We start from the raw sequence: 57,671 nt of genomic DNA, 5'->3' as shown, positions 1-57,671 counted from the left end.
AATTGAGCGCGGTCGGAAGGATCCCAACGCCCAAGGATTTCTGCGTCAATGCCCAGCGCCGCCACATCCTTGGGCAACCAGTTCTCGGTCGCCTCTTTGACGAGGAAAGGCGAAGTAATTTTTTCCGCCTCCCCGATGCCAGTCACACGGTCGCCGTAAAGAGACAGGTCCAGGACCGAGTCGAACTCAATGCCGGCCGCTTCACTTTGCCAACGCTTAAGCAGCTCGCTGATACCGGCCAACTGGCGCAAATCAAAATCGCTGAGTTCCAGCTCATAGCCCTGCCAGAAGCCCGCTGGCATTCCAGCGGCCAATTTCAGTTGCAATTCATGCACGAGCGGCGCGAGTTCATGGGCCGCTTTGAACTCAACTTCGATGGGCGTTTGCGGGGTTGGCGAGATTGGTTCGAGTGTCAGGTTTACCTGCTCGATGCGCTGTCCCGCATCATCCAGTTTGGGTTCCAGATGAAAACGGTGAAAGAAAATTCCGGCCTCGGCGAGATCGTCTTCATAGGTCTCGGCATCCAGCACGTGCGCGGCACTGTCGCCGAGTGCGCTGTAAGGGTTGCGGACGAAAGAAAGGGCATCGTCGCCAGCGACCCGACGCCCGGGCAACGAGCGCACATAGTCCAATACGGATTTGACTTCAGGCTCAATCAGGACGTGGGTCAGCGATCCATCATCACCGGTCACTCGGTATCGATCCTGAACCTGATTGGCACCGTCGAAACTCTCAAGCCAGTTTGCCGGCTGGCCTTCGAAGCTGGGTTGCAGTTCGATAACCGGAGTGTCACCTACCGTCGATTTTCGCGGGTTGAGTCGCAGGCTTTCGGGTTTGATTACGACGGTCTTATCCAGAAAACCATCCATGCCGGCACCCGCCTTGCGCGCCAGTTTTCTGATGCTGGCCCAGCCGATTTGGTTGGTTACTTCACCTGGTTCATTTTGCTGCGCCAGATAAAGCTGTCGTACCGCTCCGGTCAGTTTCCAGCACGCCTCAGGCAGAATTTCCGTTGTTCCGTGATGCTGGACGATGGCCCCCGTACGCTGCACTTGCACATTGGCATTGGACTGCGGATCACGCCATCCACTGACTGCGACTTTAAAATCGTTGGAGGCAAGACTGCCTTGGCTGCTCAATTGAGGGATAAGGGCGGTCTGTGGCGGCAACCCCAGTAGCGGCAGACTTGTTAAATGTTCTTGCTCATCAAGAAGCCGATAGAGCTCATCCCACGTCAGCAGCCAGCGATCGCTGAGTTGGGAGACGAACTCCTCTTCTTCCAACTGATCCAGATAGCTTGCCAGCGGCCAGGATTCAGCGTTTTCCGCCAAGCTAAGGGGGTAACAAATGCCCTGCTCTTCAATGGAAAAAGCAGGGTCAGTATTTTCTACCGCCGGATTCGGTTGCAGGCCAATGCCTTTGAGGAAACGCTTGAGCATTATTGTCTCCAGAACCGGAGTGACTGGTGATTGACGGGCTTGAAGCCCAGGCGCTGGAGCGCTGCAACGGCAGCCAGGTCGTTGTTATCAAGCTGGACCTGAAACGCACCGCCGCGCGCGCGTTGGTCATGTACTTTGTGTTTGACCGACTTCAGGGCGTCACGGACTTGCTCTTCCAATGCCATGGGTTTGGATGACCCTGACGTGCCGGTATGACTCTGCACACGAATACCCCATTTCTCGAGGGCATCATCAAATTTGCTGAGCCAGCCCTCTATGCGATTCGGGCGGCTAGGTGCAGGTGAGTGCCGCATTCGATCCAGCGCACGGCTAGGCTGCTTCAGTTCGCTAGCCAATTCGAGTAGTGGCTTATCTGGATTGAAAGGCGACTTGTCTGCTTGATACACATAGCAAGCATTACCGGTTCCGGAGAACTCCACGAAAAAATAGTTCCCGATCTGCATGATGACTGCGTTGTTATGACCGGGACCGCCTACCAGTCGGCTAAGGCGCCCTTTGTTCTTCTCACGGAAATGAACGAAGTCCCGCCCACTGTCATGCCAGGCATCCGAGCCCATGACAATCCGGGTGTAACTCATCTGGTTAGCAAAACGCAGCCAATAATGCAGACGTGATTGATCGACCTCTGCTTCCCCTTTGAGCAAGTTGAAGAAGTGTTCAAGGTCTTCCTTCGCAAACCACGCCACGACCATCGCACAGACGTCTTTTTCAACATACTGCAGCCAGCTGTTTTGCCTGGAACGAATTTGAGGGCTGCCCCAATTGTCGAGCGCGACCTGTTTGAGCAGCGACGACGGCTTTTCTCGATAAGCGGCCAAGTGATAACGCGACAGGCACGCGCTCAGAACGTCGTTCATGTAGCGCGGATGCTGTCGACCGATGTCGACAAGGTCGGCTAAGCGCTGAGAAAACTCGGCGTCATCCAACATGAAAATACGAGAAATCAGTACGCTGAAGATCCTGCGCCACAGCCAACTGTTGTCTGGGATCTGCGCAATCGTCTGCAGTGCAGAAAGGTCGCTGATCTCCCCCTTGAACATCTGGTCACCCAGCCTCGCACCCGCCTGTTCGGAAAAAAGCTCCTGATGCTGCTGGACGATTTGCACCCATTCCTTTTCGCGTTTTTGCTGGCCTCTGACGCATTCGAAGCCAAGTTGAACGTCATCGCGCAACAGGCACCAATTGGCGTTCTGGTCAGGCGTTACGGCCTCGTACCCAAAGTAGCTAAAGCACAGCGCCAACCAATCCCGGCGGCTCAGCCTTCGTTTTTCGATACGGTCATGGATTTCTTTGTGCACTCGAGCATAAAGCTGGTCGTCGTCCAGGATCGGCCCGACTCGCTCACTCTTGTCCGAGAGGCCGGCGAAAACCAAGCGCCATTCTGAGGCGTTGAGTGGGATTACATTGCGAAATTTGCTGATCGCAGCACGGCGCTTTTCCTGAGGTGGCGGCAAAGCCTTTTCAGCGCGCTCGAATCGTTCGTAAAGATCCCTTCCCGCAGCCCCCAGACGGGGGAATCGCGCCAACGGTTCAGGCGCCGGCCCCGTTCGATGCGTGGAAAGACTCAGGTTAATAGCGGCGGAAAGCCTCGCGATTGGGCTGGTCATCGGTTCATCGCCAACTGACACTTTTCCATATCAGTGTTATTGAACACCGGCACCTCTGGCTTGAGGTTTTCTTCCTTCTCCTTCAAGCCAAAGAACTGCATGCGCAACTCCACTCGGCGGCTTTCTTCCTTGGTGTCCTTTGCATTGTTGAACGACACACCACCCGCCAGGAACATCGATCTGATTTGCTGCTGATGCTCCGGCGACAATCCGACCTGGAGCGGACTGCGGCTATCCAGCAAGCTGCACATCACCCACTCCGAACGCTGCAATGAAAGGTGCAGGTTATAAAGATAGGAACCATCGGTGTCTGTCGATCCCTCGATGACAACCTGTTTGAACCATTTACGGCCTTCTTCACTGTTAGCCGCGTCCAGAATCATCGGCACAACTTCCTGAAGTGCCGACTGGCCATCGTTGCTCAGCGCATACTGGTTATGCCCAAAGCGGCCAGCATCGCCGAAGCTGATCCGGTTGTCCTTGCAGTCCACGACGATGGTCTTGCTGGCAGTCTTCGCCTTAAGGCTCAGGTGCTCGCAGATCTGACTGATGTCCTTGTTACGCTGCTTCTCCCCCTGCTCCGCCTGGTTAATACGCTGCGTCACAGAACTCAAAGCCGCCACCATGACCACGAGAAACAGAATCATCATCGCCGTCATCAAATCAGCGAAGGAGATCCAGAAAGGCTTCTCTCCCTCGTCTTTTGAACGGGCAGCCGACGGCATTTGCTTACCAAACATCGACTAGCCTCCGTTACTGCCTGATTCGTTCCATGATGTCGCCGAAGTCTTCGAGACTTTCTTTGACCCCTTCTACCCCACCGGCCAGGCTCTTGACCGCTTTATCAAGCTCGGCGTCCAGGCTACCCAGAGTTTGTCTCAAGACCCGGTCCATGCCATCACCGAACTCTTTGAAGCCGCTACCCAACACACCACTGATGTTTTCCAGGTACTCGTACACTTCACGGTTAAGCGCCTGCATCCGCTCGCTTTGAACCTTCAGGTCCTGGAGGTACTGGCTACGACCACTGGCCTCCCCTTGTGCACTTGCGACAACCCCTTCGATGACCGCGAGCGTTTTCGCCAGCGCTTCACGATTGTTTCGGTAGTCCGCGACCACGGTGTTCAACTCACGTGATGCCTGTGCAAGCTCAGTACCTGCGCCCTGAACTGTTCCCATCAGACCCGCAGTCGACTCACTGGCTCGCGCAACGCTTTGCCCGGCCGTTTCGAATCGCTCAGCCGCAGCCCGCATCTTGTCTGCCCCTAGCTGCATGCTCTGCAAATGCTGCTCTGTCTGGGCACTCAATGCCTTGACGGTGTCCTGCGCAGACTTCTGTTGCTCAGACACTGTTTGCAGCAACGCCTTAACCTGCTCGTTAAGGCCGCCCACCAAGTCACGGGTGCCTTGATGCAGGTCAGCCTGTGCAGCGCGGGTGGTTTGATCCATCTGCTGCTGGCCGTGCTCCAATTGCTTGAAGACTGCCGAGAGTTGCCCACCCAGCACCTCAACGGAGCCCGCAATTTTTGCCATGGTTTCCTGTTGTCCCTGGCCGATGTTCTGCTTGATCGACTCAACAAAAGCCTGGAGATTTTCAGCCATTGCCTGTTGGCGAGCTTCGCTTTGAGCAAACAACTTCTCCAATTGCTCGGCCATTCGAGCGCCAGCCCCCTCCCCTTCGTTGCCGATACGGGCAACCGAGGCCTGGAGATTGACGAGCATCTCGTTCATCCCCGCTTGCATGGCGTTCTGTCCGGTCTGCATGTCGGAGAGTAACTGGGCGATCATGGTCGAGCTGTTTTGGGTCGATGACTCGCTAGCCGAACGCATATCCTGGATCAGTGTGGAAAAGCCTTGCTGCATCGACTGCATGGCAGCAACGGATTGCCCCATCAGTTCGTGTAGGCCATTGAACTGTTGGCCAAACGTACCTTCCAGCTTATTCATGAAGGCAACCAGAACATCCTGAAGAAGGTTCTGTACTTGCCCCGACTGCTCGCCACTGGCGGCCTGAACAGCACCCGCGATAGCTTCAAGCGGAGATTTGAGACTGTTCTCGATGGCACCACTCACCTGATCGGCCAGCAACTGCCCGGAGTCTCGGTAAGTGGTTGACAAGGTTTCCGCTAATTTGAGGCTTTCGCGGACTTGGGTATCAACGAGGTTCTGCAGCATTTCACGCAGGTCGGTAACCAGGCTGTCCTTGAGCTGACGGGTTTGCACCGAGCTTTCAGCACTCGAGCGTACAAGCTCCGCCAGATATTCCTCACCGACACCGCTGTCGAAAAGACCGTCGATGGTTTCGTTGAACGTTTCAAGGAGCCTGTAGCATTGCCCCAGACGCCACTTTTCAGTGATCGTGACGGCGATGGAAGCCATGATTGAAATAAAGGAGCCAATGAACGCAAACAACACGTCCTTGAGCAGCTTATCGACGCTGGCATTGACCTGTTCCGGGGTACTCGGATCAAAATGCTGAAGGCCAAGCATCAAGCCAAAGAAGGTTCCAACAATACCGATACCCGTCAAAATTCCAGGTAGGTGTTTATAGAATTCGGTCCCCAGCGGTGTATCAACCACGCTTTGCGGTGAGAAAAAATGCGCCGCGCCAGCGGTGGCGCGCGACCGGACCAGGACCTGCTCACCTTCCTGAAACTCAAACTGGTCATGCAGCGTTTCAGCGTACTCGTGCCAGGAGTGCTCCAGCTTGCTTCCAGTGAACAGTCGCTCCAACTCAGACCGCCGTTGAGATGGGGCGAGCGCTTTCACACCCTGCACGCGTTTAGTCAGATTTTTCAGCTGACTGCCCAGTTTGAAGGATCTACAAAAATAACGGAAAAAGTACCAGGCACATAAAATGAAAACGAAGCCAACTACAATTTTTGGAGCAATCAACTGCTCGGAGCTTGCTGCACCCCATAGATGCAACAGCGTCGAAAAATCCATACTTTCCGCCTTCAGTTAAGCAATTTTTTGATGTTCAGGACGCCTGCGACACCCACGCTGATGCGTCAATCGCCAATCCCGCTGGCGATCAATGACAGCACCTTGCTCGGCACGCGTTTTTCAGGGCACAACAAATTCGGAATGGAAAGGCGGTAGTGTCACTACGGCTGATCAGCAACCTTCCGTGGACAAATGTTGGAATATCATGTCCTTATGCCAGTACCTTAGCCTGAGCCTTAACCATCGTAAAGCTGGACGCGATCAATGGATCCCTGATCTGAGGAAACCGCCAGGTTTATCGGTTACGCTCTAGATCCGCTCACAGAGGGGCGACTTCCGTGCCCTCGCCGGATTCCCCTCTCCCTTCTGCAAGTTGAACACTCTTCAGAATTTTTGATTCGCTTTAGCCAATGCACGGACCATCATTTCAATACGGTCGTGTCGTTCATCGGTGGCTATTTCAAAGCACCACTTGATGAAGTGGTATTCCAATAGGTATTCCAGAAATAAAATTAACCGATTATTTTCTATAAAATTCAATTAGATACGCGATCAGTTCAGATTACCCCGGCCCACCAATTGAGACACCAACGAAGCCCGCCTTGTGCGGGCTTTGTCGTTTCTGGCTGTATCGCAAGTCCCACACGGGGCTGAAACAGGCCCCACGCCAGCGATCAGTACTTGATATCCCGGGCTGTGCGACGGGTATCCTGCTTGGTGCTGCGCTTGTCCTGGCGACATTCCACGTTGCTCTTGTCACTGCCCTTTCTGCAGGCATCCTTGGTTTGCCGGGCAGTGGAGCGCCCTTCCTGCCTGGTATCGCGAGCTTCACGCCGTTGTTCACCCTGCTCGGTCGCATAGGCGGGTAGCGTCACCCACTGCACGCCAGCGGCGATGAGCAGCGTCGCCAGGGCTTTCAAGTAGTGCTTGGGAATCATGATGTATCTCCAATTCCATTTCGCTCAGTCGCTTCGTTCGCTCAAGCAGGAATTCAGCGACAACCTGTATTACATCGTACGCTCACAACTCACAAAAGCACTTTGTGGCAGGTGAATTCTGACGATAGGATCACATAGGCCGTCGCGCCAGGCTGTTATGTGCATGGTGGCAATATGGGAATCGGTAACGGCTGAGCTATTTGATGCGGGTTTGCAGCCGACATTGATCACGGATTTGACGGTGGTGTCGTCACTGGACACCAGCGGACCCATCTCGATGCCTTCCTCACGTCCTAGGACATTTCCCGCAAAACGCATCGCCCTTCATGAACTGGCGGACGCAACTTCTCGACGATAGCCTTCAGGGGTCGCTGCAATTCAGCGATCGGCTTTGACAGGCTGAAAGTGTAATCTTCACACCTCCCAAATCAGACAGCATGCATTTGCGCATGTAGTCACGATTATGGCGGCTGTGCGCGGGGCACCTTCGGGTGCACCGGGTTCTCACACTTCCGGTCTGTCAACCCGCGTATAGCTGCCACCCAACCCTGTTTGACAGCAGGGGATGGCAGCTTCTCTAAACAGTGTGAGGAATGTCATCTTGAAAAAAAACAGCCCCAATCCCCCGGAAACTCCAGCTAATTTAGCTGAAGGCAAAATCGACTTATCCCAACTCTCCAAAACCACCGAACCCGCCATCAGCGCCCGCCTCCGCGACCCCAATCACCTCGACCCCGTCAGCCACGTCTTCACCCTCCGCCCCGACATCGACACACCATCCCTGCTCACCCACGCCAGCGAAACCCTCGCCTCGCTCAACGTCATGAGCACCGATCTTGCCTGCGACCTTGAGAGTTCGCGTCGCAACATCGCCCTGGCGATCCAGCAGTTGGCCGTGCTGGCGCAATTGCTGGTGAACCGGGCACTGGACAACATCGCGCCTCTCGACGAAATGGAGGCTTGAGAAGGATCGATACATGCCGATGACCGGCATCGACTGCACCATTGCCTTGAAAAATGGACGGTCTCATTGAGGTCGTCCAACTCCAGTGCCGCGAACATCAACCACGCAACCGCTTAACCCCAACCCCCACCAATATCCCGAACACAATCGACACCAACGGCACCGCTCCCACCCAGGTCAACGTCGGAAACACCAACAGAATCTGCGAGTCATTCCCACCGAGCATCATCGATGCACCGGTCCCCATCAACACGCCCGCGAGCAAATGCCTGCCTGCTGTCATCGCTGCAAACCGCTGATAGCTGAACGTGCGGCGATGCAGGGTGTAACAGAGCATGCCCAGCATCAGCATGGCGAACACCGCCACACGCTGGGTGGTCAATGGTGTATCGCCCGAGTCCCAGAACGGTTGCGAGAGATCGTAGAAGAACACGCTGGGCGTCCACAGCGGTTCAAAGGTGTAGAGGGCGCTGGTCAACGCCCCCAGGAGCAGGCTCGACAGCACCAGGTGTTTGTCGCCGTGAATCCGGATCAGGAACAGCAGAATCAGCAGCACGATGCCGATGACCAGCCAGTAATGGCGGCTGGTGATCATCGGCATTTGCAGCGCCCGGTGTTCGGGCAGCATGTTCAGGTGATGCCACAGCACGATGCCCAGCACCCAGCCGAGGATGGTGAAGACCTTGTTGAGGTTGCCGCTGGCGAGTTTGGTGAGGGTGCCGACACTGCATACGTCGTTGAGCACCGACGCGAGGCCGAACAGCAACCCGCCACCGACCAGTGACAGATAGCCGACTTCCGGGATGAACAGCGGTTGACTGACGCCAGACAAGGCGTAGAGCGGTGCGAGCAACAGGCCGAACAAACCGCAACTGACCAGCGACACGAACAGGGTCGGCCGGCGCTTGAGCAGCAGCCCCATGGCATTGACCAGGCACATACCCATGCGCTGGGATACCCAGCCAATGAGGAACGCCAGCAGCAGCGAAATCAGCAGTGAATACACGGGCCTCCCTGTTTCCGGTGGTGGCATCGCGTCGATGCCTGACAATCAGATTAGTCGCTGGGCAAACACTTCCGATAAACCCGCAAAGCCCTTCTACACTCAATCCGCAAACGCCCTACAACACCTGTCGAATAGGCCCCCATGACCACCCTCACCGACCGTTTGAAGCAAGGCAAGGATGCGCGCAAGAAGTGCTCGCGCAGTTCGCAAGCGTCCCTGGGCAATGTCGATCGCGACCCGATTCCGCTGATCAAGGCGTCGAGTGAAGGGCGCGTCAAATCGCTGGTGGAGCTGCGCTACGGGCGCATGCTGGTGTCGCCGTTCACCTTCTATCGCGGCAATGCGCTGCTGCAGGCCCACGATTTGGCGGGCACCTCGAACATGGGGCTGGTTTCACCGATTTGCGGCGATTGCCACCTGATGAATTTCGGCGGTTTCGCGACGCCTGAGCGCAATCTGCTGTTCAGCGTCAATGACTTCGACGAGGCCCATCCCGGGCCGTGGGAGTGGGACTTGAAGCGTCTGGTGGCGAGTTTCCTGGTGGCGGCTCGCGACCTGCGTCATGGGGAAACGGTTGAGGAAACGGTTTGCCACCACGTCGTGGGCGCCTATCAGGAAACCATGCTCGAATGCGCCGAACAAAGTGCGCTGGAAACCTGGTACGAATCCATCAGCTATGACGACCTGCTGGCGCAGGCCAACAAAAGCACACTGGAACACGTGGAGCGCGCCATCGCCAAGGCCGAACGGCGCACCCATGCCGAACTGCTGCCAAAAATCAGCGAACGCGACGCCCATGGTCGTCTGATCATTCGCGATGACTTGCCGGAAATTTTCCACCTGCACAAAAACACCACGCTGCTGGATGCCGATGATGACTGGTTGCGTCTCTCGGACTGGCGCCCGCTCTACGACACCTTCATGCGCGACTATCGCGGCACCCTGCAAGCGGACCGCCGTGATCTGGTGTCGCGCTTTCACGTTCAGGACATGGCGTTCAAGGTGGTGGGCGTGGGCAGTGTCGGCACCCGTTGCCTGGTGGCGCTGCTGACCGACGATCAGGAGTTCCCGTTGTTCCTGCAATTCAAGGAAGCGCGGCGCTCGGTGCTTGCCGGCTACGTGAAAGCCAAGTCGCGGGTGCGCCATGAAGGGCAACGGGTGGTCGACGGTCAGCGCTTGATGCAATCGGCCAGCGACCTGTTCCTTGGCTGGACCACCGGTCCCAGCGGGCGTCATTTCTATGTACGGCAATTGCGCGATATGAAAATCTCCGCCGAACTCGAGACCTTCGATGGCGAAGCGTTCGCGGCATACGGCCGGCTCTGCGGCCAAGCCCTGGCTCGCGCCCACGCCAAGGCATCGGGCCAGGCGGCGGTGATCAGCGGCTACATTGGCAAGAGCGACGCACTGGCCGACGCGCTTTATAAATACGCCCAAGGCTATACCGAGCAGAACGAGCGCGATTTCGAGCGGTTCCAGCAGGCCTGTCGCAAGGGCCGTTTACGTGCACGCTCGGAAGCCGATTTTGCCGCTGATCATTTGCCGTAACTGTGGCGCAGGCTCTGGCACGGGGGCTTTGATCGAAATGAATTTTTCTTCACCCCGCCGCCTCGCGCCAGCCTGTACATTTCACTCGCTCATTCAAGAAACTACGGTTTGCCCGCCCTCCCGCGGGCTTTTTTTTTGGAACTTTCACTGGTTTGGAGGCCCCCACATTGTTGACTCGGACGCGGTCCCTTGCAGGAGCTGGCTTGCCAGCGATGGTCGCTAACGATAACGCGCGTGAACTGGATAAACGCGGCGCACTTGAGTCCATCGCCGGCAAGCCGGCTCCTACAGTTTCCCGGGAATGCGTGAAGAACCTTTTTTTTGCCTGCGGGTTTGCGCCCATCACTGCGCCACCTGTGCAAGGCGCCCTTGCGGTTGCTCAGGCAGCAAACAGCCTTTGGCCATCCACTGGCAGTCCCGGGCCCAGCGAAAGCCCGACTCCAGATCGCCGCGGTCGTTGTAGTAGCCCAGCCTGAGTTGAGTGGCGCTCAGGTCGAGCTTGGCAAAACCGGCCCGCGAGGCGGTAAACGTGCTATCGGATGTTGGCGTATTCAAAGCATTCAACTTCTGGCCACCCGCCCCGGAAATCACCCAAGCCGGCTCACCTGCACGCAACAGCAATTGCTGGTTGTGATCATGACCTGACAGAAGCAGATCGACGTGGTTGCGTTCCAACACTGGCAAGAGCCGTGTGACCAGATCTGGCTCCTCTCCATGTCGGCCTTGATTGCGCACTGGGTGATGGGACGCTGCGATTCGCCATACCGGAGCCGGTCCGGGTGCCTGGAACGCCTGGTCGATCAAGTCGATTTGCTGCTGCAAACTCTCACGCGGCGCCGAGGTATCGAGGAACACCATTCGCACCAATGGCCGCCCGTCGACTTCACCGAAATCCTTGACGTAGAAATTCGCCGGCATCTGCCAGCGACCCGATCCCCTGTGCTGTTGGCCGTACTCAATCTCGTATTTTTGCGATACCGGGTAATCGTGGTTCCCCAGCACTGCGTAAAACGGCACATGGCTGAGCCAGTGTCCCCAATAGACACGTTCGAATCGGGTTTCCCAGTGGCGATCGCGAGTGCTGGTCAATGGCTTGCCGTAGAAGTTGTCGCCGAGAAAAACCACCATGTCCAGGCGCCCCTCTCGAGCCGCGACTCGTTCCATGGCCTGCCCCACACGCCACTGTTGCCAGTCACCGCTGCCTTGATCGCCCACAGCGATCAACGACGCCGACGTGGGGTCCAGGCCGCTCAGCGGAACATAAGGTGACGGCGGAGTGAACAACCAGTAGCCACCCGCGATGAGCAGAAAAATGAAGGCCACGCTTGAACCAGACATGATCCGTCGGAGCACCCGACGCCTGGCAGATTTGGAGGGGGAAGTTGTGCGATTCAATCAGGGAATCACCGGGCATCGAATGCCAAATTGGTTGGCGAAATGAAGGTCAACCTTCCCCCCCAATAGATCACAGCAGTTGTTCACGATTTGTTAAGAAATCGTTCCGTATACTTTTTTTCCAGCCTGTTTTTTTCGGCCTTCTTTTTCCGGTAGCCAGAAGTCATGTCGCGCCCTGTCCCACTACTGTTTGCCCTGTGTTCCCTGCTGTTTTTCTTCGCCCTTGGCAACCACCAATTACAAGGTTCCACCGAAGCGCGGGTCGCCGGAATTGCCATGGAAATGCACCTGGATAACGATTGGGTAACGCCGCGGCTTTTCAGCGAACCGTTTCTGGAAAAACCACCCCTGAGCCTGTGGCTTGATGCCGGGGCCATCCGCGCATTTGGCGGTACGCCGTGGGCCGTTCGCCTGACGTCCGCATTCGCCGGGTTGTTCAGTGTGATGCTGTTGTACGCCATGCTGCGTCGGCTCGGTCGGCCCGTCACTGTCGCGTGGACGGCCGCGATTTTGCTGGCGACCATGGCCAGTTACTGGAGCAACGTGCGCGGAGTCGGTGAAGATGCGTTGCTCGCCCTGGGAGTGAGCACAGCGCTGCTGGCGTTCCTTGCAGGGCAACGACAAGCAAGTATCAGCAATGGATTGCTGTTTGTGGCGGGGATCGCCATCGCGACCTTGAGCAAGGGTGTGCTGGGCCTGGCCATGCCGGGTGTGGTGATCTTCGCGTATCTGTTGGCTACCGGCCTGATGGACAAACGCCTGAACGTCGCGGGCTGGCTGCGGCCAGGCCTGTTGACGCTGCTGGGGTTGGTACCGCTGATGATCTGGCTTGCGATGCTGTACCAGCGTGGTGGTGCCCATGCCGTAACGGAGGTGTTGCTGACCAACAGCGTCGGTCGCTTCAGCGGTTCTTTCGTCGAAGCGGGGCATCACGAGCCGTACTATTACTACCTGGTCAAACTGCCCCAGGCATTCTTGCCCTGGAACATTCTGGTGTACCTGGGCCTGTGGCATTTCCGCAAAAGCCTGATGGCCAACCGTTACTTGCTGTTCTTCACCCTGTGGTTGCTGGCGCAATTTGTGATGCTGACGCTGGCATCCAGCAAACGTACGGTGTACCTGATGTCGCTGACGCCCGCCGCAGCAGTGATCGCCGCCGAGTACGCGAGCGTCCTGTTCGAGCGCCTGAAGTCCCGTGAAGGCACCTCGACCTGGATCGGCCACTTGGCCGGGCATCGTAACGGTCTGGCTGTTGGCACCCTGGCCGTGGTCATTAGCGGTTACTTCGCCGCTGCACAATGGGCGATGCCCCATGCCGACCGCACGTTGTCCTTCCTGCCGCTGACCGAGCAGATCCAGTCGATGCAGGCCATGGGGCAGCAAGTCGCGCTGTTCCAGGCCAATGAACGATTGGGTGGCGCCAGCGTGTTCTATACCCGCAGCGTGCTCAAGGGGCTCGATACCGAGTCGCAGCTTCATGAGTTTCTGAGTGCATCGCCTGATCATGTCGCGGTGCTCTCCGGCGACACTGAGCCTGCCGCGCCGCTGAAGGTGATCAAGACGATGATGGTGGGGCGTCAGGCCTATTACTTCGTTAGCCAGTGAAGCATCCGCCACGTGTAGGATCGTTGCTGCTTCCAACTCCTGAGTTCGCTGACATTTCCCCGGACAACAAAAAACCCGCAACCCTTTCGGGGTGCGGGTTTTGCAGTTCAACGCTGACTCAATTCACGGGTTGAGTCTCGCCCGCCGGCACCGGTTGTTGTGCTTTGGAGAGCACCGGCTGTTCCAGCCTCGCTCGCCCATAGAACGCCAGCGCCGTCAGCAAACACGCCAGCCACACAAAGATCCCGGCCCAGAAGGTGTGGGACATGTAGTGCCAGCCTTGCAGTACCCGCGTTGTGCCGTAGATGAAACCGAGGGTCAGCGAGCCGTACATGATCGCTTTCGAATAGCGCCAGCGATAACGGCGAGCCACGAAGTACAACGCCAGCATGGTGAAACCGCCCGAGGCATGTCCGCCCGGCCAGCAGCGACCATCACCGGCGGTCTTGAGCAGTTTGAAATTCTCGTACCATTCGACGTGCTGCATTTTGCCGCCGTACAGGGTGGTCTCGATCGGGCAATACACGCTGGTGTGGCCCTTGAGGTAGTGAATCACCCCGGTGCTGATGGAAAACGCGAACACCACGTAGAGAAAATCGCGACGGTGCCGGGTGGCAAAGCGCAGTACCGGTGCGACCTTGATTTTTTCCAGGAACGCGATGATTTTCGAGTGCTTTTCAGCCTTCAGGCGCGGCCAGAGAAACGACAGCAAGGCGCCGATAATCGCGATTTCGCCGGTCCAGTTCGGGATGATCCGTGCCCATTTGTGGGTGATTTTTTCGAACAGATGGACCTGGTCCAGCGGGTAAGTCTGCGTCACCGGATCAAAAAAATAGTTGTTGAAGGCGATGTCGATCTTGGTCATGTCGAACATCAGGAACACCGCGACCGCGCAGGCCAGCGGAATACCGAAATTCACCCAGTAAAAGCGGTAGCGGGAAGCGGTCAGCATTGTGGATCCTGATTCAGAAAGATGTGGGAAAAACTCAATGAGTGCTCACCGAGCTCCAGTCAGAAGCTTCGATGAAGCCAAGCATGCGCGGAGTCTGCGGGGTTTCGGCGGAAATAAACAGAGAGGCGCCATAAGCCAGTGTCGAGGGCGACAACGTGAGATCTTTTTCCAGTTGCTCCATGCACTCGCTGTGGGTCACCAGAATCAGATTACGCCCGGCCACTTTATGCGCCAGCGCATCGCGCAGCATGGTGCCCTTGCAACTGATCAGCCAGTCTTCGCCCGTGCCAACCTTGTTGAACATGAAGTTGGCGGTCTGCGCGGTGCGCAGGATCGGGCTGTTGTAGATATCGGCCTTGTCCAGGCCAAGATGTTTGAACTGCGCACCGAGACTCTCGGCCACACTACGAGAGCGCTCGGTAATGCCATCGTTGCCGAGCAGGCAAGGCGCCGGGGAGTGATCGCAGCGTTCGACGTGGCGCACCAACACGATCATGTCGCCCTTGGCCCACCCCTTCATCAAGGCCTGTGCGCCGGCCACATTACCGTGAGCCAGGTCCGGTGCGGTGGCAGGACGCAGCAAAAACACAGTCAGCGGGATGACCAGCAGCGCCGAAGCCAACACCACCGCAGCGTTGCGATAACGGGCGAAGCGGTTCAGATCGATCGAGCGTTTTATCCCGAAAAGACTCAGTCTTAATTCCACATCAAGCCGCCTCGCCGGCACGCACCACCTCATTAGATCCCGGGAGGTTAAAGAAGCGTGCGTCGGTGGCTGGTGAAACTCATGTGAAAAAAAGCTTAAAAGCACTGTAAAAACCTTGTTACAGAATCCGTTCGGAAAAATCCTTTCAGCTACAGGGATTGCTGCCGATACATCCTGCTTACACAGCTTGGCGGCCCCCAAAAAAAACAATCTTCCAGCCAAACGACGATAAAGAAGCACTACGTTCCTGGAGGAATTTGATGAATAGCTGGTTCGGCAACATCAGCGTGAACCTGAAACTGGGCCTTGGATTTGGCCTGGTGCTGGCACTGACCTGCGTCCTCGCCTTGACCGGCTGGACCAGCCTGGGCGGGTTGATCGACCGCAGCAACTGGATGAGCGATATCACCCAGCTCAATGCCGGCCTGACCAAACTGCGCGTGGTTCGCCTGCAATACATGCTGACCAACGGCGACGAAACCGCCGCCCAGAGCGTGCAGACCACCCTCGACGCCTTCTCGGCCCAGCAGCAAGCCCTGCTGGCGAAGTTCAAGAGCCCGGAAAACCTCAAGCTACTGCGCGAGCAAGGCACCGTCATCGACGCCTACAAGACGTCCCTGGGCAAGATGCGCAACGCTTACCGCGCCGGCAACAGCGCCCGCGACGCCATGAGCGCCAACGCCGAAACCGCCAACACGCTGATCAATGACATCAACACCCGCGTGCAGCAAATGCCGCTGAGCGACCAGCGCTTCGAACAGTTCCAGGCCATCACCGCGGCCAAGGAAGCGTTCCTGCTGGCCCGCTACGAAGTGCGCGGCTACACCGCCAGTACCAACGCCGAAACCGAACAAAAAGCCGTCGGCCAACTGGACGCGGCCATCGCCAGCCTGAAACCGCTGAACGCGCATTTCGCCGATTCCCAGCAAGACGCCCTGCGTCAGCTGGAAACTGCGCTGGGCAACTATCGCAGTGCCTTGCAGGCCTACAAGAGCGCCAGCAATGACGCCGTGCAGGCGCGCAAGGAAATGACCGAGCAGGGCGCCGCCATCGTGTCCCAGAGCGATCAGCTGTATCAGATCCAGCTCGATCGCCGTGACGCCGAAAGCGCCCAGGCGCGCACCTTGCAACTGATCAGCACGCTGCTGGCCTTGCTGGTGGGCATCATTGCCGCCGTGGTCATCACCCGCCAGATCACCCGCCCATTGCGTGAAACCCTGGCGGTGGTCGATCGCATCGCCAGCGGTGACCTGTCGCAGAACGTGCTGGTCACCCGTCGTGACGAACTCGGCGTGTTGCAGCAAGGCATCGCGCGCATGGGCGTGACCCTGCGCGACTTGATCAGCGGTATCCGCGACGGCGTGACCCAGATCGCCAGCGCCGCCGAGGAGCTGTCAGCGGTGACCGAGCAGACCAGCGCCGGGGTCAACAGCCAGAAAATCGAGACCGATCAAGTTGCCACCGCCATGCACGAGATGACCGCCACCGTGCAGGAAGTCGCGCGCAATGCCGAAGAAGCTTCGCAAGCCGCTGCGGCGGCGGACGGCGAAGCCCGTGAAGGCGACAAGGTGGTCAACGAAGCCATCGCCCAGATCGAGCGTCTGGCCAGCGAAGTGGTGCGCTCCACCGAGGCCATGAGCGTGCTGCAACAGGAAAGCGACAAGATCGGCAGCGTCATGGACGTGATCAAGGCCGTGGCCGAACAGACCAACCTGCTGGCGCTCAACGCCGCCATCGAAGCGGCCCGCGCCGGTGAAGCCGGTCGTGGTTTTGCCGTGGTCGCCGACGAGGTCCGCGGCCTGGCCCAGCGCACGCAGAAATCCACCGAGGAAATCGAAGGCCTGGTGGCCGGCCTGCAGAACGGCACGCAACAAGTGTCCGCCGTGATGAACAACAGCCGCGTCCTCACCGACAGCAGCGTGGCGTTGACTCGCAAGGCCGGCGAGTCTCTGGAGAGCATCACCCGCACCGTGTCCAACATCCAGTCGATGAACCAGCAGATCGCCGCCGCAGCCGAACAGCAAAGCGCCGTGGCCGAAGAGATCAGCCGCAGCATCATCAACGTGCGCGATGTGTCCGAACAGACCGCGGCGGCGAGCGATGAAACCGCCAAGTCCAGCGTTGAGCTGGCGCGGCTGGGTGGTCAGTTGCAGCAGATGGTGAGCCACTTCCGCGTCTGACCTGTAGGAGCGAGCTTGCTCGCGATGGTGGCCAACGATAACGCGTGCATTCTGAATGATCGCGGCGCTGGCAAGTTTTTCGCGAGCGAGCTCGCTCCTACAGAGGGGGCTCAGCTTATCCAGGGATCTATCACTTCAACACCGCTGAACTCGAAATCTCGAACATTGCGGGTGGCTATGGCAGCCCCATGGCTTCGGCAAATGGCGGCAATTTGCGCATCTGCCATTGAAACCGCACGCCCATTGGCTTCAGCACCTGCTACCAGCGTTGCGTACTCGACAGCGGCATGAGCATCGAACGGCAAAATGCGTCCGGCAAAGTCCTCTTCGAACATTGCCATGGCATGGGCTTCAAGTTTTTGTTTGCGCTTGCCGGAAGGCAGGCGTGCGATGCCGTGGAGTATTTCCGCCACCGTTACCGCACTGACTGCCAGATCCATCGATGGCTGCGCATCAACCCAGGCAAGCACCCGGGCTTCAGGTTCGACTCGCATAAACTCTGAAAGAACGTTGGTATCGAGCACTATCATTCAGAAAAATCCACCGCCGTCGCTTTCTCTGAGCGTTCTGGCAGATCAAGCTCCACGCCTCCGAGAGCGCTGAACCTGTTGCGGATCCTGCTTCCAAGTCCACCGGCGCGATCAACAGTCGCCAAGGCCCGGCCCAGAATCAGGCGAGCCTCCTCTTCCATCGAATGTCCGTTATGAGCCGCCGTGATACGCAGCTGCTCCTTGAGCTTCTCATCAAGGTTTCTAATGGTGATGCTGGCCATGATGCCTCCTGCAATCAATGAAATCATTGATTGCAGGCTAGCACATCCTGGTAAACCAAACCCCGGCAATCTTCCCAATGGCCAATATCACCGCGTACCGCGCTGACGCAATGCCGACGGCATGAAGTACGCGTCTTCCGGCACCGGTTGGGCGAAGTCGACTGTGCCCTGCTCTTCGTTATCCAGGTTCTGCACGTAGTAACGACGCGCCTGCAAGTCATGGAAGACGTCCAGCGCGCTCCAGGTGGTGGGCAGGTCGTAGAAGTTTTTCAGGTAGGCCATCGACACCCGCCACAACTCCCCTCGTCCGTCGTATTGATCCACCAATGCAGCGCCCCAACTGTCCTCGTCGAGAAACAGCACGCGCTTGGAATAGATATGCCGCGCGCCCGGCTTGAGCGTGCCTTCGACCACCCAGACCCGGTGCAGCTCATAACGGGTGAATTGCGGGTTGAGGTGGCCCGGTGTGAGCAACTGCTCGTACTTCACCTCGGGGCTACCGACTTTGTAATTGTTATAGGGAATGTAGACCTCTTGCTTACCCTTGAGCTTCCAGTCGTAGCGGTCCGGCGAGCCGTTGAACAGGTCGGTATCGTCCGCCGTGCGCAGGCCGTCGGATGAGGCGATCGGGGTGTCATACGCAAGGTTCGGCGCCCGCCGCACACGGCGCTGACCGGCGTCGTAGACCCAGGCCTGACGCGGGTCCTTGAGTTGGTCCAGGGTCTCGTGAATCAGTGCCGCACCGCCCGCCAGCCGGGCCGGGCTCTTAACGAACGCCAGGTAGTAGAACAGGATGTTTTTCAGGTCGGCAAACTGCCCGCCCGGGCGGTAATAATTGAAGAGCCCTTCCTGTTGCGAGGTCACCAGCGCGAAGCTGCCGTTGCGTTGCACCGGTGCTTCGGAAGCACGACGGACCACATAGATGCCGCGATAACGGGTGATGTGGTTCCACAGCACCTCGACCCCGTCCTTGGGCACCGGGAACGGCACACCGCCATAGGCATCGGCAAATCCGGTGCCGCCATCGAGCAGCTTGGCCGAGGTCGCGTTTTTCAAGGTGTTGTCATACAGCCACTGCGGCGCCGAGCCCGAGCGGCGAGAGGGATAGACCGGCATCTGGAAGGTGTCGGGGTAGCTGTTGAACAGGGCGATCTGACCCGGGCTGAGGTGGGCCTTGTACTGATCGAGGTTGGCCTTGGTGATGGTGAACAGCGGCTTGTCCGCCGCATAGGGGTCCAGGTGATGCTGGCCAGGCTTGTAGCCCGCCGGCGCCTGGGTGATGCCGCCGGTCCATGCAGGAATGGTCCCGGCCGCATTGCCGGCACGTTCGGCGCCCAGCGGCGTCAGCGTGGTTTTCAATTGTTCGGCCAGCTGGGGCGTGATCGCGGCGAGTGCGCTGCCGGCGGTCAGGCTCAGGAACAGCGCCAGCGTGGTCTTGGTCAATCGTGAAGTGTGAAACATGATCGTTCTCCGAAATAAAAGCCGCAGGTCTGCAACACACAGCAGATCCCCTGTGGGAGCGGGCTTGCTCGCGAAGAGGGCGGCTCATCCAGCACAGATGTCGCCTGATACACCGCTTTCGCGAGCAAGCCCGCTCCCACAATGGGTTTGCGTGCAGCAATCAAAGGAAGTACTTGAGGTTGAAGCCGACGTTGTCGCGGTCACGCAGACCGTTGTTCTGTCCGCCGCCGTAGAACTCGGTGTATTGCAGCTCGGCCTCCAGCTTGTTCTGGTAGTTGGCCTTGATCCCCAATGTGTAGGCCTTGCGGCCTTCGATGGTGTTGCCCGCCTGATAGCTGTTGCCCTGGAAGTCGTCCTTGTAGACCACGTAGGGTGAAACGTTGACCCCGGCATACACGTCGTTCCAGGTACCGTTGAACATCACCGTGTAGCTGTAGGAGTCGCGATTGACCTGGTCGTCGCGGTCACCGCCAGACACATACGACGTGTTGCCGGTACCCGCGTAATAACGGGTGCTGCCGTCGTAGGCGGTGTATTGCAGGCTGCTGCCGCGCAGGTGCTCGGAGGCCAGTTCGAAGACGCCAAACATCGAATCGAACGACATCGTCGGACCGAAGTTGTAGATGCTGCCCAATGAGGTGTTGAACGCTTCGACGCGCTCGGCGTTGTTGATCTGGCTGTCGAGGGTGACCATCTGCCCCCCGACGTTGATGGCCTTGCCGGTCACCGCCGTGGCGGCACCGTTGGCCAAGTCGCCAATCAAGTCGTTGGTGGCCGCAATGCCGATGGGCAGGTTAGGCCGATAGGCCACTTCGCCGAACACCGATGCATCACCCAGCGTGGTGTTGAAGCTGAAGCCGTACATGCGGATGTCTTCGGCATAGCGTCGATGCGCCTGAATGTTGCCCATGACATCGGCAGTGGCCAGACCGTTGGCGAGTGCCCCTGCCTGACTGCCGGCAACGCTGGCCAGCATGTTGGTCAAGGCGTTCATGTCGATGCCCTTGTAACCGCCCAGGTCAGCAGCAACGGTCGGCTCCTTGGCGTGGTAATTGACCATATACAAGCCGAACTCGGTGCTGTTGAGTTCTTCAGCGATGTAGCGAAAGGCGAAACCGAACTGGCCATCGTTGCGTGCGTTGTCATCCTTGCCGATGGTCGCCACCTTGAGGGTGTTGCCGAAGGCCGGGGTCACACCATTGGCGTACAGGCCGGTGCTTTTCAGGGCCGGCGCCAGCAAAGGGTTGTTGCCCAGTGCGCTGTACAGGCCAATGACGTTGCCAAACCCCGGCACCGGCGTGTCGAGGGCCGTACCACTGAAGTTGTTGTAAGCGGTGTTGCCACCGTCGGCGAACAAATCGGTTTGTGAATAGAACGTACCGACCGGGTCGATGCGGGTTTCCTTCCAGTTGGTCTGGTAAAAGCTTTCCATGGTCAGGCTGTCGGTCAAGCCGACGTTGAAGCTGATTGCCTCCACCGGAATCAGCACTTCCTTGACCTCGGAACCCGGCAAACGGTATTTGGCCGCGTCCACCGGGTTGGTGGTATTGACCCCACCGCGATAGAAAATCCCCTCACCCCAGTTGAACACCTGGCGCCCGACACGCGCGGTGACCGGCATCTGTGCGACGTCCCAACTGCCATGCACGTAGGCGTCGAGCATTTCGATCCGGCTGCCGGCGATGTCGCGGGTCTGGCTGGTGAAGTGATCGTCCTGCGGGTAGCTCTGGCTCGGTTGCGACGGGTTGTTGTTGTCGTAGTAGTCGTTGCGCTTGTCCATCAGTTGCGTGTCATAGAACGCGGTGCCACGCACGAACAATCCGTAGTTCTGATAGTTGGCCTCAAGTTCCGAAGTGATCTTGTACACCTCGGAAACCAGCCCGGTATCAAAGTTGCGATCACCGTCGTTGGTGTTGATGTCGTCGTTGTTTTTGTCCCGACCCTGGACCCGCCACAAGCGGCCATAAGACAAGGTACTGTCGAACGAACCCGTGACTTGTTGGTCCAGCACACTGAATTCCACAGCGTGCGCGCTATCGACTGCGCACAGTTGCAGCAGCCCGGCCAGGCCGACACCGGGGAGCGCCATGCCAGACAGGCGCAATCGAGTGTTGATCATGTGTTCCTCCTTCCCTGTTTTTATTTTTTTGGTCATGAGCGAAAGCTATGGCGCCAATCCCGCACGGGCATAAATCCGGCTGTGGGCGCCGAAATGCCCCAGCAGCTTGAACAGTTGCTGGTTAAGTGCCGGGTGGTCGAAGTCTTCGCGCTGCAGCTGGTTACCGCTGCTGAAATCGCTGGTGATCGGCGCCGTCTCGAGCCACTGCCCGATGGCTTTGTCAAACACTGCGCTGTCGTCAACAGACTCGGCGCTCACCACGTCGCGCAGGTAGTCCACCGAGTACGGCGGGTAATGGGCGTCCTGGGCAGAATCGGCATAAGCGTCGAGCATTGGATGGGGCTGACGGGCGCGCAGCAAACGACGCAGCCAGGTCGACTGATACTTCTCCACTTCCATGTGCCGGGTGGCCACCCGTTCGATGGCCGCCTGCTTGTCGGCAGCGAAACCGGCCAGTGCCTTGCCCTCCAGCAGAAGAAGATTGGCGAGGTCGACACCAGGCAATGGCTTGGCGTGATAAGGCTGGGTCAGGTCCTGAATGTGGTGCAGGCCCCAGCCGAGAAAGCGATAGCCCCAGTAGGAATGGCCGGTGGCAAAGGCCAGTCGCGCCAACCCCATGTACTGGTAGGCGCGCCAGTCGGGCCAACTGCGTTGGAGGAATCCGGCAGCGGCGTACACCACCGCGCTCTCATGGAAGAAGCCCATATGGAACGGTGCCTGGGAGCTGTACTGAAACCGCGCGTCACCGAAGGGCTGCGGGCCGAAGCCGTACAGCACGCCCACCTCGCCTGGGTTGTCGCTGAACAGGTTGATGTCGTGGCCGTAATCCGGCTCATCGGCAGCGCTGGCCAACACGGCCAGAGGCGTGACTTGTTCGTTGTCGGTCACGCGGATGAAGCGCTGGCGATTCCACGGCGAGAGGGTTTGCTCGACCATGACCTGCTCGGCGCTCAGGTGTTCACGCTCGGGCAGATCCTTGCCGGGCAACGGCTGGATGACCATCGCCAGATGAATCTGTGGATTGATCCGCAGCGCGGTGAGGAAATCGTGGCGCAATTTATCCCCGGGTACTGCTGGCAATCGCAGGTTGTCGGGGCGCGGCGGGTATTGGGCGAAGTGTTCGCGGGCGAAGCGCTCCTGCTCGTCGAGCAACGCGCTCACGGCCTCGTATTGCTGTGAAAGAAACTGTTCCAGCGGTTCGACCTTGACCTGCGGTGCGTCGCGCAAGGCCGACAAATCCTGCAACGCCAGGTAGCTGCCCACCGTATGGTTGGACCAGCCCCAGGCCGTCGGGGCCGTTGCACAAAACAGCAACAGGAGGAATTTCAGCTTCATTGCCTGGTTCTTATTGGATGTGCCGTGGGGGTTGAGCCTAACAACCGACCCGGGGCCTGACACTGTCCGATCTCACCAGAAAAGTTCTCCGATAGCGCCACGCCTCGGCGCAAAAAACACCAAGGACCAATGTGGGAGCGGGCTTGCTCGCGAAGGCGGAGTGTCAGTCGCCATTGATTTAACTGACACGCCGCCTTCGCGAGCAAGCCCGCTCCCACAGGGGATCTGCTGTGTTCTTTCAGGCGGGGTAACCGGTAATTTTGCGGATGCTCTGGTACAGCGGCTTGAGCTGTCGATACATGCGCAGGTAGACCTCTTTGTACAGTCGCTCATAGATCTGCTGCGCCTCGGGTTGCGGCATGAATACCGCACCAACCCGCGTCATGGCGGCCATCGCCGTGGGGAAATCCGCGTGCAGCCCCAGCCCCACCGCGCAGCAAATGGCCGCGCCCAGGCCGGACGCTTCGTAGACATGCGGTCGCTCGGCCGGCAGGCCGAAAATGTTCGCCGTGAGTTGCATCGCGGCATCACTCTGCGAACCTCCGCCGGCGACGCGCAAGCGCGTGATGGAGACCTTCGAACGTTTCTCGATCTTCTCCATGCCCTGGCGCAATGCATACGCCAGCCCCTCGAGGATCGCCCGGTAGATGTGCGCGCGGGTATGCACGTCGCCGAAGCCGATCATCGCGCCCTTGGCTTCCACACCCGGCTCGCGAATGCCGGGCGACCAATAGGGTTGCAGCATCAACCCCATCGAGCCCGGCGGCACGGCATCGACCAGCGCATCGAAGAGCTGCTCGGGCTCCACGCCCTGGGCTTTGGCCTGCTGCATTTCCCGCAGGCCGAACTCGTTCTTGAACCAGCTGACCATCCAGTAGCCGCGATAAATCATCACCTCGCAGTTGAATTGATCCGGCACCGCGGACGGGTAAGGCGGAATCAACGGGACGATTTCCAGGTAGCGCGAGCGGGTGCTGGTGATCGTCGCCGTGGTGCCGTAGGAAAGGCACACGGTGCCTGCGTCGACCACGCCGGAACCCACGACCTCGCAGGCCTTGTCGGCACCCGCGGCGATCAGCGGCAACCCCTCGGGAATACCGGTGTGGCGGCTGGCCTCGGCGCTGATGTGGCCGAGGGTTTCGCCGGGCTTGTGCAGGCTCGGCAGTTGCTCGGGACGCACCGCCAGCGCTTGCCATTTCCAGTCGGCCGGCGCGGCCCATTTCAGGCGTTTGAAGTCGAACGGCAGGTAACCGACGCAACAGCCCACGGAATCAACAAAGCGCCCGCACAGGCGATGGGTGAGAAACCCCGAGAGCAGCAGAAACTTGTCGGTCGCCGCCCACACTTCAGGCTGATGGCGGGCAATCCAGTTGGCCTCGGCCTGGGCGCGAAAATAGTCCACCGTGGCTTTCGCGCCGACCAGTTTGAACAACCAGCCCCACGGCCCCTTGATACCGCCTTCGACTTCGGCCTGGCGTTGATCGAGCCACAGGATCGCCGGGCGCAGCGGCTTGCCCTGGGCATCGACGTTGATCACGGTGCCGCGCTGGGTGGTCAGGGATACGCCGGCAATCTGCGAGCGATCGATGCCGGTCTGCTGCCACAACTGCTGGCACGCCTCACCCAGCTTTGCCCAGTAATATTCCGGGTCCTGCTCGGCCCAGCCGGGTTGAGTCGAGTAATAGGCCTGCAATTCGACCTTGCCTTTGCCCAGCAGATTGCCCTGCAGGTCGAAGAGCAGCGCGCGCACGCTCTGGGTGCCATTGTCGATGGCCAACAGGTAACGCTTGTTCGGGTGGTTATCCATGGAGCTCTCTTCAATGGGCATCAATGCGCGGCATCCGGCAAACCATGATGGCGTTGCCACAACTCCAGGTAGCACTGCTGCTCGTGCTGCCAGCGCTCATCGTCCCAGCCCAGCCGTGGCTGGCAGAGTCGGCGAATGGCAGCGAAATAATCCTCGCCACCGCGCGGCAGCAACAAGCCCAGGCGGGTTCGGCGCAGCAGCAGGTCATCCAGTTGCAGGACCATTTCCGTATCGCAGGCAACGGCCAGTTCCGCCCACAAGGTGTCAGTGCCGCCGACAGTGTCGTGGCCCAGCTCGGCGATCAGTTGCGCCAGCCTCGGCAGGTCACGGCCATGCCGCCCGGCCAGGCGCCGCCAGCGGTTGGCGCTGAGTCCCGGTATCGCCAGCGGCGGCACGACGGCGAACACCGGCGCGGCGTCATCATCGAAGGGCCGCTCGAGCATGCTCGCGCAGGCCTTGAGCACTTCGATCGCCTGCGGGCGAAAGGTGGTCAGCTTGCCGCCAGCCAGGGTCACGCAACCAGGCTCCTGCCACAGCACGTGCTCACGGGTTTCATTCGACGGCTTGAGTTCACCCGCAGCGCTGCCCACCACCGGACGCACGCCCGACCAGGTCGACAGCACATCGGCGGCGACCACTTCAGCGCCGGGAAACTGTTGGCTGCAGGCCGCCAGCAGATAGTCGAGTTCCTCAGGGCTGATGCTCGCGCTCTGGTCCAGATCGCCGTGATGATCGAGGTCCGTGGTGCCGACCACCGTGGCGCCTTCCCAAGGGAACACGAACACCGGTCGACGGTCACGCTCGTGCAGGAAGGTGAAGGCTTGCGCCACGGGCAGGCGCCAGCCCGGCAACAACAAATGACTGCCACGCAACGGGCGCAACTGGCGCGGGGCATCGGGCAGGCGCAGGCGCTCGGCCCACGCACCGGTGGCGATGGCCAACACACCGCAACGCACTGTCAGTGATCCACCGCCCTCGCCGTCTTCGACCTGAACCGCGCAAACGCGGCCCTCTTCTCGCAGCAATTGCTGCACACGCACTCCGTTGAGCACCACGGCGCCGTCGGCCCGGGCCTCGCCCAATACGCGCATCACCAGGCGCGCATCATCGGTCAGCGCATCGACAAAACAGGTGCCGCCCAGCAGGTCATCTTCCTTCACCCCGGGCGCCAGATAACGCAGTTGTTGCGCGTCATGGAAGTGATGGCTGCGCCGCCCGGCCAAGGCGTCATAGACGGACAGCAAACCACCTAGCACCCGCGGTCCGGGAAAGCCGCCACGGTAATGCGGCATCATGAAGCTCATTGGCTCCACCAGCCCCGGCGCTTCGTCGAGCAGGCGCTGGCGTTCGCGGACCGAATCGCGGGTCAGGCGCCACTGGCCCTTGGCGATGTAACGCAAGCCGCCATGGACCATTTTCGAGGAGCGGCTGGAGGTGCCCCAGGCGAAATCGCGCTGCTCCAGCAGCAGGCAACGCCAACCACGGCGCGCTGCTTCGCGCAGGATACCGGCGCCGCTGATGCCGCCGCCGATGACGATCAGGTCCCAGGTTTCCTCCGCCAGCGTCGGCAGCACCTGCTGTCGCCACGCCGCGTTCCAGTCCAGGCTCATGGCCGTCACTCCTGCAACAACGTGCCGGGGTTCAGGCGCCCGGCCGGATCAAAATGCCGACTCAGTGCCTGCAGGGTGTCCATCGCCAGCGCGCCCTTCTCCCGTCGCAGATACGGCGCGTGGTCCTTGCCCACGCCATGCTGGTGACTGATGGTGCCGTGGTTGTCGACGATGGTCTGGCTGGCCGCCTGCTTGAGTGCCTGCCAGCGCGCCAGGGTGGCGGGGTAGTCCGCCGCCGGGCGAAACACATAGGTGGTGTAGATGCTCGATCCTTCGCCGTAGACATGGGACAGGTGGGTGAAGACATGCACGCGCTCGCCTTCGGCAGCCAAGGCGTCACGCAGGCTGTTTTCGACAAGCGTGAGCAGGTTATCGACGTTGCTCCAGTCAGTGGCCGTTTCCAGGGTGTCGACCACGTAACCGGCGTTCCACAGGTTTTCGCGCAGGTAGGGAAAGCGAAAACGGTTCTGCGCCCACTTCTTGCCGAGCAAGGTGCCGGTAAACACCCCGCCGAACGCCTTCAGGTGCTGCCGGGCCTGACGCAGGGACAGCGCATTTTGCCGACGATTGCCGGTCACGCCGAACGTCAGCAGGCATTTGCCCTCGCCGGCGCCGCGCAGGGCCAGGTACTTTTCCAGCCAGGCGATCTGCTGTGGATGACCGGCCAACGCCAGTTGGGTTTCGGTTTCCACCGCGTTGGACAAGCGCAGCATCGACAGCGGCACCCGCGCTTGGGTCAACTGGCGGATGGCGCGTAGCGCCTGCGGCCAATCGGGCAGAAAAACGCCGTAGAAACGTTCATCGGCGGGCAATTCACTGACCCTAACCTTGACCTCGGAAATGATCCCGAAACGGCCTTCACAGCCCAGCACCACTTCGCGCAGATCGGGACCGGCCGCCGAGGCTGGAAAGGTGGGAATTTCCAATGGGCCGGCAAAGGTTTCCAGTGTCCCGCCGGCGAACAATTGCTCGATTCGCCCATAGCGCAGCGACTGCTGGCCACTGGAACGACTGGCGACCCAACCACCCAGTGTCGACAGCTCCCAGGACTGCGGAAAATGCCCCAGGGTGTACCCACGGGCGCGCAACTGACTTTCCACCTGCGGTCCACTGGCGCCGGGGCCAAAGGTGGCCAGCAGGCTCTCTTCGTCGAGCTCCAGCAGGCGATTCATGCGAGCCAGGGAAACCGTCACCACCGGCCGCGCAGAATTCGGCGGGTTGATGTGGCCGGCCACCGAGGTGCCGCCACCATAAGGAATCAGGCACAGGTCCTGCTCATGAGCGAGCGCCAGCAACTGGCGAATCTGTTCAGCGCTCTCGGGAAAGGCCACGGCATCGGGATAATTACCCAGCGCGCCTTCACGCAACGCCAGCCAGTCCGGCAGGCTCTGCCCTCGGGCATGCAGCAAGCGATCATGGGCATCCAGGCTGTACAAGAGGTGTTGCTGCAACCGCGATACGGGCACGCGGGCCAATGCCGTCTCAAGCGTCGCATCGGGCAGCGCTCGACCGTCACCCACTCGTTGCGCGAGAAAGCTCGCGCCCTGGGCCGGCAGTTCGACCACCGTGGTTGCATCTCCCCAGCCGTTCCAGCGTCGCATGCGTGTGTCCTTTTGCGGTTCTGATCAGTGATATTTCAGGCCCCCATACTAGTCAGCCGCCCGAAAGTGTCACGGTCGCATCCGGCCAGTTCGAGTAGCCAATTGAGTCAAACGTCGCGCAAGCGTCAGCCATTTACTTTAGCCGTGGTTTCAAATTACCTTTCAGGGCATTCATCCGCGCACGCGGGCCTTGATCAAAGGAAACGATCATGCAATCCCTGGGCTTCACTTCAGTTCCGCCGCTGCTCAAATACCTGCGCCATGCCGAACAACTGGGCATGGCCATCGAGCCTGCGTTGGCGGCTGCCGGGTTGCAGGCACAGCAGTTGAGTGACAACAGCCTGCGGTTGCCGGGTGAGGCCCATGAACGGCTGCTCGATTATTTCTGCGAACACTCGGGCGATGCGCTATTTGGTCTCAACGCCGCGCGTTTTGTGTTGCCCAACTCCTGGAGCGTGCTCGGCTACATCACCATGAACTGCGCGACACTGGGCGATGCGATGAGTCGCATCATGCCGTTCGAGAAGCTGGTGGGCGACATGGGCGTCAGCCGCGCCGAGGTGCAAGGCAGCGAGGTGCACCTGATCTGGACCTGCCGCCATCAACGCCCGCGAATTCGCCGGCACCTGGTGGAAAACGTGCTCGGCTCCTGGCTGCAATACGCGCGCTGGATCGCCGACACGCAACTGTCGCCGGCCGCCGTCTGGCTGGAACATGCACGTCTGACCGACACGACGCTGGCAGAGTACGAGCAGTTCTTCGACTGCCCGGTGCTGTTCGACCAGCCTTACTCGGCGCTGATTGTGCCGTTGCCGTATTTGCAGTTGCCCTTGCGCCAGGCCGATGCGCAATTGCTGCGCACCCTGGAAGAACATGCCCTGGGATTGATGGCGACACTGGAGGACGCGTCGCTGCAGCAGCGGGTCAAAAACATCCTGCGCCAGTTGCTCAAGGAAGGCCTGCCACGCAAGGAGCAGGTGGCCGAGCAGCTCGCGGTGTCAGTGCGCACCCTGCAACGCCAGTTGCATCAGGCCGGTACGTCGTACCAGCAGATCCTCGATGACCTGCGCCAGGAGCTGGCCGAGCATTACCTGCTCAACAGCACCCTGCCGATTCAGGACATCGCCCAGTACCTGGGTTTCACCGAACCCCGCTCGTTTCACCGCACCTTCAAAAGCCGGCGCGGGATGCCGCCCGGCGAGTTTCGCCAGACCCACCGGGTGCCGAACGAAGGCTGAAGGCTTAAGCCTGAGGGGCTGAAGGCTCAGAGGCTGATCGCGTTGGTGAACACCAACCGATTGCCGAAAGGATCGGCGATGGTCAGGTCCTGGCTGCCCCACGGCATGACCTGGATCTGCGGATGGGAAAAGCCGTATTCCGTGGCCAACAGTTGCTGTTGGAACTGCTCAAGCTCCTCGGTCTCGATCCGCAGTGCAGAACCCGGTGCGCTGTCGTCATGGTGTTCGGACAAGTGCAGCACGCATTCGCCACGGGAGATTTGCAGGTACAGCGGGGAACTCGCTGCAAATCGATGTTGCCAGTCGATCTTGAACCCCAGGAAATCGACGTAAAACTCCACGGCCTTGGCTTCGTCGAAAATGCGCAGGACCGGAGTGGTTTTGCCGAAGCTCATCGAGTTGCTCCCAGACGGTGAAAGACCTGTAGGAGCGAGCTTGCTCGCGATGGAGTCAAAGGCACCGCGTTTAGCCAGTCAAAACGCGTTATCGTTAACGACCATCGCGAGCAAGCTCGCTCCTACACAATACGTAACCGACCAGCAAGGGAAGTCGGTCTTGATATCAGTCCTTCGGCGCGGAAATGGCGTTCTTTAGTCTCAAAGTGCCACTACTGTGACGCAGTCCTCGAAACTCACTGAAAACCCGTGCGCAAATCCCCTTCCCGAGCCAGGAACCGCCCTTCCCTGCGCCCATTGGCCTGGCCATCGCGGTAGCTCAACACACCGTTGACCCAGACGCCCTCGATGCCTTGCGCCGCCCGTTGCGGATCGTTGAAATCGGCGACATCGCGGACAGTCGCCGGATCGAACAACACCAGGTCGGCCCAATGACCTTCGCGGATTTCACCGCGCGCCTTCAAACCGAAGCGTGCCGCCGACAGCCCGGTCATTTTGTGCACCGCCGTGTGCAGCGGGAACAGTCCTACGTCACGGCTGAAATGTCCGAGTACGCGAGGGAATGCACCCCACAAGCGTGGGTGCGGAAACGGGTCTTCCGGCAAGCCGTCGGAGCCGACCATCGACAGCGGGTGCGCAAGGATTCTGCGCACATCCGCCTCATCCATGCCGTAGTACACCGCGCCGGCCGGTTGCAGCTGGCGAGCAGCATCCAACAGCGACACATTCCATTCGGCGGCGATGTCCATCAGGTCGCGGCCGCCCATTTCCGGATGCGGGGTCGACCAGGTGATGGTGATGCGATGGGCATCGGTCACCTGATTGAGGTCCAGGGTCGAGGAGCTCGCCGCATACGGATAACAATCGCAACCCACCGGGTGGGTCTTCGCCGCCTCTTCGAGGGACGCCAGCAGCTGCGGACTACGCCCCCAGTTACCGGCACCGGCACATTTGAGGTGGGAAATGATCACCGGGCTTTGCGCATGTCGACCGATCTGGAACGCCTCGTCCATGGCCTCCAGCACCGGTTCGAACTCGCTGCGCAAGTGAGTGGTGTAGACCGCGCCGAATGCCGTCAGCTCTTCGGTCAGTTGCATCACTTCATCGGTCGATGCCGAGAAGGCGCTGGCATAGGCAAGACCCGTGGACAGACCCAACGCGCCGGCCTCGAGGCTCTCGCGCAATTGCTCGCGCATCGCGCTGATTTCATCGGCGCTGGCGGTGCGAAACAGGTCGTCCAGATGATTGCTGCGCAACGCCGTATGGCCGACCAACGCGGCAACGTTCAGCGTGGTGTTTGCCGCTTCGACCGCGGCGCGGTAGGCGCCGAAGGTCGGGTAAACGAACGCAGCGGCCGTGCCCAGCAGGTTCATCGGGTCCGGCGGATCACCACGCAAACTCACCGGCGAGGCACTGATCCCGCAGTTGCCGACGATCACCGTGGTCACGCCCTGGCTGAGCTTGGGCAGCATCTGCGGCTGGCGGATCACCACGGTGTCGTCATGGGTGTGCACGTCGATGAAACCCGGCGCGAGCACCTGGCCCTGCGCGTCGATTTCTTCGCTGGCATGGGCATCGCGCAAGTCGCCGATGCGCTCGATGCGTCCGTTGAGAATGGCCACGTCGGCGGGGTAACCGGGGCTGTTACTGCCGTCGATGATCAGGGCGTTGCGAATCAGCGTGTCGTACTGCATGTCAGTCTCCCAGCGGCAAGTGGTCGTCGCCGCCGCGGTATTCGTCGAGGGCGAGCTTGATCCGCCGCAGACGTTCTTGATTGTCTTCAGGATTGGCCAGCGCCAGCTCGGTGGCGAGCACATCGATGGCCAGCAGCATGCCGTAGCGCGCTGCCGTGGGTTTGTAGATGAACGAGGTTTCGGCGCTTTGCAGGGGCAGGACGATGTCGGCCAACTGCGCCAGCGGTGAATCCGCCCGGGTGATGGCCAGGATGCGCGCGCCGTAGTTGCGCGCCAGCTCCACCGTTTCAACCAGCTCCGGGGTGATCCCGGTGAGCGAACAGACAATCACCACCTGTTCAGCGCTGAGGCTGGCGGCGGTGACGCGCATCATCACCGCATCGTGGCACACCGCAATCGGATAGCCGAGGCGCACCAGGCGCACTTGCAGTTCATCGCTGCACAGGGTCGAGCAGCCGCCCATGCCGAACGCGTGAATCATCCGCGCCTTGCCCAGCAATTTCACCGCGTCGGCGAAACGCGACTCGTCGAACGCCGCCAGGTGCTGGCGCAAGGTCGTCTCGATATCGCCGACGATCTGCCCGTAGAACGCCGACTGCTCGGGCGTGCCCGCCGGGTCGAGAAAGCGGCTGCCGACGCCGCTGGCCTGGGCCAGTTGCAAGCGCAGGTCACGCAGGTCCTTGCAGCCGACCGTACGGGCGAAACGCGACAACGTGGCGCTGCTGACCTCCGCCCGCAACGCCAGCTCATCGAGGCTGGCCGAGGCGGCAAATCCGACGTCGTCGAGCATCAGGCGGGCGATGCGCCCTTCACCGGCGCTGAAGGAATCCTGACGGGCGCGGATCTGGTAGAGGATGTCCATGCAGTGGCTCCGGTTAAATCAGGTAAGAAAGGCCAACGGTCAGGCCGAAGGCGACGACCGAGATCAACGTCTCGAGCACGGTCCAGGTCTTGAAGGTTTGGGCAACGGTCATGTTGAAGTATTCCTTGATCAACCAGAAACCGCCGTCGTTAACGTGGGAAAAGATAACCGACCCCGCGCCCGTCGCCAGCACCAACAGTTCCGGATGGGGATAACCCAGACCAATGGCCACGGGGGCGACCACACCTGAAGCGGTGGTCATGGCCACAGTGGCAGAACCGGTGGCGATGCGCATCAGCGCGGCAAACAGCCAGCCCATCAACAGCGGCGACAGATGAAACTCGTGGGCCAGGCCGACGATCTGGTCGGTGACGCCGGCGTCCACCAGAATCCGGTTCAGGCCACCACCGGCACCCACCAGCAGGGTGATGCTCGCGGTCGGCGCCAGGCATTCGTTGGTGAACTTGAGGATCGATTCGCGGTTGAAACCCTGGGCCAGGCCGAGGGTCCAGAAGCTCAGCAAGGTGGCCAGCAACAGCGCGATCACCGAGTTGCCGATGAACAACAAAAACTGGTTGAAACCTGTACCCGGCGTGGAAATCAGATTGGCCCAGCCGCCGATCAGCATCAACACCACCGGCAACAGAATGGTCGCCATGGTGATGCCGAACCCCGGCAGGCTGTCGCGCGGTTCGCGCTCCAGGAATTGGCGTTCCAGCGGGTTTTCTGCTGGCAATTGAATGCGCGGAACAATGAATTTGGCGTACAGGGGACCGGCGATGATCGCGGTCGGAATGCCGATCGCAATCGCATAGAGCAAGGTCTGCCCCACCGACGCCTGATACACCTGCACCGCGAGCATTGCCGCCGGGTGCGGCGGCACCAGCGCATGCACCACCGAGAGCCCGGCGACCATCGGCAAGCCGACCATCAGGATCGATACGCCCACGCGCCGCGCCACCGTAAAGGCAATCGGCACCAGCAAGACGAAACCGACTTCGAAGAACAGCGGCAGCCCCACCAGGAACGCGATGCAGACCATCGCCCAATGCGCGTTCTTCTCGCCAAAACGGTCGATCAAGGTCCGCGCCACCTGCTCGGCGCCGCCGGATTCGGCCATCATCTTGCCGAGCATCGTACCCAGCGCCACCACCAGCGCGATGTGCCCCAGCGTCTTGCCGACACCCGCCTCGTACGCCCCCACCACACCCGACGGCGGCATCCCCGCCACCAGCGCCAGGCCGATGGAAATCAGGGTGATGACAATGAACGGGTTGAGCCGGTAACGGGCGATCAGAACGATCAGTGCAATGATGGCGATGGCGGCATACACCAGCAGCCAATAGCCGAAGGACAGGGTCATGCGGTACTCCTCGAGAGGGTCACGTCGAAATATTTGTGAAACTCTTAAAACATTTCGAGGCGTTATTTTCAAACGAGGTGAAAATAATTTTCGTACAGAGGTAAGACATGTCGCACAGAGGTATGCCGTGTCGCAAATTATGAAAGTCGGCCGTGTGAATTTTCATCGCCGACTGTCAGATCGTTCCCCTATCAGCGTGGGAACGATCGAACGGCTGACTTCAGTCGTGCTGCATCCGCGCGCGCTTGAGCAGTTTCTTGCAACGCTCGGACAAATGCAGCACCCGCAGGTGCTTGCCGGCCCTGGCGTAGCGCTCGCGCAAGGTGCCCAGCGCGGCGATGGCCGAATAGTCGACAAAACTCAAGTGACGGCAATCCAGGGTCACTTGCGCCGGGTCGTTGGCCGGATCGAATTGATTGAGAAAGGGTGTGGTCGAGGCGAAGAACAGCGTGCCATGCACCCGGTACAGCTTGCTGCCGTCGTTCTCCAGATGACTGTCGGCATACAGCTGTCGGGCCTGCTGCCAGGCGAAATTGAGTGCCGCGATGATGATGCCGCAGAGCACCGCGGTGGCCAGGTCGGTGAACACAGTAATCACCGTCACTGCGATGATCACCAGCACGTCGTTCACTGGCACTTTGTTCAGTACCCGCAACGAAGCCCAGGCGAAGGTCTGCTGCGACACCACGAACATCACCCCAACCAACGCGGCCAAGGGAATGCGCTCGATCAGCGGCGACAGGAACAGGATGAACAGCAGGATCGACACCCCGGCCACCACCCCGGACAAGCGCCCGCGACCGCCGGAACTGAGGTTGATCACGGTCTGGCCGATCATGGCGCAACCGCCCATGCCGCCGAACGCACCGGACACCAGATTCGCCGCCCCCAGCGCCACGCACTCGCGATCCGGGAAGCCACGGCTTTCGGTGATTTCGTCGGTGAGGTTCAGGGTCAACAGGGTTTCCAGCAAGCCGACCAGCGCCATCAGGATCGCGTAAGGCGCGATGATGCGCAGGGTCTCCAGATTCCACGCAATGTCCGGCAGCGCCAGGGTCGGCAAGCCACCGGCAATGTGCGCCATGTCGCCCAGGGTGCGGGTCGGCAGGCCGAGCAGATACACCGCCAGGCCCACGCCGAGGATCGCCACCAGCGCCGGCGGCACCGTACGGGTCAGGCGCGGCAGCACGTAGACAACCGCCATGGTCACCGCGACCAGGCCCAGCATCATGTACAGCGGCGTACCGCTCAACCAGGTCTCACCGCTCTTGAAGTGCTCCAGTTGCGCCAGGGCAATGATAATCGCCAGGCCGTTGACGAAACCGAGCATCACCGGGTGCGGCACCATGCGCACCAGCTTGCCGAGCTTGAGCAGCCCGAACGCCATCATGATCAGCCCGCCCAGCAACACCGTGGCCAGCAAGTACTGCACGCCGTGTTGCACCACCAGCGCGACGATCACCACGGCCATCGAGCCGGCCGCGCCGGAGACCATGCCCGGCCGCCCGCCGAACAGTGCGGTCAGGGTGCAGATGATGAACGCACCGTAGAGCCCCATCAGCGGGTTGAGATGGGCCACCAGCGCGAACGCGATGCACTCGGGCAACAGGGCGAAGGAAGTGGTAAGTCCGGCCAGGACATCGGCGCGTAGACGTTTTGCTTTCATGGGGGGGACCGCACACAGGGAAAAACGAAAAAGAGTGTGCGGATGTTACGGAATCGAGGGCCGAGCGGCCATCATCTGTGTCATCGAAAAAGTCTTCGCGAGCAAGCCCGCTCCCACATTCGATCGCATTCCTTCTGACGGAGCGCGATCAATTGTGGGAGCGGGCTTGCTCGCGAAGAACGATGACGCGATCTATAGCGAACTCACACCATCTCCTCGCGAATCCACTCCACCACCGACGTGCGCTTCGGCACCCAACCCAGCAACTCCCGCGCATGCTTGCCACGAACCCGACTGTTGGAGCCCAAACCATAGTTGGCCATCTCATAACCCCACTCGGCTTCGGCGTCCTTGAGCGGCCAGTCCTGCGGCTCGCCCAGGTTCAGCGCCTTTGCCATGGCAGTGGTCATGTCGATGAACGACGCTTCTCCGCTTTCAACGAAGTAGAAGGTGCCAGGTACGTTTTCAGTCAGCGCCAGCAGGTACAGAGAAACCACGTCTTCGATGTGCACATTGGACCAGATGTTCCGCCCCGTGCCGACATGGCGCACCACGCCACTTTTACGTGCCTGTTTGAGCAGGCGCGGCAGCTGCACGCTGTCGCGATGCACACCCAGGCTGTGGCCGTAGATCAAGGTGTTGCAGATCACCGCCGAGTTCACCCCATCCATGGCCGCCGCCAGGATCAGAGTATCGATGGCCACGCGCGCAGCTTTGTCCACGGTCGGCTCTGGCAGGTTGTCTTCGAAGTAGATGACATCACTGGATTTGCCGCCCGAGGCATCGCCGACGATGCTCGAACCGCTGGTGTGCAGGAATACTTTGCCAGAACCGCGCAAGGCATCGAGCAAGGCCTCCACCGCACCACGATGATCGCTGCTGGCCGCGTTGATCACAGCGTCCGCGGCCAGCGCCTGATCGGCTAACAGGGCAGAGTCGTCGAGGGTGCCGATCACCGGGGCGATGCCCAGCGCACGCAGTTCATCCGCTTGTTCGGCGCTGCGCACCAGGCCGGTGACGTTGTGGCCGGCCTGGACCAGTCCCGTGGCGATGGAGCCGCCGATAAAACCGGCAGCGCCGGTAACGAATACGTTCATGGAGAAACTCCCTGCGTGGATAAGTGATGCAAGGAGTATCAAGGAGCGATCACTGCCGAAAAATGCCCTCTGACCCAATTCACTTTTGCGCAGGAATCACGAATCAGCCCTTGAAATCTGCGCTCGCATAACCCGCCAACTTGCCCTGGATAAAGTCCAGGAAGCATTGAATCCGCAGGGCCAGTTGCGAGTTGCGGTAGTACACCGCGTTGATCGGCTGGCGGTAGCCGCTGTTGAATTCACCCAGCAACACTTTCAAGCGCCCGGCACGAATGTCTTCGATGGTCATGAAGTGTGACAGGCTGGCGATGCCCTGGCCGTCCAGAGCTAGATGGCGGATGGTCTCGCCGCTGGAGGCGCTGATCGACGCCTGGATCGGCCAGCGATCGCCATGCACATAACGCAGCGGCCATTGGTTGAGGCCTTCGTTCTGGGTGAAGCCCAGCAGCGTATGGTCGGCCAGATCGGCCACGGCTTGCGGGGTGCCGTGTTTTTCCAGGTACGCCGGGCTGGCGACGATGTGCAACGGGCTGCAACCCAGGGAGCGGGCATGCAACGTCGAGTCAGTCAGGGTGCCGATACGGATGGCGATGTCGGTGCTCTGCTCAAGCAGATCGATGATCAGATCATTGCTGTTGAGTTCAAGCTGGATGTCCGGGTAGAGCCTGCGGAACTCATCGATGTAGGGCACGATGGCGTGCAGCATGAACGGCGATGCCGCGTTGATCCGCAGACGCCCGGACGGCGTTTGCTGGCGCGAAGACAGGCGCTCTTCGAGCTCATCCATCTGATCGAGAATGCGCTTGGCGTGCTCGAAGAAATACTTGCCCTCTTCGGTCAGGTCCATGCGCCGTGTGGTGCGATTGATCAAGGTGGTGTCGAGCTTGGCCTCCAGCCGCGACAGCGTACGACTGACCGCCGAGGGCGTTTGCCCGACCTGCTCGGCCGCCGCAGAAATCGACCCGCATTCAATCACGCAGACGAAAATCTGCAATTCATCGGATCTGGCTTTCATCGATAGTCCTGCGTCGTTCTATTGTGCAGAGGAAGTCCATTGTGGCGAGGGGGCTTGCCCCCGTTCGGCGGCGAAGCCGTCGTAAAATCGACATACGCGGTGTATCTGAACCTCCGCGCGCACCGGTTATGGGTCCGCTTCGCGCACCAACGGGGGCAAGCCCCCTCGCCACAGGAACTGTGCCTGACTCAAACAATCGATAGTAGCCCGAAACAGTTACGACGACAGGCCAAACACCTCACTCAAATGCCGCTCATAACGCGCCACATCGCCTTCGATGTCCGGACGCTTCATCACGTCCACGCAGAGGAACGTCGGCAAACCGGTCATGCCCAGGAACTCGTTGGCCTTGTGGAACGGGAAGTACACGGCGTCCACGCCTTTGGCTTCGAAGAAGTCGGTCGGGTCGTCGAAGGCTTGCTGCGGGGCGTTCCAGGTCAGCGACAGCATGTACTGCTTGCCGTGGATCAGGCCACCGCTGCCGTACTTCTGCGAGGCGTCGGAGCGAGTGCGGCCGTCGCTGGCATAGAGGCTGCCATGGCCTTCGGTGAAGACTTCGTCGATGTACTTCTTCACGGTCCACGGTGCGCCCATCCACCAACCGGGCATCTGGTAGATGATCACGTCGGCCCAGAGGAACTTGGCCACTTCTTCGGCAACGTCGTAGCCCTCATCGATGAAGGTGGTTTTCACATCCATGCCGCCACGATCCAGCACGCTCAACGCGGCTTCATGCAGAGTAGTGTTGTAGCGACCGTCGGAGTGTGCAAATTTTTTGCCGCCATTGAGCAACAGGACTTTTTTCATGGGAGATCTCGGGAAGGGTCGGGAATTCAATGGCGGCAGAGTACCGATCGGCCTCGCGCGGAATAAGCCTCGGTTTGGCAAAATTCATTTGACCTACAAGCACGAATCAACAGGCGATTGTTGCCTTAGACTGGCGCCAGTTCTGACTTGAGGAGAGATGTAGATGAGTGAAATCCAGGGCTTCATCCTGCACGCCAAGACCCGTCCGGAAAAATCCGACGCCTTCGAAGCATTTTTCAGCGGCTACGTGGAGGCGAGCCGAGCCGAACCCGGTTGCATCGAATACCACATGTTGCGCGACAAACAGGACCCGAGCCTGTTCATCTTCTACGAGATCTGGCAATCCCAGGCCCACCTCGACGTGCACTCGAACCTGCCACACATGAAGCAGTTCCTCGAGCAGCGTGATGAGTACCTGGAGCGGGATTTCGAGATCCGCGCCATCGACATGATCAGCCGGTCGTCCGCTAGCCGCTGATCAGCAAGTGGCCGCCGAGCAACCCCATGCCAACGAAGAACACGCGCTTGAACCACAGCGCGCTGATCCGTTGGCGCAGCGTTTGCCCCAGCCACATGCCGAGCATGGCCGGGATCAGCGCCAGCAGCGATGCGCTCAACTCGCCCCCACCGAGAGCGCCGCGCCATAACAAGCCACCGGCCAGGGCCAGGGTCGAAACGGTGAACGACAGGCCCAGTGCCTGCACCAGTTCGTCCTTGCTCAAGCCCAGCGCTTGCAGGTACGGCACCGCCGGAATCACAAACACGCCGGTGGCCGAAGTGATGACGCCGGTCAGCAGGCCACACAGCGGACCGAACCAGCGTTCGCGGCGCCGCCCCACGCGCAGGGTCGGCAGGAACAAACCGCTCAGCGCATAGAGCAACAACGCCGCCCCCAACCCTCGCACCACCCAATGGCCACCGCTCATGCCGATCCACAGCGTGCCTGCCCCGGTGCCCATGAAGATCGCCAGCAACATCGGCCACAACCGTTTGACCAGCCCCGACAGATGCCCGCCGAATGCCAGTTGCCAAACGTTGGTCAGGGTCGCCGGAATGATCAGCAGCGCCGCAGCCTGCGACGGCGCCATAGCCAGACCGAGCAGGCCCATGGCGACCGTGGGCAGGCCGAGACCGATCACGCCCTTGATCATGCCGGCCAGCATGAAGGTGCCGATCACCAACAGTGACAGGGCCAGGCCGAGATTCTGGTAAAACGCCGAGAGTGTATTCATGGGGCTATGGTGAGCCCGCCAGGGTTGATTGAAAATCTGCCATATACTGAGGTTGCCTCTTGCTTTGGTAGAGGCTGAGTATTTCGCTGCAGCGACTGGCGCCTTCGCGAGCAAGCCCGCTCCCACAGGGGATTTGTGAACAACACATAACCATTGTGGGAGCGGGCTTGCTCGCGAAGGCACCCGCCCAGACAGCAAAAAACCCCGGGAATGACCATGCACTTCGACCTGACCGACCTGCGCCTGTACCTGAACATTCTCGACGCCGGCAACATCACCGCCGGCGCCGCACGCAGTCATTTGTCCCTCGCGGCGGCCAGTGCGCGAATTCGCGCCATGGAGGCGTCGCTGGGCGTCGAGTTTCTCCAGCGCAATCGCCGCGGAGTCAGCCCGACACCAGCCGGCAATGCCCTGGCCCGCCACGCCCGGGTTCTGCTGCAACAGGCCGAACGCCTGCAACAGGAACTGGCCGAATATGCCAAGGGCGTCAAAGGCCAGGTGCGGCTGCTGTGCAATACCACGGCGATCACCGAGTACCTGCCGGAGTTGCTCGCAGACTTCCTGCACAGCCAGCCCAACCTCGACATCGACCTGCAGGAACTGCCCAGCACCCGCATCACCCACGCCTTGCGCCAGGGCGCGGCGGACCTCGGCATCGTTTCCGACGCGGTGGACACCGATGACTTGCAGACCCACCCATTCCGCGATGATCCGCTGGTGCTGATCATGCCCCGCGAACATCCCCTGGCACAGGCGACCTCGGTGAGCTTCACCGACACGCTGCAGCACGACTACGTCGGCCTGAATGCCAACAGCGCATTGGCGGTTTATCTCGAAGAACAGGCGCTGCACGCCGGCCTGCGCATGCAGATTCGCATCCGCGCCGACGGCTTCGATGGCGTGATGCGCATGGTCGCCCGTGGGGCGGGACTGGCAATCGTACCGCTGGCCGCAGTCGAACGCGGATCAGCTGCATTGTCCTTCAAGAGCTTCGCCCTGCAAGAACCCTGGGGCCAGCGCAAACTGTTGCTCTGCGCACGGGACTTCGCCGCACTACCCAGCTATGCCAAGGCCCTGCTGCATGCCTTGACTCTCCCCTGAGGGGCAGACTTTATCCTTGAGGTTTGATCCTCAAGGACCGCGATGATGGGCAAACGAATACTGGTGATCCTCGGGCATCCGTCCAGCAACAGCTTCTGCGCCGCCCTTGCCGAGCGCTACACACAGTCGGCAATGCGCGCCGGGCATGAGGTGCGGCAGTTGTTTCTCGGCAGCATGGATTTTGATCCAGTGCTGCGCGAAGGCTATCAGCAGGTCCAGCCACTGGAAGCCGACTTGCTTAGCGCCCAGGCCGATATCCTCTGGGCCGAACAGCTGGCACTGGTTTATCCGATCTGGTGGGGTGGCGTACCGGCCTTGCTCAAGGGCTTTTTCGACCGGGTGTTCCTGCCCGGTTTTGCCTTCAAGTATCGCCAGGGCAAAGCCTTCCCCGACAAACTCCTGCGCGGCCGAACCGCCCACCTGCTGGTGACCATGGACACGCCGCCCTGGTACTACCGCTGGATCTACCGCATGCCCGGTCTGCACCAGGTCCGTAAAACCACGCTGGAATTCTGTGGCATCCAGCCAACCCGAACCCTCACCTTCGGCCCCATTCTCGGTGCCAGCGCAGACCGACATGCGGCCTGGTTGCGGCAAGCCGAAGCTATCGCCAGCACTTGAGTCGGTCGATAATGCAGCGAGCTTTATCCTCGGAGAAAAGGACCTTCCCATGTACATCGGTCAAGCCGCGCAACGTTCCGGAACCACTGTCAAAAGCATCCGTCACTACGAGTCGATTGGCCTGCTGCCTGCCGCTCGACGTCAGGGCAAGTACCGCATCTATGACCAGCACAGCATTGACCTGCTGATTTTCATCAAATGTGCGCAGCAGCTGGGTTTCAGGCTCAAGGAATTGCACTCAGTCTTCGCCGGACATCAGGGCCCGCAGTTGCCATGGGAACGGGCACATCAGGTCATCGCCAGCAAAAAACAGGAAATCGGCGATCGAATAGCGGCGCTGTCGCAACAGCACTCGCAATTGGTCGAGTTCGAGAACAGCCTCGAACAATCCAGGCTCGACTGCCCACTGAGCAATCCTTGAGGGCCGTGCGTTTCTGGACAGCTCAGTGTCGAGCACAGACAACTGACCCACGGACAGGCGCTATAGGGTGCGACTTCAGTTCTTGAGCCCACTGCCCGGAGTCATCATGACCGCACCGATTACCGTTCTGCGCGACACCCACCCGCTGCCTGTACTCGACGCCTGCAAATGGGAAAAACTCGAAGGCGACCCGCACACCGTCAACCTCAACGCCTACACCAGCGAAGACGGCAGCAAGATCATGGGCACCTGGATCTGCACGCCGGGCAAGTGGTACGTGGAATACGTGAAGTGGGAGTACTGCCATTTCCAGGAAGGCTACTGCGTCATCACCCCGGAAGGCATGGCACCGATCCACCTGCGTGCCGGTGACATTTTTGTCGTTGAGCCGGGGATGAAAGGCACCTGGGAAGTGGTGGAAACCGTGCGCAAATATTTTGTGTTTGCCTGATACAAAAAAACCGGGGGATCACCCGACGTGATCTCCCGGTAAATATCTTTGGGTACATACAGTCCCCTGTGGGAGCGAGCTTGTGTGGTGAGGGGGCTTGCCCCCGTTCGGCTGCGAAGCAGTCGTATCATCAGCAACCGCGATTCACCTGAAACACCGCACTGAGCGGACCAACGGGGGCAAGCCCCCTCGCCACAACAGCCCTCACCACCTTCAATGAATCGCTTTACTGCGGCTTGCGATAGCCATTGATGATCGCCGAGAAGTCCTGCCCACCCTCCCCACGCAAACTCATCGCCTGATACAACTGCTGGGCCACCGCGCCGAGTACCACCGGCTGGTGCGCCTGACGCGCTGCTTCAGTGGCCAGCCCCAGATCCTTGAGCATCAGTTCGGCACCGAAACCACCGGTGTAGCCGCGCGACGCGGGCGCCGTTTCAACGATGCCCGGCCACGGGTTGTACATCTCCGAACTCCAGCAACGCCCGGTGGAGCTGTTGATGATGCCCGCCAGCACCTTGGTGTCGATGCCCAGGGCATCGCCCAGCGCCATGGCTTCGCTGACGCCGACCATGGAAATCCCCAGCAGCAGGTTGTTGCAGATTTTAGCGATTTGCCCGGTGCCGACCTCACCACAATGGACGATGTTGCGGCCCATTTGCGCCAGTACCGGTTGCAGGGTGGCGAACAGTTCAGGCGTGGCGCCGACCATGAAGGTCAGCGTTCCGGCGGCGGCACCACCGGTGCCGCCAGAGACCGGCGCATCGGCCATGGTCACGCCCTGTTTGGCAGCGGCGGCGGCCACGTCCCGCGCGGTCTGTGGATCGATGGTGCTGCAATCCACGGCCGGAATACCTTTGCCGATACCGGCGAGTACGCCGTCTTCACCCAGCCACACACTGCGCACATGCACAGCGGCAGGCAGCATGGTGATGACCAGTTCGGCACCTTCTGCCGCTTCACGGGCCGATGCGCTGATGCTGCCGCCCAGTTGCTCGAGTTCCGCCAGCACAGTTTTGTTCAGGTCGACCAGGCGCAGCGCATGGCCGGCCTTGATCAGATTGCGCGCCATCGGCGCGCCCATGTTGCCGAGACCGATAAAAGCGATTTTCATGTCCGGCTCCTTATCGCAGGTTGATGGTGGTGTTCACACCGTCGTTGACGCTGTCGTCATCGAACCAGCGGCTGGTGACGGTCTTGGTCTGAGTGTAGAACTGCACCACTTGCTTGCCATACGGGCCGAGGTCGCCGAGCTTGGAGCCGCGCGAACCGGTGAAGCTGAAGAACGGGACCGGCACCGGGATCGGGATGTTGATGCCGACCTGGCCAACATCGATTTCGCTCTGGAATTTACGTGCCGCCGCGCCGCTCTGGGTGAACAGGCCCGTGCCGTTGCCGAACGGGTTGGCGTTGACCAGGGCGATGGCCTCATCAAGGGTCGCGACTTCCAGCACCACGAGCACCGGGCCGAAGATTTCCTGGGTGTAGATCTGCATGTCGGTGGTCACGCCGGAGAACAGGGTCGGGCCGACAAAGTTGCCCTTCTCGTAACCGGGCACCGTGATTTCGCGACCGTCCAGCTCCAGCTTGGCGCCTTCCTTGATGCCGCTTTCGATCAGGTCGAGAATCCGCGCCTTGGCTTTTTTCGAGATCACCGGCCCGACATCGGTACCCGGCTCGCTACCGGCATTCACGGTGAGTTTCTGCGCCAGTGCTTTCAGGTCTGGCAGCCATTGCTTGGCCGCGCCCACCAGCACCACCACCGAGGTGGCCATGCAGCGTTGACCGGCGGCACCGAAACCGGCGCCCACCAGCGCATTGAGCGCTTGCTCGCGGTTGGCGTCCGGCAGTACCACGGCGTGGTTCTTCGCGCCCATCATCGATTGCACACGCTTGCCGTGTTTGCCGGCCAGGTCATAAACGTGGGTACCGACGGCGGTCGAACCGACGAAGGACACCGCCTTGATGTCCCTGTGGGTGCAGAGCCCGTCCACCACGTCCTTGCCGCCGTGCACGACGTTGAGCACGCCAGCCGGAATGCCCGCCTCGATCGCCAGCTCCACCAGGAGCATGGTCGACATCGGGTCCTGTTCGGACGGCTTGAGCACGAAGGTGTTGCCGCAGGCGATGGCCATCGGGAACATCCACAGCGGAATCATCGCCGGGAAGTTGAACGGGGTAATGCCGGCGCACACGCCGATCGGCTGGCGCAGGGTGTAGGTGTCGACGCCGCCGGCGACGTTTTCAGCGAACTCGCCCATTTGCAGGCTGCCGATGGAGCAGGCGTGTTCGACCACTTCCAGGCCACGGAAAATATCGCCCTCGGCGTCGGCAATGGTCTTGCCCTGCTCGGCGCTCAGGACCACGGCGATGCGCTTGGAGTGTTCGCGGATCAGCGCCTGGAGCTTGAGCATGATGCGCATGCGCGCACCGATGGGCGTCAGCTTCCAGGTCTGGAAGGCGCGATGGGCTGCGCTGATGGCCGCGTCGACTTCTTCGGCGGTGGCAAACGGCACTTTGGCCAGCACTTGCTGGGTCGCCGGGTTGATGATGTCGTGCCATTCGGTGGACTTGGATTCGACCCACTGGCCATCGATCAACAGTTTGACCTTCTGCACACTTGTTTTTGTTTCGTTGGGGGTGTCATTGGGCGTGAGCGATGCGTTCATGTGGGTCTCCAGACTTTATTTTTATCTTGGGAGTCAGGGCGAGATAGTCGCCCTGAGATGAGCTGTGTGCCGCGAATTGGTTGTCGGGCTGTTTTTGGAGTATAGATGTGCAAACTTCTGATAAGAACGCACATAAAAACCGGTCCAACATGCAAAAAAACATCACCTCCCTCGGTTCGCTGAACTGGGATGACCTCAAGTTTTTCCTCGAAGTCGCCCGCACCCGCAAGGCCAGCACCGCGGCCAAGCGCCTGGCGGTCGACTACACCACGGTGTCGCGGCGCATCAGCTCCCTGGAAACGGCGCTGGGCACGTTGCTGTTCGAGAAATCCCGGACCAACGGCTTTGTCCTGACCGCCGAAGGCCAGCGGTTGATGGGGTATGCCGAGTCGATCGAAAGTACCTTGCACATGGCGTGCGAGCAGGTTTCCGGCTCCGGCGTGGCACTGTCCGGTCATGTGCGCATGGGTTGCACCGAAGGCTTCGGCAGCTTTTTCATCACGCCGCAGCTGAGCCACTTCGTCGACACCTACCCGGCGATCTCGGTGGACATCCTGCCGCTGCCGCACTTCATCAGCCTGTCCAAGCGCGAAGCCGACATCGTCATCGCCCTGGAGCGCCCGGAGCATGGCCCGTACGTCTGCTGCAAACTGTGCGACTACCGGTTGCAGCTGTACGCGACCCAGGAATACCTGGACAACCATCCGCCGATCCGCAAACCAGCCGATTTGGCCAAGCATTCATTTATCAGCTACGTCGACGACCTGGCGTTCAGCTCGGAGCTGCTGTACCTGGCCAACGTATTGCCCGGCGCCAGCGCCAACCTGCGCAGCACCAGCGTGATCGCGCAGTTCGTAGCCGCGCAGCAAGGACGCTCACTGGCGATCCTGCCGTGCTTCCTCGCCACCCAGGACCCGCGCCTGCTGCCGGTGTTGCCGCAGGAAATCAACATCACCCGCCAGTTCTGGATGTACTGCCGCGAGGATCTGCGCAAGTTGAAGCGGATCACCCTGCTGTGGGATTACATCCGCCAGGTCACCGAGCAGAATCAGGGCCTGCTGATGGGAGAAAGCCGGGAGATGCTGTTTGCCGATGACTGACCTTTCAGCCTGTCGACTCGCTGCCTTCCTTTAGCTCCAGCATCAGCCCGCTCAAGCGTTTGACCCGGCGTTTCACCGCCTCTTCAAACACGCCCGCACGGGACTCGATCAAGGTAAACCAGTCCTTGGCCCGGGTAATTCCGGTGTAGATCAGTTCCTTGGTGAGCACCGGATTCAAGGCGTCAGGAAGAATCAACGCGGTATGCGCGAACTCCGAGCCCTGGGATTTATGCACGGTCATGGCGTACACGGTTTCGACATCATTCAGGCGGCTGGGCAGGACAAATCGCACACCACCCTGGCCATCATTGCGTGGGAACGCCACTCGCAGAACCTGCTTTCCAGTCTCAGGCCCTTCCTGTTCCGGAAGCTTGAGGGTAATGCCGATATCGCCGTTCATCAAACCCAGCCCGTAATCGTTGCGGGTCATCAAGACAGGGCGACCCTCATACCACTGCTGGTCGCTGTCGATCAGGCGTGCCCTGAGCAAAGCCTCCGTCACTCGCTGGTTCAAACCCTCCACACCCCAAGGTCCCTTGCGCACGGCGCATAACAACTGGAACGCGTCGAAGGCCTGCAACACTTGCCTGGCCCAATCAATCCAGCGCGAATCTTCCAGCGGGCTGTCCAGGGGCGGCCGCTGATTGCGCAACACGCCCAGGTAATGTCGATAACCCTGCGGACCCTCACCATGGCCGTCGAGCAGCAAGCGCTCCAGGGCCCGATCCTGCTCGCCCTTGAGGGACAGGCAATACACATCGGCATGGCTGCGCGCCGACAACAACTTGCGGGCTTCTTCGGGTTGCTGCTGGTTGACCCAGCGAGCCAGTTGGCCAATGCCGCTGCCTTCACCGAATCGTCGGGAATGGCGCAACATCACCACCTGTTGGGCCAATGGATGAGTGCCCTGCGCGTCCTCCTGCAAGCCGCTGGCCTGCAGGTTTTCGCCACTGACGGCTTCCAGCCACTGGCGTGTCTGCGGGCTGTACCAGCCTGCCTCCGCGTCGCGACACAGATCACCGAGTACCGCACCGGCCTCTACCGAAGCCAGTTGATCCTTGTCACCCAACAACACGAGGCGCGCATGGGCCGGCAAGGCGTCGAGCAGGTTGGCCATCATCTCCAGGTCGATCATCGAGGCTTCGTCCACCACCAACACATCCAGCGGCAGGCGATTGCCCGCGTGGTGGCGGAAATGCCGAGTCCCGGGCCGGCTGCCGAGCAGGCGGTGAACGGTGGTGACGTCGGACGGGATCTTCTCGCGTATTTCTTCGCTGACCTTCAAGGTGCGGACTTGCTGGCTGATGGATTCCGTCAGGCGCGCCGCGGCCTTGCCGGTAGGCGCGGCGAGGCGAATACGCAGGGGCATGCCAGCCTCGACCGCCGGCGCCTGGAGCAACGCGAGCAAGCGCACGACGGTGGTGGTCTTGCCGGTTCCCGGCCCCCCGGTGACGATGCTGAAGGCGCTGCGGGTTGCCAGGGCACAGGCGAGCTTCTGCCAGTCGATCACTTCACCGGGGCGGGCAGGGCCAAACAAACCGGTGAGGCGCCCGAGCAAGTCGTTCGGCGTGGATTCGTGCTCCGTCAGACGTTCGCGCAACGACAGGTCGATCCGTCGCTCGTAGGCCCAATAGCGGCGCAGGTACAGGCGCTTGCCCGATAACACCAAAGGCCGGTCGCGCACGTTGTCACGACTGTCAGCGGCCAGTGCGACCAGGTTGCTGGCGGCCAGCACCTTGCACCAATGAGCACCGTCCAGCGATCCGAGTAATTGCGAGGGCAACAGCATTGCACCACCTTGCACGTCACCTTCGGGTGGCAACGACAGGGCGAAATCCGGTTCTTTCAGCGTCTCGAACAGGTCGAGGCAGACATGCCCGTGGCCCAATTGGTGGCTGGTCAGTGCGGCTGCCAGCAACACCAGCGGATCATCCTCCGGAGCCAGTTCATGCAGGAACGCGACAAAGGCTTTGTCCAGCGCGCGCAACCAGCCGCGCTCGACCCAACGCGTAAGCAACAACAGCAAGTCGTCGGCACGACTCAGCGGCGTCAGATCGGCCAGGCTTTCAGCTGCCAGCGATGTGGGCAACAAATCGGCGAATGTGCGATTCATAACAGTACTCCCTGTTCCCAGGCGGGCTCGGCCTTGGGCTCTGGCTTGCCCTGGAACAGCCTATCCAGACGTTCGATCAGCTCTCTTGGCGGCCGGGCGAAAAACACACCCTGGCTGGCCGCGCGCGTACCGCGCAAAAACAGGTACAAGGCACCGCCGACATGCCGGTCATAGTCGTAATCGGCGAGCCGCGCCTTGAGTTGGCGATGCAGGGCCAACAGGTACAACACGTATTGCAGGTCATAACGGTTGTCGAGAATCGACTGTTCCATGGCCTGCGCGGTGTAGGCCGCATCATCGACACCGAGCCAGTTGGATTTGTAGTCGGCCACGTAATAGCGGCCGCCATGCTCGAACGTCAGGTCGATGAAACCCTTGAACATGCCGTTGAGCAACACCGGCTCCGCGGCCACCCGGGCCACGCCGTTATGGGTGTATTGGCACACCAGCGCATCGAGCTTGAGCACATCGACCTTGTGGCTGGCGAACCAGAACTCCATCTCGACCTGGTACTGCGTCAACTGGCCGAATATCACCGGAGCCTGACCGCCACCCAGTTGCAACGGCAACATGAGCAGATGCTGCAGCCAGTCACTCAAGGTAGTGATCCAGCCCTCCCAACCTCGACGATTGCAGCGACGGGCAATGGCGTCGATCACCTCTTGTGGTGCCGCAGCAAACCCCTCGCCTCCCGCCCATTCGAGCAAGCCATGGAGGAAGGTGCCGGGGTTCGGCCCACGCGGGAAGCGATGGATATCGCCGCCACCGGCGACCACTTCCCTGGAGGCCTGCGGGTCGAGGCGTTCGTCATCGAACAGTTTTTGCGCCTGCGGGCTCTCCGGCGCCTCGTCCGTGCCGACACTCAGGGTGTCGCCAATGCGCAGCGCGCTGTAGGAAGCGATCCACCAGTTTTCACTGGCCTTGCGTTTCGGGGTCAACGGAGGCAGCAACACCGCGTCGTTTTGTGGTGGCTGGTAATGCTCTGCTGTTGCTTCAGGCATCTGCGCATACGCCAGTGCCGGACAGTCCTGTTGCAGGTCGCGCAACCAAAGTTGCAACGCCGGGGACTCGGCCAACGGCGCACCGCCGCCCAGCAGATAACCCAATGCCGACAGATGCAGCACCGAGCCATTGTTGTTGCCGCGCTTGAGATCAGCCACCCCCAGCCAGCAGGCATGCTGCGCCCGGGTCAGGGCGACATAGAGCAAGCGCAGATCCTCGGCCAGACGCTCATCATCGGCCAGGGCAATCAACTCCGCTGTCGGCTTCAACGTGACCTGGGCATGGCCGGATTCATCGTGGTAATGCAGCGGCAGGCGGCTGCCATCCACCGGTTTCGCCGAACAAATGAACGGCAGGAACACCAAGGGGTACTCAAGGCCTTTGGACTTGTGAATGGTCACGACCTTGACCAATTGCTCATCGCTTTCCAGACGCAGGATCTGCTCTTCGCCGGCCTGCCCGGACAACGCCAGATGCTCGGATAAATGCCGGATCAGCGCTTGCTCGCCATCGAGTTCCGCGGCCGCCTGCTGCAGCAACTCGGACAGGTGCAGAAGGTTGGTCAACACGCGCTCGCCATCACTGCGGGCGATCAGTGCCTGGGGCAGACGGAAGTCGTGCAGCAAGCGCCGCAGCATCGGCAGTACGCCCTGCTTGCGCCAGATTTCGCGATAGCCACGGAACTGCATGACCCGAGATTCCCAGGCCAACTCGTCCTGATTCAACCGCTCCAGCTCGGTCAGCGAAAGGTTCAATGTGATGCAGGCCAACGCGGCCCGCAGCGGTCGCTCGACGTCCGGCTCGGCGCAGGCCTTGAGCCAGGTCAGCACGTCATGCGCCTCCTGGGCGGCGAACACCGAGTCCTTGTCCGACAGGTAAACACTGCGCACGCCACGGGCGGCCAATTGCGCACGAACCGCCTGCGCTTCCTTACCGTCGCGCACCAGGATGGCGATGTCCGCCGGCAGCAGGCCCCTGAAGGCTTTGCCGTCCTGGGTGAACCCCGCTTGCCCCTGCTGCCCGCCATTGAGCAATGCAGTGATTTCACTGGCGCAGGCAGCCGCCAGTTGTTGCCGGTACACGGCGCCGGACAATGGTTGTTCGGCCGGCAAGTGCCAGATGTTCAAGGCCGGGACTGCCTGATCATTGATGCGCAAGACTTCTTTGCGGCCCTGTGAGGCAACCGGCGTGAACGGAACCGGGTTGTCGCCATTCTTCTGCCGAAAGAGGAAAGCGCCACGTCCGGACTCCCGGGCTTCGGCGCGCTCGAACACATGGTTCACCGCGTTGACCATGCCGTGGCTTGAACGGAAGTTGGTGCCCAGGGTGTGCAGCCGGCCGACGGTGGCCTGGCGGGCGCGCAGGTAGGTGTGGATGTCAGCGCCGCGAAAAGCGTAGATCGCTTGCTTCGGGTCGCCGATCAGGAACAGGCCGCACTCGGGGCTGTTCTCTTCAATCCGGTAGATGCTCTCGAAGATCCGGTACTGCACCGGGTCGGTGTCCTGGAACTCATCGATCAGGGCGACCGGAAACTGTTCACGAATCAGGGTGGCCAGGCGCTCGCCGCCATCGGACTGCAGGGCCGCATCAAGGCGCAGCAACATGTCGTCGAAGCCCATTTCCGCACGGCGGCGTTTCTCTTCCTCGAATCGAGCCCCAACCCAGCGGGCAGCATGTTGCAGTACGGCAGCATCGGGCGTTGGCAAGCCATCGAGACAGGCCTTGAGGCCGGCCATCGCTTCGAGCCCCGGATGTCGAGGCGCTTCGCCCTTCCAGGCTTCGGCCATGCCGTCCGGGGTCAGGCGCGTGAAACCGGTGCCGATATCCAGTTGCTCAAGGGATTCGTCTTCGGCCCAGGTCTTGATCTTCTCGAACCAGGGCTCGAAATAGCGAGCCTGCATCTTGCGGCCGTCGACACTCTTGCCCGCAACGCCCTGATGACAGATGGCGAGCAACTCATCCGCCCACTGCAACCAGGGTTTCTTGAGCTCGATCAGGGCAACCCGTCGCTCTTGCAGGCATTGCGAGATCACTTCGGCAGGTTCTTGCCCTTCAAGCGAATCGCGCTCGCTGGAGAACAGCGCACGAATTCGCGGCAGCAATGCCGCCGGTCCACCCCAATTGCTGCGCACCCAATTCAAGGCATCACCTTGCATCGGGTAGCAGAACAGCCGCCAGTAATCGCGCAGGACTTCGCCCAGCAAGTCGCTGTGATCGGTTTCCAGGGTCTGGGTAAACAGGCTGCCGCTGTCGAATGCGTGCTCGCGCAACATGCGCTGGCACCAGCTGTGGATGGTCGACACCGCCGCCTCGTCCATCCACTGGGCGGCGATATCCAGGCGGTTTGCGCACCCGGGCCATTGCTCGGGCAAATACTGCTCACGCAACTCGGCAATCAGGCTGTCCGGGGCCGGTGTTTCATCGCGGAAAAATCGAGCAGCCTCGGCGAGCCGCGTGCGAATGCGTTCACGCAGCTCTTTGGTAGCGGCGTCGGTGAAGGTCACGACGAGGATTTGCGGCGGCAACAGCTCACGCCCGAAACCACTGTCCTCCCCGCCGTTACCAAGCACCAGACGCAAGTACAACGCAGAAATAGTGAACGTCTTGCCGGTCCCGGCGCTCGCTTCGATCAACTGGCTGCCGCGCAGCGGGAAGGCCAGGGCCAGCGGTGTCTTCGTGCTCATCAACGCGACTCCTCGCTGGACAGTGAACGCCAGGGTGCTTCAAGAAGCGGGCGATAGAGCGCATCACACCAATCGGGGAACGTCTCATCGGCGACCAAGGCATCGTAATCGGCGAATTGGCGGGCGAGTGCCGGGCTTTCGCGACGCTCTCCATCAGTCGTTTGCCCATCACCTTCATAGGCCTTGCGCGCAGCGGCCTCGGCCTTGACCGGGTCGGTTTGCCCCAGCCACGCAAAGGCTGTCTTGACCGCGATCGGCAGAGGCTGGCGCATACCCGATTGCCAGGCCATCAACAGGTCACCGAGAATTTTCTGCGCCGTGGACTCGTCCATCGGTCCGAGCAACAGACTGTCGTCGCTGGCTACCAGTGCGGTGGTCAACGCCATGCCACTGGCGCAAGCCACCAGATGAGTGAGCCACGGACGTGTCAGTCGATGCCATTTGCGCGACTTGATCGAGCCGATGCTGTTGGGGATCGTCGTGATAGACAGCAATCCACCATCGGCGCGCTGATGCAGGCCGCTGAGCCAGCCCTCGATGCGCAGGCCTTGCAGTTCAAGACTCACGGGCAAGGCGCTGCTGAGCGGTGTTGGCCACAAAGCCAGGAGCTGTTGGTGACGCTGCAACAAATCAGGCAATGGCTCGATCAATTCACGCTGCAGGCACTCACCGAATCCGGCCATGGGCAGCAGCCCGCTGTTCTGCAAGCGTTTCGCCTGATCCTCCAGTGCCTGTGCGGAATTTCCCGGATCCGCCAGCGCCGCTTCGAGTAAACGGTCGCTGAAGCCGTAACGCTGCAATGCATCCAGGACAAAAGGTTCTTCATCGGCCAGCGGTACTTCAGCCGCCTCGAAGAAAACCTTCAGTCGCTGGCTGAAAAAATGCCGTACCGGATTGCGCAGGAAATCCTGCAGTTGACCGAGACTCAGGGGTTCGTCCTGAATGTGAGGCTCAAGCACTTCGGCTGTTGCCTGTTGCTCTGCCGCTTGATGAAGGACCTGCCATTCGCTGGCGTAGCTGAACGACTCATCCCCTTCGTGAAAATAGCGGGCACTGAAGGGTTGCAACGGGTGTTCCCGGGTCATGGCTTCCAACAGGTCCTCGTCACCTTGCAGCAATCGCCAACCGCTGGCCAAGTGGTCGCGTAACTGGCCGATCAGCACCGACGCGGGCCTCTCGCTGTTATCGCGGATGCTACGGCCCACCCAACTGATGTAGAGCTGGTCCCGTGCCGACAGCAAGGCTTCCAGTAGCAGGTAACGGTCATCTTCGCGCCGGGAGCGATCACCCGGGCGGTAATCACTGCCCATCAGGTCGAAATCCAGCGGCGGCTGTGCGCGCGGATAATCGCCGTCATTCATGCCCAGCAGGCAGACCAGTTTGAACGGGATAGCGCGCATGGGCATCAAGGTGCAGAAGTTGACCGCACCGGCCAGAAAGCGTTGGGACAAACGGCCCTGATCCAACCCTGCGAGCCAGGCTTCACGGACGACGGTCAGCGGCAATTCGTCCTGCAACCCGACTGACTCACAGGTCTCGAGCCAGGTCTCGCGCAACTCTTCGAGCTGGGCCAACAAGTAGTCATCGTGTTCGTTACCGGCAAGGAAGAACAACTGCACCAAAGCCTGCAAGCGCACCCCCCATTGCCCCGGCAATGCAGGCTGAGAGAGTTCGTGGTGAGCCACTTCCAGCGCGTCCAGCAACGCAACCAACGGACCAATGAGCGCAGCGTCCAGGCCACCGATTTCGTCGTAGGGCTCGATACCCTCATAAGCATCGGCGCTGCCAACGGCATACCCGAGCAACATCCGCCGCAAACCGAAACGCCAGCTGTTTTGTTCCAGTTCATTGGGCAGCCCGAGCCCGGCACGCTGTTCGGCATTCATGCCCCAGCGAATGCCGGCGCCCTCGATCCAGCGGTGCAGCGTCGGCAGGTCACGTTCCTCGACACCAAAGCGGGCGCGCAGTGCCGGGACGTCCAGCAGATCGAGGATTTCACTGACGGGGAATCGGCTGTCAGGCAGCTTGAGCAGGTGCTCGACCGCAATCAGCAGTGGATCGCGACCGCGCTGGCCCTGGTCAGCCAGGGTAAACGGAACGAAGCGCGGATCCTGGCGATCAAGCTGACCAAACACGGCACGAATATGCGGGGCGTAGCTGTCGATGTCCGGGACCATCACGATGATATCGCGGGGTCGCAATTGCGGGTCGGCGCTGAAGCGTGCGAGCAGTTGATCGTGGAGGATCTCGACTTCTCGCTGGGCGCTATGGGCAATGTGAAAACGGATCGACTCGTCCTTATGCAAATCGATAGCCGGCCAACGCTCCCGAGTCTCGTTGAGGGGACGCAACTCGAGGATGTCATCCTGCAACTGGTTGAGCACATTCAATGGCTGGCCATCACTGAACAGGTCGATGCGACCGTCGCGAAACGCCGAGCGATAGCTGTTGGGATCGTCATAACTGTCGAGCAGGTTGATATAGTCCCGCCCCTGCTTACCCCATGCGGCCAGCAGCGGGTGAGCATGCTGGTGCAGGGTTTGCGGATCGATCACTACGGGCATGCCGCTTTTACGCGCCTGACGCTTGTATTGATGCCGCAACAGGTCTTTATCGGCGACGATGTCCGCCCAATGGTGACGACACGGGTTGTGTACGCACAGCAGGACCTGGCTGAATCGTGCCAGTCCCGCCAGTGCTTCCAGGGCTTGGGCAGGCAGGGAAGAAATCCCGAAAACGATCACTCGTGGGGGTAATCCCTTGGGGGCTGTTTCGAGGTGACTGATGCGCTCGACAAATCGCTGATGGACACCGGCACGGCTTTGCGCCATGCCTTCTTCTCCCACATCCAGCAAGAGTGCGCGCCATAACTCCGCCTGCCAGCAATTGGCCGGAGCCAGGGGTTTGGCTTCGCCCCTGCCGTTTCTTGTTTGATGCCGACCGTCTGCCCAGTCTTCGAGCCAGTCAGCCCGATAGACCTGGTACTGGTCGAACAGGTCCGCCAGGCGCTCAGCCAATTGATAGCGTTTGCGCAGGTCGGTGTCATGGGTCAGGAAACGCTGCAGCGGCTCGAAGTGCGGTTGGTTGATCAACTGCGGCAACAGGCGCATCAGGCGCCAGGTCAGCGGGGCTTTATCGAGCAGGGACTTGACCGGAATTTCATCGCGACCGAGGACCATGCGATAGAGCTGCCACATGAAGCTGCCGGGCAACTGCACGTCGATGGCCGCGGCGATGCCGCAGCCTCCCATGTCGTCTTCTTCAGAGTCTTCCGCCAGTGCCAGCTTCAGCCATTGGGCAATGCCATTGCTTTGCACCAACGCGATTTCATTCTCCAGGGGAGCCAGCGGGTAGCGCCGCATCCAACTGACCACCAGGCTGCGCAACTCGTCCAGGCGGTTGCCATGAACCACCATGAATCCAGCGCTGAGGGACGTCGCGTCCGGCATAAAGGCTTCCTTGGAAAACAAATTCGAGGGACGACTTTAGCATTTGTAGGAGCGAGCTCGCTCGCGAAGGTCGTCAATGATGACGCGGGTTGCCTGGGGTAACGCGGTGCCCTGAAGTTCTTCGCGAGCAGGCTCGCGCCTACAGGGAACAGCGTTTGAGGTGTACGGAGGCGCAAAAACAAAACCCCAACTGCTTTCGCAATTGGGGTTTCGGAATTTAATCTTGACGATGACCTACTCTCACATGGGGAAACCCCACACTACCATCGGCGATGCATCGTTTCACTGCTGAGTTCGGGATGGGATCAGGTGGTTCCAACGCTCTATGGTCGTCAAGAAATTCGGGTACTGAGTCGTGGCCAGTTGGCCGCGCTTCAGCAAATTGGGTATGTGATAGCTTGGTGTTTTGTGAGTATTTCGAACTTTCGGTTCTTTCGTCTTCACACACCGCAATCTGATGCTCTTTCGAGTAGTCAAATTGCTTGGGTGTTATATGGTCAAGCCTCACGGGCAATTAGTATTGGTTAGCTCAACGCCTCACAGCGCTTACACACCCAACCTATCAACGTCGTAGTCTTCGACGGCCCTTCAGGGGACTCAAGGTCCCAGTGAGATCTCATCTTGAGGCAAGTTTCCCGCTTAGATGCTTTCAGCGGTTATCTTTTCCGAACATAGCTACCCGGCAATGCCACTGGCGTGACAACCGGAACACCAGAGGTTCGTCCACTCCGGTCCTCTCGTACTAGGAGCAGCCCCTCTCAAATCTCAAACGTCCACGGCAGATAGGGACCGAACTGTCTCACGACGTTCTAAACCCAGCTCGCGTACCACTTTAAATGGCGAACAGCCATACCCTTGGGACCGGCTTCAGCCCCAGGATGTGATGAGCCGACATCGAGGTGCCAAACACCGCCGTCGATATGAACTCTTGGGCGGTATCAGCCTGTTATCCCCGGAGTACCTTTTATCCGTTGAGCGATGGCCCTTCCATACAGAACCACCGGATCACTAAGACCTACTTTCGTACCTGCTCGACGTGTCTGTCTCGCAGTCAAGCGCGCTTTTGCCTTTATACTCTACGACCGATTTCCGACCGGTCTGAGCGCACCTTCGTACTCCTCCGTTACTCTTTAGGAGGAGACCGCCCCAGTCAAACTACCCACCATACACTGTCCTCGATCCGGATAACGGACCTGAGTTAGAACCTCAAAGTTGCCAGGGTGGTATTTCAAGGTTGGCTCCACGCGAACTGGCGTCCACGCTTCAAAGCCTCCCACCTATCCTACACAAGCAAATTCAAAGTCCAGTGCAAAGCTATAGTAAAGGTTCACGGGGTCTTTCCGTCTAGCCGCGGATACACTGCATCTTCACAGCGATTTCAATTTCACTGAGTCTCGGGTGGAGACAGCGCCGCCATCGTTACGCCATTCGTGCAGGTCGGAACTTACCCGACAAGGAATTTCGCTACCTTAGGACCGTTATAGTTACGGCCGCCGTTTACCGGGGCTTCGATCAAGAGCTTCGCGTTAGCTAACCCCATCAATTAACCTTCCGGCACCGGGCAGGCGTCACACCCTATACGTCCACTTTCGTGTTTGCAGAGTGCTGTGTTTTTAATAAACAGTCGCAGCGGCCTGGTATCTTCGACCGGCGTGGGCTTACGCAGTAAATGCTTCACCCTCACCGGCGCACCTTCTCCCGAAGTTACGGTGCCATTTTGCCTAGTTCCTTCACCCGAGTTCTCTCAAGCGCCTTGGTATTCTCTACCCAACCACCTGTGTCGGTTTGGGGTACGGTTCCTGGTTACCTGAAGCTTAGAAGCTTTTCTTGGAAGCATGGCATCAACCACTTCGTGTTCTAAAAGAACACTCGTCATCAGCTCTCGGCCTTAAGATCCCGGATTTACCTAAGATCTCAGCCTACCACCTTAAACTTGGACAACCAACGCCAAGCTGGCCTAGCCTTCTCCGTCCCTCCATCGCAATAACCAGAAGTACAGGAATATTAACCTGTTTTCCATCGACTACGCTTTTCAGCCTCGCCTTAGGGACCGACTAACCCTGCGTCGATTAACGTTGCGCAGGAAACCTTGGTCTTTCGGCGTGGGTGTTTTTCACACCCATTGTCGTTACTCATGTCAGCATTCGCACTTCTGATACCTCCAGCAAGCTTCTCAACTCACCTTCACAGGCTTACAGAACGCTCCTCTACCGCATCACCTAAGTGATACCCGTAGCTTCGGTGTATGGTTTGAGCCCCGTTACATCTTCCGCGCAGGCCGACTCGACTAGTGAGCTATTACGCTTTCTTTAAAGGGTGGCTGCTTCTAAGCCAACCTCCTAGCTGTCTAAGCCTTCCCACATCGTTTCCCACTTAACCATAACTTTGGGACCTTAGCTGACGGTCTGGGTTGTTTCCCTTTTCACGACGGACGTTAGCACCCGCCGTGTGTCTCCCATGCTCGGCACTTGTAGGTATTCGGAGTTTGCATCGGTTTGGTAAGTCGGGATGACCCCCTAGCCGAAACAGTGCTCTACCCCCTACAGTGATACATGAGGCGCTACCTAAATAGCTTTCGAGGAGAACCAGCTATCTCCGAGCTTGATTAGCCTTTCACTCCGATCCACAGGTCATCCGCTAACTTTTCAACGGTAGTCGGTTCGGTCCTCCAGTTAGTGT

General features: G+C 60.1%; 42 protein-coding genes, 2 rRNA genes and 1 pseudogene (2 of these 45 cut by a window edge). 12 read left to right on the top strand and 33 right to left on the bottom strand.

Going from position 1 to position 57,671, the window contains the following annotated elements:
• From zorD to QMK54_RS03590, 5 genes are all read right to left on the bottom strand, one after another.
• Positions 1 to 1,439, bottom strand: the start of a protein-coding gene (zorD, locus tag QMK54_RS03610; protein WP_223554140.1) for a type I Zorya anti-phage system protein ZorD. Its footprint begins 1,810 nt before the window's first position; the window shows 1,439 of its 3,249 coding nt (coding positions 1–1,439); it begins with the start codon at positions 1,437 to 1,439; its stop codon lies beyond the left edge, outside the window.
• A complete protein-coding gene (zorC, locus tag QMK54_RS03605) occupies positions 1,439 to 3,067 on the bottom strand; it encodes a type I Zorya anti-phage system protein ZorC (protein ID WP_320402085.1) in 1,629 nt (542 codons plus the stop codon). Before zorC ends, zorD begins: the two co-directional genes overlap by 1 nt.
• Positions 3,064 to 3,807 (bottom strand): type I Zorya anti-phage system protein ZorB1, encoded by a 744-nt coding sequence (gene zorB1, locus QMK54_RS03600; protein ID WP_223554142.1) that lies wholly within the window; start codon positions 3,805 to 3,807, stop codon positions 3,064 to 3,066. Before zorB1 ends, zorC begins: the two co-directional genes overlap by 4 nt.
• 13 nt (positions 3,808 to 3,820) lie before the next feature.
• Complete coding sequence (zorA1, locus tag QMK54_RS03595; protein WP_223554144.1) at positions 3,821 to 6,013, bottom strand: type I Zorya anti-phage system protein ZorA1; 2,193 nt, start codon at positions 6,011 to 6,013, stop codon at positions 3,821 to 3,823.
• Positions 6,014 to 6,687: 674 nt separating this feature from the next.
• Positions 6,688 to 6,951 carry a hypothetical protein gene (locus QMK54_RS03590; protein ID WP_110657621.1) on the bottom strand — a complete coding sequence of 88 codons (264 nt, stop codon included), beginning with the start codon at positions 6,949 to 6,951 and terminating at the stop codon, positions 6,688 to 6,690.
• Between the two features lie 601 nt (positions 6,952 to 7,552).
• Here QMK54_RS03590 and QMK54_RS03585 point away from each other — a divergent pair.
• On the top strand, positions 7,553 to 7,915 hold the full coding sequence (locus tag QMK54_RS03585; RefSeq protein WP_320402084.1) for a DUF6124 family protein: 363 nt from the start codon (positions 7,553 to 7,555) through the stop codon (positions 7,913 to 7,915).
• A gap of 97 nt (positions 7,916 to 8,012) precedes the next feature.
• On the opposite strand, the gene QMK54_RS03580 is transcribed toward QMK54_RS03585, so the two are convergent.
• Complete coding sequence (locus QMK54_RS03580) at positions 8,013 to 8,921, bottom strand: YeeE/YedE thiosulfate transporter family protein (RefSeq protein ID WP_320402083.1); 909 nt, start codon at positions 8,919 to 8,921, stop codon at positions 8,013 to 8,015.
• 141 nt (positions 8,922 to 9,062) lie between these two features.
• Between QMK54_RS03580 and QMK54_RS03575 the strand changes: the two genes are divergently transcribed.
• Complete coding sequence (locus QMK54_RS03575; RefSeq protein ID WP_223589996.1) at positions 9,063 to 10,469, top strand: DUF2252 domain-containing protein; 1,407 nt, start codon at positions 9,063 to 9,065, stop codon at positions 10,467 to 10,469.
• A gap of 342 nt (positions 10,470 to 10,811) precedes the next feature.
• Here QMK54_RS03575 and QMK54_RS03570 read toward each other — a convergent pair whose 3' ends face one another.
• Complete coding sequence (locus QMK54_RS03570) at positions 10,812 to 11,807, bottom strand: metallophosphoesterase (RefSeq protein WP_223589994.1); 996 nt, start codon at positions 11,805 to 11,807, stop codon at positions 10,812 to 10,814.
• A gap of 222 nt (positions 11,808 to 12,029) precedes the next feature.
• Between QMK54_RS03570 and QMK54_RS03565 the strand changes: the two genes are divergently transcribed.
• Positions 12,030 to 13,469, top strand: coding sequence for an ArnT family glycosyltransferase (locus QMK54_RS03565; protein WP_223589992.1), 1,440 nt, complete (start codon positions 12,030 to 12,032; stop codon positions 13,467 to 13,469).
• A 118-nt stretch (positions 13,470 to 13,587) separates the two neighbouring features.
• Here QMK54_RS03565 and QMK54_RS03560 read toward each other — a convergent pair whose 3' ends face one another.
• Complete coding sequence (locus QMK54_RS03560) at positions 13,588 to 14,421, bottom strand: phosphatase PAP2 family protein (RefSeq protein ID WP_110659746.1); 834 nt, start codon at positions 14,419 to 14,421, stop codon at positions 13,588 to 13,590.
• Between the two features lie 34 nt (positions 14,422 to 14,455).
• Positions 14,456 to 15,127 carry a histidine phosphatase family protein gene (locus QMK54_RS03555; protein WP_110659747.1) on the bottom strand — a complete coding sequence of 224 codons (672 nt, stop codon included), beginning with the start codon at positions 15,125 to 15,127 and terminating at the stop codon, positions 14,456 to 14,458.
• A 260-nt stretch (positions 15,128 to 15,387) separates the two neighbouring features.
• Here QMK54_RS03555 and QMK54_RS31170 point away from each other — a divergent pair.
• Positions 15,388 to 16,401 (top strand): annotated as a pseudogene (locus tag QMK54_RS31170) (methyl-accepting chemotaxis protein); the annotation flags it as partial.
• A 42-nt stretch (positions 16,402 to 16,443) separates the two neighbouring features.
• Positions 16,444 to 17,307, top strand: coding sequence for a methyl-accepting chemotaxis protein (locus tag QMK54_RS31165; RefSeq protein WP_411740837.1), 864 nt, complete (start codon positions 16,444 to 16,446; stop codon positions 17,305 to 17,307).
• Between the two features lie 110 nt (positions 17,308 to 17,417).
• Here QMK54_RS31165 and QMK54_RS03545 read toward each other — a convergent pair whose 3' ends face one another.
• The 8 genes from QMK54_RS03545 to QMK54_RS03510 form a co-directional block, all read right to left on the bottom strand.
• On the bottom strand, positions 17,418 to 17,837 hold the full coding sequence (locus QMK54_RS03545; protein ID WP_223589990.1) for a type II toxin-antitoxin system VapC family toxin: 420 nt from the start codon (positions 17,835 to 17,837) through the stop codon (positions 17,418 to 17,420).
• Positions 17,834 to 18,079 (bottom strand): FitA-like ribbon-helix-helix domain-containing protein, encoded by a 246-nt coding sequence (locus QMK54_RS03540; RefSeq protein WP_046038645.1) that lies wholly within the window; start codon positions 18,077 to 18,079, stop codon positions 17,834 to 17,836. Before QMK54_RS03540 ends, QMK54_RS03545 begins: the two co-directional genes overlap by 4 nt.
• Before the next feature lie 87 nt (positions 18,080 to 18,166).
• The gene (locus QMK54_RS03535) at positions 18,167 to 19,540 is read right to left on the bottom strand and encodes a DUF1329 domain-containing protein (protein WP_223589988.1); all 1,374 of its coding nucleotides are present in this window, start codon (positions 19,538 to 19,540) and stop codon (positions 18,167 to 18,169) included.
• Between the two features lie 160 nt (positions 19,541 to 19,700).
• Positions 19,701 to 21,659 carry a DUF1302 domain-containing protein gene (locus QMK54_RS03530; RefSeq protein ID WP_320402082.1) on the bottom strand — a complete coding sequence of 653 codons (1,959 nt, stop codon included), beginning with the start codon at positions 21,657 to 21,659 and terminating at the stop codon, positions 19,701 to 19,703.
• Positions 21,660 to 21,704: 45 nt separating this feature from the next.
• Positions 21,705 to 22,994, bottom strand: a complete 1,290-nt coding sequence (locus QMK54_RS03525) for a phospholipase (RefSeq protein ID WP_320402081.1) — start codon at positions 22,992 to 22,994, stop codon at positions 21,705 to 21,707.
• Between the two features lie 238 nt (positions 22,995 to 23,232).
• The gene (locus QMK54_RS03520) at positions 23,233 to 24,801 is read right to left on the bottom strand and encodes an FGGY-family carbohydrate kinase (protein ID WP_110661416.1); all 1,569 of its coding nucleotides are present in this window, start codon (positions 24,799 to 24,801) and stop codon (positions 23,233 to 23,235) included.
• A gap of 20 nt (positions 24,802 to 24,821) precedes the next feature.
• Positions 24,822 to 26,411, bottom strand: a complete 1,590-nt coding sequence (locus QMK54_RS03515; RefSeq protein ID WP_320402080.1) for a glycerol-3-phosphate dehydrogenase/oxidase — start codon at positions 26,409 to 26,411, stop codon at positions 24,822 to 24,824.
• A 5-nt stretch (positions 26,412 to 26,416) separates the two neighbouring features.
• Positions 26,417 to 28,012, bottom strand: a complete 1,596-nt coding sequence (locus tag QMK54_RS03510; RefSeq protein WP_320402079.1) for an FAD-binding oxidoreductase — start codon at positions 28,010 to 28,012, stop codon at positions 26,417 to 26,419.
• 209 nt (positions 28,013 to 28,221) lie between these two features.
• Between QMK54_RS03510 and QMK54_RS03505 the strand changes: the two genes are divergently transcribed.
• Positions 28,222 to 29,250 carry an AraC family transcriptional regulator gene (locus QMK54_RS03505; RefSeq protein WP_320402078.1) on the top strand — a complete coding sequence of 343 codons (1,029 nt, stop codon included), beginning with the start codon at positions 28,222 to 28,224 and terminating at the stop codon, positions 29,248 to 29,250.
• A gap of 26 nt (positions 29,251 to 29,276) precedes the next feature.
• Here QMK54_RS03505 and QMK54_RS03500 read toward each other — a convergent pair whose 3' ends face one another.
• The 8 genes from QMK54_RS03500 to QMK54_RS03465 all read right to left on the bottom strand — a co-directional run bounded on the left by QMK54_RS03500 (position 29,277) and on the right by QMK54_RS03465 (position 38,149).
• Positions 29,277 to 29,645, bottom strand: a complete 369-nt coding sequence (locus QMK54_RS03500; protein ID WP_320402077.1) for a glyoxalase superfamily protein — start codon at positions 29,643 to 29,645, stop codon at positions 29,277 to 29,279.
• Between the two features lie 236 nt (positions 29,646 to 29,881).
• The gene (locus tag QMK54_RS03495; protein ID WP_320402076.1) at positions 29,882 to 31,339 is read right to left on the bottom strand and encodes a D-aminoacylase; all 1,458 of its coding nucleotides are present in this window, start codon (positions 31,337 to 31,339) and stop codon (positions 29,882 to 29,884) included.
• A 1-nt stretch (position 31,340) separates the two neighbouring features.
• Positions 31,341 to 32,201: a MurR/RpiR family transcriptional regulator gene (locus QMK54_RS03490; protein WP_320402075.1), complete on the bottom strand. Its 861-nt coding sequence runs from the start codon at positions 32,199 to 32,201 to the stop codon at positions 31,341 to 31,343.
• 13 nt (positions 32,202 to 32,214) lie between these two features.
• Positions 32,215 to 33,564, bottom strand: coding sequence for a gluconate:H+ symporter (locus QMK54_RS03485; protein ID WP_223589975.1), 1,350 nt, complete (start codon positions 33,562 to 33,564; stop codon positions 32,215 to 32,217).
• A 220-nt stretch (positions 33,565 to 33,784) separates the two neighbouring features.
• Entirely contained in the window at positions 33,785 to 35,230 is a 1,446-nt protein-coding gene (locus QMK54_RS03480) for a SulP family inorganic anion transporter (protein WP_223589973.1), read from the bottom strand.
• A gap of 203 nt (positions 35,231 to 35,433) precedes the next feature.
• Positions 35,434 to 36,327 (bottom strand): NAD-dependent epimerase/dehydratase family protein, encoded by an 894-nt coding sequence (locus QMK54_RS03475; RefSeq protein WP_223589971.1) that lies wholly within the window; start codon positions 36,325 to 36,327, stop codon positions 35,434 to 35,436.
• Positions 36,328 to 36,430: 103 nt separating this feature from the next.
• Positions 36,431 to 37,342 carry a LysR family transcriptional regulator gene (locus tag QMK54_RS03470; RefSeq protein WP_110662165.1) on the bottom strand — a complete coding sequence of 304 codons (912 nt, stop codon included), beginning with the start codon at positions 37,340 to 37,342 and terminating at the stop codon, positions 36,431 to 36,433.
• Between the two features lie 216 nt (positions 37,343 to 37,558).
• Positions 37,559 to 38,149 carry an NAD(P)H-dependent oxidoreductase gene (locus QMK54_RS03465; protein WP_320402074.1) on the bottom strand — a complete coding sequence of 197 codons (591 nt, stop codon included), beginning with the start codon at positions 38,147 to 38,149 and terminating at the stop codon, positions 37,559 to 37,561.
• Positions 38,150 to 38,312: 163 nt separating this feature from the next.
• Here QMK54_RS03465 and QMK54_RS03460 point away from each other — a divergent pair, with 163 nt between their 5' ends.
• Positions 38,313 to 38,627 carry a putative quinol monooxygenase gene (locus QMK54_RS03460; protein ID WP_223589965.1) on the top strand — a complete coding sequence of 105 codons (315 nt, stop codon included), beginning with the start codon at positions 38,313 to 38,315 and terminating at the stop codon, positions 38,625 to 38,627.
• Here the strand turns inward: QMK54_RS03460 and QMK54_RS03455 are convergent.
• Entirely contained in the window at positions 38,617 to 39,381 is a 765-nt protein-coding gene (locus QMK54_RS03455) for a sulfite exporter TauE/SafE family protein (RefSeq protein WP_223589963.1), read from the bottom strand. The genes QMK54_RS03460 and QMK54_RS03455 overlap by 11 nt on opposite strands.
• 216 nt (positions 39,382 to 39,597) lie before the next feature.
• Between QMK54_RS03455 and QMK54_RS03450 the strand changes: the two genes are divergently transcribed.
• From QMK54_RS03450 to QMK54_RS03435, 4 genes are all read left to right on the top strand, one after another.
• The gene (locus QMK54_RS03450; RefSeq protein ID WP_223596142.1) at positions 39,598 to 40,482 is read left to right on the top strand and encodes a LysR substrate-binding domain-containing protein; all 885 of its coding nucleotides are present in this window, start codon (positions 39,598 to 39,600) and stop codon (positions 40,480 to 40,482) included.
• 42 nt (positions 40,483 to 40,524) lie between these two features.
• Entirely contained in the window at positions 40,525 to 41,103 is a 579-nt protein-coding gene (locus tag QMK54_RS03445; protein WP_320402073.1) for an NAD(P)H-dependent oxidoreductase, read from the top strand.
• Positions 41,104 to 41,152: 49 nt separating this feature from the next.
• Positions 41,153 to 41,524: a MerR family transcriptional regulator gene (locus tag QMK54_RS03440; RefSeq protein ID WP_110661822.1), complete on the top strand. Its 372-nt coding sequence runs from the start codon at positions 41,153 to 41,155 to the stop codon at positions 41,522 to 41,524.
• A 106-nt stretch (positions 41,525 to 41,630) separates the two neighbouring features.
• Complete coding sequence (locus QMK54_RS03435) at positions 41,631 to 41,975, top strand: cupin domain-containing protein (protein WP_028624747.1); 345 nt, start codon at positions 41,631 to 41,633, stop codon at positions 41,973 to 41,975.
• A 226-nt stretch (positions 41,976 to 42,201) separates the two neighbouring features.
• On the opposite strand, the gene mmsB is transcribed toward QMK54_RS03435, so the two are convergent.
• Both mmsB and QMK54_RS03425 read right to left on the bottom strand, forming a co-directional pair.
• Complete coding sequence (gene mmsB / locus QMK54_RS03430) at positions 42,202 to 43,089, bottom strand: 3-hydroxyisobutyrate dehydrogenase (RefSeq protein ID WP_320402072.1); 888 nt, start codon at positions 43,087 to 43,089, stop codon at positions 42,202 to 42,204.
• A 10-nt stretch (positions 43,090 to 43,099) separates the two neighbouring features.
• On the bottom strand, positions 43,100 to 44,644 hold the full coding sequence (locus tag QMK54_RS03425) for a CoA-acylating methylmalonate-semialdehyde dehydrogenase (RefSeq protein WP_320402071.1): 1,545 nt from the start codon (positions 44,642 to 44,644) through the stop codon (positions 43,100 to 43,102).
• 149 nt (positions 44,645 to 44,793) lie between these two features.
• Here QMK54_RS03425 and QMK54_RS03420 point away from each other — a divergent pair, with 149 nt between their 5' ends.
• Entirely contained in the window at positions 44,794 to 45,744 is a 951-nt protein-coding gene (locus QMK54_RS03420) for a LysR family transcriptional regulator (RefSeq protein WP_223596153.1), read from the top strand.
• 4 nt (positions 45,745 to 45,748) lie between these two features.
• On the opposite strand, the gene recD is transcribed toward QMK54_RS03420, so the two are convergent.
• From recD to QMK54_RS03395, 5 genes are all read right to left on the bottom strand, one after another.
• Positions 45,749 to 47,857, bottom strand: coding sequence for an exodeoxyribonuclease V subunit alpha (gene recD, locus QMK54_RS03415; protein WP_223596146.1), 2,109 nt, complete (start codon positions 47,855 to 47,857; stop codon positions 45,749 to 45,751).
• Positions 47,854 to 51,543 (bottom strand): exodeoxyribonuclease V subunit beta, encoded by a 3,690-nt coding sequence (gene recB / locus QMK54_RS03410; RefSeq protein WP_223596148.1) that lies wholly within the window; start codon positions 51,541 to 51,543, stop codon positions 47,854 to 47,856. The genes recD and recB overlap by 4 nt, the downstream gene beginning before the upstream one ends.
• Positions 51,543 to 54,992 (bottom strand): exodeoxyribonuclease V subunit gamma, encoded by a 3,450-nt coding sequence (recC, locus tag QMK54_RS03405; protein ID WP_320402070.1) that lies wholly within the window; start codon positions 54,990 to 54,992, stop codon positions 51,543 to 51,545. The genes recB and recC overlap by 1 nt, the downstream gene beginning before the upstream one ends.
• 221 nt (positions 54,993 to 55,213) lie before the next feature.
• A 5S ribosomal RNA gene (gene rrf / locus QMK54_RS03400) occupies positions 55,214 to 55,329 on the bottom strand.
• A 156-nt stretch (positions 55,330 to 55,485) separates the two neighbouring features.
• Positions 55,486 to 57,671 (bottom strand): 23S ribosomal RNA (locus QMK54_RS03395) (it continues 706 nt past the right edge of the window).

The organism is Pseudomonas sp. P5_109 (assembly GCF_034009455.1).
Taxonomy (GTDB): domain Bacteria; phylum Pseudomonadota; class Gammaproteobacteria; order Pseudomonadales; family Pseudomonadaceae; genus Aquipseudomonas.
Note: the sequence above shows the minus strand (reverse complement) of the source record. Positions and strands in the feature narration are given on the sequence as shown.

Coding starts and splice junctions, on each gene's coding strand:
- zorC (WP_320402085.1), bottom strand. CDS start 3,067: ATGACCAGCCCAATCGCGAGGCTTTCCGCCGCTATTAACCTGAGTCTT.
- zorB1 (WP_223554142.1), bottom strand. CDS start 3,807: ATGTTTGGTAAGCAAATGCCGTCGGCTGCCCGTTCAAAAGACGAGGGA.
- zorA1 (WP_223554144.1), bottom strand. CDS start 6,013: ATGGATTTTTCGACGCTGTTGCATCTATGGGGTGCAGCAAGCTCCGAG.
- QMK54_RS03590 (WP_110657621.1), bottom strand. CDS start 6,951: ATGATTCCCAAGCACTACTTGAAAGCCCTGGCGACGCTGCTCATCGCC.
- QMK54_RS03575 (WP_223589996.1), top strand. CDS start 9,063: ATGACCACCCTCACCGACCGTTTGAAGCAAGGCAAGGATGCGCGCAAG.
- QMK54_RS03570 (WP_223589994.1), bottom strand. CDS start 11,807: ATGTCTGGTTCAAGCGTGGCCTTCATTTTTCTGCTCATCGCGGGTGGC.
- QMK54_RS03565 (WP_223589992.1), top strand. CDS start 12,030: ATGTCGCGCCCTGTCCCACTACTGTTTGCCCTGTGTTCCCTGCTGTTT.
- QMK54_RS03560 (WP_110659746.1), bottom strand. CDS start 14,421: ATGCTGACCGCTTCCCGCTACCGCTTTTACTGGGTGAATTTCGGTATT.
- QMK54_RS31165 (WP_411740837.1), top strand. CDS start 16,444: ATGGGCGTGACCCTGCGCGACTTGATCAGCGGTATCCGCGACGGCGTG.
- QMK54_RS03545 (WP_223589990.1), bottom strand. CDS start 17,837: ATGATAGTGCTCGATACCAACGTTCTTTCAGAGTTTATGCGAGTCGAA.
- QMK54_RS03540 (WP_046038645.1), bottom strand. CDS start 18,079: ATGGCCAGCATCACCATTAGAAACCTTGATGAGAAGCTCAAGGAGCAG.
- QMK54_RS03535 (WP_223589988.1), bottom strand. CDS start 19,540: ATGTTTCACACTTCACGATTGACCAAGACCACGCTGGCGCTGTTCCTG.
- QMK54_RS03530 (WP_320402082.1), bottom strand. CDS start 21,659: ATGATCAACACTCGATTGCGCCTGTCTGGCATGGCGCTCCCCGGTGTC.
- QMK54_RS03525 (WP_320402081.1), bottom strand. CDS start 22,994: ATGAAGCTGAAATTCCTCCTGTTGCTGTTTTGTGCAACGGCCCCGACG.
- QMK54_RS03520 (WP_110661416.1), bottom strand. CDS start 24,801: ATGGATAACCACCCGAACAAGCGTTACCTGTTGGCCATCGACAATGGC.
- QMK54_RS03515 (WP_320402080.1), bottom strand. CDS start 26,411: ATGAGCCTGGACTGGAACGCGGCGTGGCGACAGCAGGTGCTGCCGACG.
- QMK54_RS03510 (WP_320402079.1), bottom strand. CDS start 28,012: ATGCGACGCTGGAACGGCTGGGGAGATGCAACCACGGTGGTCGAACTG.
- QMK54_RS03505 (WP_320402078.1), top strand. CDS start 28,222: ATGCAATCCCTGGGCTTCACTTCAGTTCCGCCGCTGCTCAAATACCTG.
- QMK54_RS03500 (WP_320402077.1), bottom strand. CDS start 29,645: ATGAGCTTCGGCAAAACCACTCCGGTCCTGCGCATTTTCGACGAAGCC.
- QMK54_RS03495 (WP_320402076.1), bottom strand. CDS start 31,339: ATGCAGTACGACACGCTGATTCGCAACGCCCTGATCATCGACGGCAGT.
- QMK54_RS03490 (WP_320402075.1), bottom strand. CDS start 32,201: ATGGACATCCTCTACCAGATCCGCGCCCGTCAGGATTCCTTCAGCGCC.
- QMK54_RS03485 (WP_223589975.1), bottom strand. CDS start 33,564: ATGACCCTGTCCTTCGGCTATTGGCTGCTGGTGTATGCCGCCATCGCC.
- QMK54_RS03480 (WP_223589973.1), bottom strand. CDS start 35,230: ATGAAAGCAAAACGTCTACGCGCCGATGTCCTGGCCGGACTTACCACT.
- QMK54_RS03475 (WP_223589971.1), bottom strand. CDS start 36,327: ATGAACGTATTCGTTACCGGCGCTGCCGGTTTTATCGGCGGCTCCATC.
- QMK54_RS03470 (WP_110662165.1), bottom strand. CDS start 37,342: ATGAAAGCCAGATCCGATGAATTGCAGATTTTCGTCTGCGTGATTGAA.
- QMK54_RS03465 (WP_320402074.1), bottom strand. CDS start 38,149: ATGAAAAAAGTCCTGTTGCTCAATGGCGGCAAAAAATTTGCACACTCC.
- QMK54_RS03460 (WP_223589965.1), top strand. CDS start 38,313: ATGAGTGAAATCCAGGGCTTCATCCTGCACGCCAAGACCCGTCCGGAA.
- QMK54_RS03455 (WP_223589963.1), bottom strand. CDS start 39,381: ATGAATACACTCTCGGCGTTTTACCAGAATCTCGGCCTGGCCCTGTCA.
- QMK54_RS03450 (WP_223596142.1), top strand. CDS start 39,598: ATGCACTTCGACCTGACCGACCTGCGCCTGTACCTGAACATTCTCGAC.
- QMK54_RS03445 (WP_320402073.1), top strand. CDS start 40,525: ATGATGGGCAAACGAATACTGGTGATCCTCGGGCATCCGTCCAGCAAC.
- QMK54_RS03440 (WP_110661822.1), top strand. CDS start 41,153: ATGTACATCGGTCAAGCCGCGCAACGTTCCGGAACCACTGTCAAAAGC.
- QMK54_RS03435 (WP_028624747.1), top strand. CDS start 41,631: ATGACCGCACCGATTACCGTTCTGCGCGACACCCACCCGCTGCCTGTA.
- mmsB (WP_320402072.1), bottom strand. CDS start 43,089: ATGAAAATCGCTTTTATCGGTCTCGGCAACATGGGCGCGCCGATGGCG.
- QMK54_RS03425 (WP_320402071.1), bottom strand. CDS start 44,644: ATGAACGCATCGCTCACGCCCAATGACACCCCCAACGAAACAAAAACA.
- QMK54_RS03420 (WP_223596153.1), top strand. CDS start 44,794: ATGCAAAAAAACATCACCTCCCTCGGTTCGCTGAACTGGGATGACCTC.
- recD (WP_223596146.1), bottom strand. CDS start 47,857: ATGAATCGCACATTCGCCGATTTGTTGCCCACATCGCTGGCAGCTGAA.
- recB (WP_223596148.1), bottom strand. CDS start 51,543: ATGAGCACGAAGACACCGCTGGCCCTGGCCTTCCCGCTGCGCGGCAGC.
- recC (WP_320402070.1), bottom strand. CDS start 54,992: ATGCCGGACGCGACGTCCCTCAGCGCTGGATTCATGGTGGTTCATGGC.